Consider the following 57,671-nt stretch of genomic DNA (forward strand, 5'->3'; position numbering starts at 1 on the left):
CTACGCATCCATCAAGTCCTCAATAATTTAACCAGCAATGCCCTGAAATTTACACCTCGGGGAGATGTCATCATCCGCGTCATGCTGGACAGTCAGGAGGGCCAACATGTCGTACTGCGCATTAGCGTTAGTGACACAGGTATTGGTTTGAGCGATGAACAACAAAATCAGCTGTTTAGTGCCTTTTCCCAGGCAGATCCTAGTCATTCCAGACAGTTTGGCGGTAGCGGTTTAGGTTTAACGATTTGCAGGCAATTAGTTCAACGAATGGGTGGCGAAATTACGATTGATAGCAAGCCTGGAGAAGGAGCAACGTTCTCATTTACATTGCCACTGCTTGCTGACATGACCACTGAAAGGCCGCAAGAACTCTCACTGGACGGCTCTATTATTCGGTTACATGAACCCCACCTACCCACTCGCAACGTATTAGAGCACTTAATTGAACGCTGGGGCGCAACTGCCGCCTCTTTCATTGAATCTGGCAATGAACAGCTGCTATTACTCAGCCTTGAGCATGATGATTTTATCGGTGAACGAAAGAGATATTGGCAATCGATTATTGCTCAAGCGCCCTGCCCAACATTAATTCTAGCCAACGCCACTAGCTTTGAGCTGCCTCCCTGGGAACTTCCTAATGGGGGAGATATGCTTTGTAAACCATTTACGAGAGCACAATTGGTAGCTACGTTCAAACAACTATTGGAGCCCGTTGCACCCTCCATTTCAAACAATACACAAACGATCAAGGCACTACCCTCGCCAACATTGACGGTGCTGATCGTTGACGATAACGCGCCCAACCGCGAGCTCTTAAAAGCCATGCTCGAAAATGAGCATATCAACATTGTGTTAGCTGCCAGTGGTCAAGAGGCGCTGGATTATGCGCGTCAGAACGAAGCCGATATGGTGCTAATGGACATTCGTATGCCTGATATGGACGGAGTCCAAACCACCCAAGCATTACGGCGCATTAATAATAATTGGGCGCGCTGCCCAATTATTGCCGTGACCGCCCACGTGCTAAGCGATGAACGTCAGCAGTGGCTTGTGGAGGGTTTAGACGATGTATTAGTGAAACCTATCAATGAACTTCAGCTACAACAGCAGTTTCAACGCTTTCTGGGCATTACACTGCCCAACAGCCCACTTTTAGAGGCACCCCCAAAAGCGCCTGCAATTGGTTACGCACCAGCCTCATTGCCCATCATTGATCTTGAGTTAGGCACTCGCCTGGCAGGCGGCAACCCCGAGTTCGCCAAAGAGCAGCTAAAGCGACTGATCGACAGTCTGAGTGAATGCGAACAGCAAATGCGCAGCGCGTACAAAGACAATAACCTGACAGCCTTACTCGATTATGTTCATGCGCTCAATGGTGCCAGCCGTTATTGCGGCGCGCCCGAGCTCGCGCTAACGGTCGAAACGTTAGAGACACGCTTGCGCACCGGGGGAATGGAGCAAGCTGAAAATTTACTTGATGAGCTGTATGCCGCGATCAAGCGCCTTCAGGAGCAGCGGAGCACGTTCAATGAGCGCTAACGGATTAGCGCTAGCACTCAAGAACCACAAATGCCACTGCATAATCTGCTTCATCACTGAGCGTTATATGCGCAACCGAGGCGCCGCTGGTTTGAAATAGACGAAGCGCCTCACCGCTTAGTTGCAGGCTTGGCTTACCCAGCGAATCATTGAGGATCTGAATATCCCCCCATTGCATACCGCTTCGCAAACCAAGCCCAAGTGCTTTAACATATGCTTCTTTTGCTGCAAAACGCTTTGCCAAATAGCTAGCAGGCTGACCTTTTACCTGCCAAACAGCTTGCTCTTCAGGACCTAAAATTCGCTGGGCAAAACGGGGCCCGTGGCGTTTTACTGCCTTAGAAAAGCGCTCAACACGAGCGATATCCGATCCAATTCCAACAATCATCTTAGTGGCTACAACAGCCATTGTGCTCGTGTTCGTGCTCGTGCTCGTGAGCATCTAGCGCCGCCATTAATCCAGCTTCCTGGCCAGCAATGATCAAGCGTTTCATTTCTTGAATCGCCTCTTTCAATCCGACAAACAAAGCACGAGCAATAATGGCGTGTCCAATATTGAGCTCATTAACACCCGGTAGTGCAGCAATCGCCTCAACATTGTGGTAATGCAAGCCATGACCAGCATTAACCACTAAACCTGCAGAAACGGCGTGAATGGCCGCCGTACTCAGGCGTTCATATTCAGCAATTGCAGCCTCACTACCAGGCTTTGCTTCTGCATAGGCTCCTGTATGTAGCTCAATCGTTGGTGCCCCAGCACGAATGGCTGCATCAATTTGCGCTTCGTCAGGATCGATAAATAACGATACATCGCAGCCAATAGCACTCAAACGTCGGCAAGCATCAGCAATAAGATCAAAACCACCTACAACGTCCAAGCCCCCTTCCGTGGTTAGCTCTTCGCGCTTTTCTGGCACTAAACAAACGTGCGCCGGGCGTATTTCCTCAGCCAGCACTAGCATTTCTTCAGTGACAGCCATCTCTAAATTCATGCGCGTATTGAGCACTTCTGCCAGTAAACGAACGTCTCTAGGCTGAATATGGCGGCGATCTTCACGCAGGTGAACCGTAATGCCATCAGCGCCCGCTTCTTCTGCTAGCAATGCCGCTTGAACAGGGTCAGGATAACGAGTACCGCGCGCTTGACGTAGCGTCGCAATGTGATCGATGTTAACGCCTAATAAAATCCTCGGAGGATGCATCACGTGTCTCCAATAAGTGATATTGAGATGCCCACCTAGCGCTGTCGGCGGCGGGCCAAATCGAGCATTAGTTCTCGGGAGCGTAAAGCAGTCGCGCCTAAATGAGGGGCAAGCGCTGCCCGCATCACCGCTTTTAAAGCACTTGCTAAACCAACGGGCTGCCAATCACCTTGATCTATATAACGCAGCGTTCGGCCTTCAATACCCTGTTCTGACGGCACAAAAGCACGACTTGCTGCATCAAACCGATAACGCGTTTGAGGATCAAGCGCACCACCATCGTCGGTACAAAAACGCGGTGTTGCCTCTAAGGTCTCCAGCAGCGCCCACTCAAAACGTCGTAGCGCCAGGGCGCGGTGCGCCGGTGTGGGCAATGCTTCTAGCAGCGCGCTATAAAATGCAAAAACCTCTGGCGCTGCAAGCTCCAAAGGAAGTAAGCGTGTCGCTATTTCATTAGCATATAAACCGCAGAGCAGCCCTTCGCCAGCAAGCAGTGCCGTCTGGCCTCGTGACTCCATCAGCATTAATCGCTTTAGCTCACGCTCACCGCGCCACGATACAAATAAGGGAGTAAAGGGTTGTAGCCGCTGACGTGACTTAGAACCCGGCCGCTGCCCACCATGGGCAACGGCACGAATACGGCCATGATTAAGGGTTAACAAATCCACCAGCGCACTGGTTTCACGGTAAGGCCTGCGGTGCAGTAAAAACGCTGGCTCTGCCGACATGGAGGCACTCAATCGAGATCGTAACCCAAGCTCTTTAATGCCCGCTCATCATCTGACCAGCCGCGCTTCACTTTTACCCATAGATTGAGCATTACCTTGGTACCCAGAGCACGCTCCATATCGAGGCGCGCTTCGCGTCCAATGCTTTTAATACGGTCACCATTCTCACCGATCAAGATGACCTTTTGGCCCTGACGCTCAACCAGAATTAAGGCACTAATATGGGTCACGCGCTCGGTTTCGCGGAACTCTTCAATTTCCACAGTCATTTGATACGGGAGTTCATCACCAAGCTGACGCATGACTTTTTCACGCACAAGCTCAGCCGCCATGAAGCGTAAGCTCTTATCAGTGACTTGATCTTCCGGGAAAAAATGAACGCTCTCTGGTAAGTATTTGGCAACTTCCTGTTCGAGCGTATCAACTTGAGTGCCATGCTTGGCAGAAATAGGAACTACCGCAGCAAACTCACGGCGTGCACCTACGTCAGCTAACCAGGGCAACAAATCCCCTTTCTCGTTTAAACGATCTACTTTATTGACCGCCAAAATTACCGGTGCTTTCACGTGTTCAAGCCGTTTTAGCACTGCTTGGTCTTCATCCGTCCAGCGGGTGCGGTCAATGATAAACACCACACAATCAACATCACGCAACGCCTGCGTGGCCGCTTGGTTCATAAAACGATTAATCGCTTTATTACGGTCTTTTGACATGATGTGCATGCCAGGCGTATCAACGTAGATAAACTGCGTCTCATCTACCGTCTTAATCCCCATTACTTGGTGACGCGTAGTTTGAGGTCGACGTGAAGTAATAGAAATTTTTTGCCCTAGAATCCGATTCATGAGGGTTGATTTGCCTACGTTGGGCCGCCCAACGATGGCCACGAAGCCGCAGGTTTGACTCATGACTTGTCTCCAGGTGTTTTTTCAAGGTGGGATAGCGCTTCTTCAGCTGCCTGCTGCTCAGCATGGCGGCGGCTGGGCCCTTTACCAGTGGTATGCTCGGTTAGCAAATCAATGTAGCACTCCACGGTAAAGGTCTGAGCGTGCGCCTCCCCCTTTACAGAGACTACTTCATAGCGTGGCAACGCTGACTGACGCGATTGCAAAAATTCTTGCAAGCGTGTTTTGGGGTCTTTCTGGGTATCTTGTAGCGAAATATTTTCAAGCCGCTCGGCATACCATGCCAGCACTCGTTGACGAACAACGTCCATGCCTGCATCTAAATAAATAGCACCGATCACAGCTTCTACTGCATCAGCCAAAATGGATTCGCGGCGATGACCGCCGCTTTTCATTTCTCCTGAGCCAAGCCGCAAGCATTCGCCGAACTCCATTTCCCGAGCCAGCTCAGCCAATGTCTGACCTTTCACCAAGCGCGCTCTAAGACGTGACAACTGTCCTTCACGAGCCTGGGGGAAGCGTTGGAAAAGCGCTTCAGCAATTACAAAATTGACGATAGAGTCACCCAGAAATTCCAGGCGCTCATTGTTACGACCACCGTAGCTACGATGGGTCATGGCCAGTTCCATCAGTGTAGGATCACCGAAGGTATGGCCGATTCGTCGGCAAAAAGCGGTTAAGGAATTACTCACAGTGCTCCTACGTCGTTGACGTTAACTAATATGACAGCATTAACAATTTCTAAACTATATTTCATTCAATACGCCGTACGCTGGTAAAGCTAGGCAAGCCACCGTCCCAATGCATCCAAACAGCAAATGCTCTTCCAACAATATTATCTTCAGGAACAAACCCCCAATAACGGCTATCGTTAGAGTGGTCACGGTTATCACCCATGGTGAAATAGTGCCCATCTGGAACAACCACTTCACGCATCTGGGGGCCAGGATCACGGGGGTTATTATATATATAGTGGCTAATGCTACCTAATTGCTCTTCCAATAATAGCTGCTGTGGCGAAAGCGCGGGGCCTTCTTCAATTAAAGCCTTATTGACGGGCTCACCGTTAACATACAGCTGCTTCCCCTCATAACGAATACGGTCACCCGGCAACCCAACCACACGTTTAATAAAGTTGACTGAAGGCTCTTCTGGAAAGCGGAACACCATGACGTCTCCGCGCTCTGGGTCATCAACCTCTAAAAATCGATTGTGAATCACCGGCAATCGCAAACCGTAGGCAAATTTATTCACCAAAATAAAGTCACCCACTTCAAGCGTCGGCTTCATTGAACCAGATGGAATTTGAAACGGCTCAACAATAAAGCTGCGTACGACAAGCACCACCAGCAGAACTGGAAAAAAAGAGCGCGAGTAATCAATCGGCCACGGTTCTTTTAGTAACGTCTCTCGAGTGGACTCATCCAGACCTTCCGTGGTGGCTGCTTCAGCAGTGGCTAACCGCTCACGCCGCTTAGGCTTTAGCCAAAGCACATCCAGCAGATATATTGCCCCAGAAAGTGCAACGGCGATTACCAGTAATAGTGAAAAATCCATGTGGGGTAAGTATCCCTAGTCGTTTACCTTGAGCACAGCAAGGAAGGCATCCTGGGGAATTTCAACACGCCCCACCTGTTTCATCCGTTTCTTACCGGCCTTCTGTTTTTCCAATAGTTTCTTCTTACGGCTTACATCACCGCCATAACATTTGGCCGTCACGTTTTTACGCAGCGCTTTGACCGTTGAGCGCGCGACCACTTGGCCGCCAATAGCCGCTTGGATAGCCACGTCAAACATTTGCCGCGGAATTAGCTCTTTCATTTTTTCCACCAGCAGGCGACCACGATTATGCGCATGATCACGGTGGATAATGACGGCCAACGCGTCAACTTTATCGCCGTTAATCAATACGTCCAAGCGAACCAACTTAGCCGCTTCAAAACGTTCAAAGTTATACTCAAGCGATGCATAACCACGGGAAATAGACTTCAAGCGATCAAAGAAATCCATCACCACTTCTGACATGGGCAACTCATAGGTCAACTGGATCTGATTACCCAGGAACTGCATATCCAATTGTGTACCGCGACGCTGCTCACACTCAGCAATCACGTTACCTACATACTCCTGTGGAACCAGGATACTGGCACGCACGATGGGTTCACGCATCTCATCAACGTCTGCCATATCAGGCAGTTTTGATGGGTTTGATACGTACTGAATATCGCCATTTTTCATGGCGAGCTCGTAAACAACCGTCGGCGCGGTGGTGAGTAGATCAAGGTCATATTCACGCTCTAAGCGCTCTTGAATGATCTCCATATGCAGCGTGCCCAGGAAGCCGACGCGGAAACCAAAGCCCAATGCATCCGAGTTCTCCGGTTCATATTCAAGAGAAGCATCATTGAGCGCAAGCTTTTCAAGTGCGTCTCGAAAGTCTTCGTAATCATCGGCACTCACAGGGAACATGCCTGCATATACCTGCGGTTTAACTTTTTGGAAACCAGGCAAGCGGGGAACATCAGGAGTTTTGGTGTGGGTGATTGTATCGCCCACCGGTGCCCCGTGGATTTCCTTAATGCCAGCGACAATAAAGCCTACTTCACCTGCACGCAGGATATTGGTCTCTTTACGAAGCGGGGTAAAGATACCCACCTCGGTGGCACCCCAATCACGTCCTGTGGACTTGATGCGGATTTTATCGCCTTTACGTAATGTTCCATCAAACAGTCGCACAAGCGAAACAACACCTAGGTAGTTGTCAAACCAGGAATCGATAATCAACGCTTGTAACGGTGCATCAGGATCTCCCTTAGGAGGCGGAATATCCCGCACAAGCCGTTCTAATAAGGCGTCGATCCCAATGCCACTTTTTGCTGACACTTGGCAGGCATCAGTGGCGTCCAACCCAATAATTTCTTCCACTTCTTGCGCAACCCGATCAGGGTCAGCCTGAGGCAAATCAATTTTATTGAGTACCGGCAGCACTTCCAGGCCCTGCTCAATCGCGGTATAGCAATTGGCAACTGACTGCGCTTCAACCCCCTGAGCCGCATCAACGACCAACAATGCACCTTCACAAGCATAAAGAGAGCGCGATACCTCGTAAGAGAAATCCACGTGCCCAGGCGTGTCGATAAAATTGAGCTGATAAACTTCACCGTCAGCTGCTGTGTAATCAAGCGTGACGGATTGCGCTTTAATAGTAATACCACGCTCGCGCTCAATATCCATGGAGTCGAGCACTTGCTCCTTAAGCTCTCGCTCGGTCAAACCGCCGCAGGTCTGAATCAAACGATCTGATAGCGTAGATTTACCATGATCGATATGCGCGATGATGGAGAAATTGCGTATGTGCTTGAGCTTTCCGCTGGAAACGTCTTGAGACATCGAGAGTGTTCTGCCTTATGGGTGTGCAAGGTGTAGTTGGCTTTATCGAGCCGACGTGCGCAGGCAATAAAAGTTGCCGCACCACTACTTTGCCAATGTTCGTCAAAAAGATAAGCGCTATTGTAGCGATATGCGCGGGATAGGAACAGCAGTCCGGCGAGAACCGCCGGACTGGAGAGACAATCAGTGGATTACTCGAGACGTAATGCCACAAATAGCGAGCGGCCATCTCGGTACAAGCGCAATGGAATTGCGCGATCATCGGGTAGTTCTTCAACAATTCTCAATAGCTCATCTGCCGAAGAAACGCTTCGATGGTCAATGCTGACGAGTATATCGCCCACACGCAGCCCCGCTTGAGAGGCAACACTGTCGGGGTCAACCTGACGCACTTCTACACCACCACTAATATTTAAGCGCTCACGAGTTGCTTCATCCACTTCGACCACGGCCACACCAAGTCGAACCTGATTATTACTGCTCGAACTATCGCTATGGTCAGCTTCTGAATCAGGCCAGCTTCCCAGCTCAACAGTTTCAGTTACCTTTTCGCCATCTCGCATCAACGTTAAATCCACATCGCTACCAGGAGCAACACGACCAATCAGACGCGGTAACGTGCTGGAACGATCAACCTCCTCACCGTTCACTTCAATAATAACATCGCCTGCTTGAAGACCTCCCTGCGCCGCGGGGCCATCCGGATCTAAATCAGCGATCAGCGCGCCAATCACCTCCTCCATGCCAAACGACTCAGCAAGATCACGAGACACAGGCTGAATCATTACGCCCAACCATCCCCGATTCACGTGCCCATCTTCACGCAACTGGTCAGCTACATCCATGGCGACATTAATGGGGATAGCAAAAGAGAGGCCCATAAAGCCGCCACTACGCGTAAGTATTTGTGAGTTAATGCCTACGACTTCACCCTCCAGATTAAATAAGGGCCCACCGGAATTACCTGGATTGATTGCCACGTCGGTTTGGATAAAGGGAACATAGACATCACGAGGCAGCGTGCGGTTAATAGCACTTACAATGCCAGCAGACACAGAATGGTCAAAACCAAAGGGTGAACCTATGGCAGCCACCCACTCACCGACTTTTAATTCATCGGAGTCGCCCAGATTAAGCACTGGCAAATTATTGGCATCTACCTTCAGTAGCGCTACATCTGTCTGCGTATCGCTACCCACCAGCTCTGCGGTTAGTTCACGACGATCGTTTAATCGCACAAGAATTTCATCAGCATCTTGGACCACATGAGCATTCGTCAGCACGTAGCCATCTGCACTAATAACGAAACCTGAGCCAAGTGACTGACGTTCTTCACTACGGCCCGGCCCTCGGCTGGGGGGAGGCGTGGGAAAGCTGTCGCCAAAAAAGTGTCGAAATATTTCTGGGATATCCTGGCTACCAAACCCTTGAATGGAAGGCCCGGAGCCCCGCTGAATCGTCCTGCTAGTAGAGATATTAACAACACCCGGGGCAGCGTCTTCTACCAACTTGGTAAAGTCTGGCAGGTTCTGCGCGTGGGCATTTTGCCCAACAGCCAAAAGTGCAATAAAGCACAGCCACAGTGCGGAAGGGAGAACCAAGCGCTTCATGCAACAGCTCCTAATCAAGCAAAAGTACTAGCTACGTACTAAACACAAGGGAGTGCAACTCTCAGCGAGTTACAGGAGTATTAACTGACCAGACGCGGGCGAAAGCGTTCCACTCGTCCGCGCAGGAGACATTTCAGGATTATCGCAGAGCCAATTAACGTGCTAAAAAAAAGCAGCGCACAAAACCAATCATTCGCCCCCCCCCCTGACGCCGCTCCAGAAATTATGATGGCGAATAGGAGGGGTAACGCATAAACGAGCACCGCTAGAATATTTACATCATTTTTAGCCACAGTGAATGAAACTAAACTCCCTATTGGATAAAGGCTCAAATATTGCGAAGGCAAACCACCTGGAACTATAACAATGTGAGGTTGGCGACGAGCTAACAACCCTACGCCACAACCACGCCCTTCAGCACACTTCTGACAAGCGACATTACTTGTCACATCAATCACTAAGCCTGCTTCAGAATGAGCAATGACAGTGCCTGAGCGTACGATAGCATTGCAATCTGTAGTGTTCATAACGATGTACCTAGTTATTCAAATTGCACAGACCGGACAATGCGCTGCAGCAGGTCAGCAGGTAGCTCGCCAATGCCTACTATTTGCCAGCTCTTATCTCCAACATCAACCAACGATATAGCAGCGTTAGATACGCCTACTCGATGCAGGCCTTCCTGCAACGCTGACTGACTTGCAGGCGATGCAAACACGCTTACCGCTGCTAACCCGTCGCTATATACACGCTGGCCACCCTGCTGCCCAGGCTCCAATGGCTGCTCAACAAATCCCTTGGGTAGCCACGTTACCTGCCACGAGCGATCAAGCACTTGTTCATCGGTGGGACTCGGCACCTCACCACGATAGGCGGTAGGGGAATGCAGCTGGGTAATCTGGAAGGTTTCAAGAACACGACCTTGAGAATCACTAAGCACGTGTTTGAGCAACAGTCCCGTCGCTTGATCGATCCACCAGGTATGGTGATATCGCTGACTATCCACAGGCGAAAAACGAAGTTCTACAGCGTCACGTTCGGCTACTCGTGTTATATCTTGAAGCTCTATTTCATAGTGCTCGGCAACATGCTCTGCCCATGCTTCTGGTGCAGATATTAAGTCAGGCTCACTAGGTGGAAACCAAGCCAAATGTCCAGCAATAGAACGACGTTCAACGCTAACGGATGGACCATCTAGGTGTTGAACAACTTGCTGCCGAACGCCATCTCGAACACGATGGGAAAGCGCCAGAGTCCTCACCCCAATAGCATCAATCGAAACCGCACGCGCTTGGAACTCAAAGCAATGCCCAGCGTAGATACTAGACACTAGCCACTCATGAGCAGTAGTGAAAGGAGGTTGCTTGGGCGCATCTACGCAGGAAAGCGATGGGTAGCTATCAGCTTTCAGTTGGAGAGGTAGTAAACCTGTGCTTAGTATGCACAAACCGACTGCCAGTCTACCTCTCCAGTCAAAATATTTGCCTATTACGTTTCCAGCCACCCGAGCCCTCACTTGATTAAAAAGCCGGCCAACGCTCCTATTAACGTTGCCCTAAAGGTTCCGTAACTGAAGAAGAACGCATTAATGGCATCCAGCTATCGCCACTTCCCCCCGCAGCACCTTGTGCGTGCTCCTCGAGATAAGACTTAAGCAGGCGAATTTGGTCAGCATCAATAGCCAGTGTTTGCTGAGCCATATCTCCTTGTGGGGCGCTGGGAGTTGAAAACCCTGCGTCGCTGACGTTCATGAAACCGCCTTGGCCAGATTGGCCATTCACACGAAACGGTGTTTGTTCAAACATCGGCATTTCTGATGGTGTCATGGAAGCGGGTTGAGAAGCAGCAAGATTAACAGGCTGTACCTGCGCACCACCGCTACCAGACTGGGCAGCAATGCTATCGCCTGCGTTCTGCGAACTACCTGTCGTTGTATTGCCGTTGTTAAAGAACTGCACCCCAGTAATCACCATGAGCGAGACGGCAGCCGCTACCCCTGCGCCACGGGCAAAAGAAAGCCCACCAGAACGAGCAGTAGTAACCACAGTGTCGTTTTCAAGGGCTGGAGCAGGCTCATCACGCAATCGATCCATAATACCGGCAGAAAGATCAATGCTCACATCTACATTTCGTTCACGCTGCATCATGCTGCGCGCCAAATGGTAGCGCCGCCACGTCTCCGCCGCATCAGAATCGTCGGGCAGTGACTTCAACACTCGGCGCAATTCAAGCTCGTCACTCTCGCTGTCCATCAATGCTGAAAGCGACTCCCGTGTGTTATGACTCATACTTCACACCCTCACACTGTGTTAAAAGAAGCGCTGCAATGACACTGCTAACGAGTGTTTACCACCGCAGCTACTCCACAGGCCAAGACCTTGTTTCAAATCGCCAGCTGGCAAGCGCTTAATTATCAGCAGATTAAACTGTTTGACTACTGAAGGTTGAACGCTTTTCTGGCGCTTACTCGACATAACTAAGATCGTCAGGTTCTATGACGCTTCACTTTCCAGACAGTTCACAAAAAATGTAAAAACGTAATTAAATGTGAATTTAAAGCTCAGCGCCTATAGCTTTCTGACCCTTACTCATCACGACTGTTCCGGGCCGTTGAAACTAATGGGCGTATATGCTCATCGACCGCTTCACGTGCGCGAAAAATACGCGAGCGTACTGTTCCAACAGGGCATTGCATTACCTGAGCAATATCCTCATAAGCAAGGCCATCCAGCTCCCGAAGTGTAATCGCAGTGCGTAAATCATCAGGTAGATTTTCGATAGCTTCGTAAACGGCAGCTTCCAACTGATCCCGCGCAATCGATGCCTCTGGCGACTCAGCGTCAGCCAATCGCCCACTCTGATCAACCATTTCAGCATCGACAATATCCAGATCACTGCCGGGCGGTCTACGCCCCCGCGACACTAAATGATTTTTGGCAGTATTGATCGCGATACGATACATCCATGTGTAAAACGCACTTTCCGACCGAAATTTACCCAGTGCACGATACGCTTTGATAAAGGCTTCTTGCGCCACGTCTTGTACTTCGGAGTGATCGTGTACATAACGGCCAATCAACCCAATAATCTTGTGCTGATATTTTTTCACCAGTAGATCGAAAGCGCGTGTATCGCCTTTTTGGGCACGTTCAACCAACTGCTGGTCTGTTTCACGAGTGCCCATTCACACCCCCCTCCCGCTCGTGCGACGCACGCCGAGCGCTATCTCTCTTCGCCCTTTCATGTGGGCCTTCACAGCAAGCAGCATAGTGTCCCTTGGGCATTGGTTAATCTTAATGATGACAGATGATAGTGAATGATTCGCCCACCATCTTCAGTGTGAAAAAGTATGCAATGGTACTTAGTGTTACGCGTTCTTAGCGGGGCATCAAGCGCTTACACTCTCTACCCCCTTCCATTCCTCTTGACTTAACCCACGGCCCAAGCAAAATCTTGACCGTGACACTTTTCACTCAGATCAAGTTCCGCAACAATTGATTTTTACCTGCCTGACGCGCCATAGTAGAGGCACTTTTAAGTCCATAGCGCACGCACAGGTAGCACGATGTCAGATCAGCAGGTTAGTAATCTTAACGTCCTTGCACAGGATGTTCTCACCACCCCCGAAGCCCTTAAAGAGACTATTCCGCTGACAGAAGCAGCAGAACGCTCTGTCATTGAGGGCCGCCATACCATTCAAAACATCCTCGATGGCAAAGATCATCGGCTTCTCGTCGTTGTAGGTCCATGCTCCATTCATGATGTCGATGCCGCATTGGACTATGCACGTCGTTTGCGTCAATTGGCAGACCAAGTGAGTGATAGCCTGTACATTGTCATGCGCGTCTATTTCGAAAAACCCCGCACCACCGTGGGTTGGAAAGGGCTGATAAACGACCCGCATCTTAACGACTCTTTCGAAATTGATGAAGGCCTCCACATCGCCCGCAAGCTACTCGTTGATCTGGCTGAACTTGGCCTGCCACTCGCAACGGAAGCGCTAGATCCTATCTCCCCTCAGTATATGCAAGACTGCATTAGCTGGTCAGCGATCGGTGCCCGCACCACAGAATCGCAAACCCACCGCGAAATGGCGTCAGGGCTCTCCTGCCCAGTCGGCTTCAAAAATGGTACTGACGGTAGCCTCGACGTCGCTATTAACGCCTTGCAGTCCGTTGCCAGCCCTCACAACTTCCTGGGCATCAACAATGCAGGCCAAGTTGCCATTATCCGTACACGTGGTAACGCTTACGGTCACGTCGTGTTGCGCGGGGGGAATGGCAAGCCAAATTACGATAGCGTTAGCGTTGCTCTAGCTGAAAAAGAGCTTAAAAAAGCGGATCTTTCAGCCAACATAATGATCGATTGCTCGCACGCTAACTCTAATAAAGATGCGGGCCTACAACCGCTGGTACTGGAAAACGTTACCAACCAAATCTTGGAAGGCAACAGGTCCATTATCGGCTTGATGGTCGAGTCAAACATTGGCTGGGGCAACCAGAAAGTCCCTGCCGATCTTAGCCAACTGACGTATGGCGTTTCCATCACCGACGCCTGCATTGATTGGGATACCACGGTTGAAACCTTCACCCGCATGAACGAAAAACTTGCTCCTGTACTCACTAAGCGCATCGCATCGTAAGAAAACGGCTAGCAAGCATAAGCGCCCCGCAAGGATATTAGCCTTAGCGGGGCGTTTTATTGCTACATTTTATTACCAATTATTACTGCATGATTTCTCGTTTGAACGGCGGCAGTGCATCTAATAATGCCTGGCCATATCGGCGAGTAATCACCCGGCGGTCTAACAACGTAATCACACCGCGGTCGCTCTCCTTACGGATCAGTCGCCCACAGGCCTGTACTAGCTTGATTGACGCATCAGGGACACTAATCCGCATGAATGGGTTACCGCCCTGGCTTTCAATCCACTCAGCAAGGGTTGCCCCCACCGGATCATCAGGCACCGCAAATGGCAACCGTGTAATCACCACATGAGTGAGATAATCACCGGGTAAGTCGATACCTTCTGCAAAACTGGCCAAGCCAAAAATGATGCTCCCATTGCCGTTATCAACAGCTGCACGGTGGCGTTCAAGCAGTTCGCGCTTGGGCAGCGCATCCTGCGCTAACACCCGCCCCTTAGCTGCCGCAGGCAAGGCTTTTTCCACTGCTCGCAATTGCGCCCGGGAAGAAAACAGCACCAGTGCAGCTTCGTCGTCTCCCAGTTGGGTCACGAAATTAACAATGGCGCTTTCATGGGCATCGCGATCACTGGGATCAGTCGCCTCCTTCGGTACGCGCAGAATGGCATTGGCGTAATCAAAGGGGCTCGGCAACGCCTGATAGCGATAGCGGTTTGCTAGCCCAGCGCGCTCTTGGATTCGCTCAAAACGCCCCAGCGCGGTAAGTGTTGCTGACGTTACTACCGCGCCATGGCAGCGCCCCCACAAATGTTTCGCGAGGGTATGCGCCGCAGACACGGGGCTTGCCGAAAATTCAATTTCCGGCTCTCCCGCCACACGACTAAGCGTAATCCAACGAGCACTGGGCGGCGCATTGGCAGCATCCTGCTCACTGAATGCTTGCCATAGTGAATGGGCATCAAGCGAACGCCCATGTAGTAGTGCAATCAGCGGTAACCACGTGTCGGCTTGATCCCTATCCAACCCTGTTTGCTTATCAGGGTCGAGGCTTTCGCGCAGGATATCGCTAATGCTCTCCAGACTGCGTGACAGCGTGGCGAACATAACCAGTAGTTGCTGAGCTTGTTCGCGAAGCGCTTCTGGTACCTGACCCTTTTCAAAACGAAGTTGATGATTAGCTTCTTCATCCGACAAGCCGTTTTCCCGCCCAGCCAGCTGGTGCCCCATGCTAAACACATCGCCTAAAGCAGGCTCTAAGCTATGCAGTAGCTCAGGTAGCCCAGCGAGCAAACGCGCAATCGTCGGCTGAACTGCTAACCCTTGATGCAGATCGGTTAGACTGCTTTTCAGTGTTTTTAACCAACGCAGGCAACCATGCACTGCAAAGCGATGGGCAAAGTGGGAAAGTGCCTTATCCGGCAGGTGGTGGCCTTCATCAAAGACAAAAATGCAGTCAGCGGGATCGGGTAGAATCGCCCCACCACCCAGTGCTAGGTCAGCAAGAACCAAGTCATGGTTGGCCACGATTATATCGGCATCTTCCAGATCACGCCGGGAACGGAAAAAGGCGCAGGCACCGAAATGACCACAACGACGCCCGGTGCACTGACGATGATCCACCGTAAGCTGTCGCCAATGACCGTCGTCGATCGACGCCGACCATGTATCGCGATCACCTGCCCATTCACCTTTTCCGTAGGCTTCGGCCAGATCCGTGGCTAATAGGGAAAAGTCACTGCTTTGGGATTGAAGTGACTGCTCAAACAGCGACAGCGTCGGGTTTGGCTCAGAGCCTTCTAACGCCTGATCAAGGCGCGCAACACATACGTACCTGCCACGCCCTTTTGCCAAGGCGTAACGAAAGGCAATACCGCTATGACTGGCAAGCGAAGGCAAGTCTTGATTAAGCACCTGCTCCTGCAGAGCCACCGTCGCGGTGGAAACAATCAATCGCTTTCCCTGCGCCTTAGCAATCGGCAATGCGGCAATCAGATAGGCAAGCGTTTTACCGGTTCCGGTACCCGCCTCCAGCACACATACATGATTATCGTTTGTGCGCTTGCCTTCACCATCCTGCTCAATGCCACCTAGCGTACGAGCGATTTCTGCGATCATCAGACGCTGGCCGTAGCGTGGTGTCAGCTCAAGCTTTTCCACCACGCGACGATAGGCGTCTTGAATATCGCTTTTCAGCGCATTATCGAGCATGCGCGTTACAGCATGCCTTCCGGCGGATGTTCGCAGGGCAACTTACCGTTAATGTAGCGCTCAATTTCTGGTAGCGAGAACGCATCTTCTTCGCCAACAAAACTAATCGAGACGCCTTTGGCGCCCGCACGACCGGTACGTCCAATGCGATGAACGTAATCTTCTGGGTCTTCCGGCAGTGTGTAGTTGATCACGTGGCTGACATCTTCAATATGAATACCACGCCCTGCGACATCAGTTGCCACCAGCACTTGGATTTCTCCTTCACGGAAGCTCTCCAAGGTTTTGATGCGCTGATTTTGTGGCACGTCACCAGACAGCATAGCGACACTGACGCCTGCTTTTTTCAGCAAATCATCTAGCTTGCGCACAAGATCACGACGGTTACCAAACACCATCACGCGCTCGAAGCTTTCCTGCGTTAGCAGATTCACCAACAGTCGCTGCTTGTCGTCATCAGAGACTAGATAAACACGCTGATCGATATCCGCCTGGTTCTCAACGGTGACTTCAATCTCTACGTGGGCAGGATCGAGCGTCCATTGACTCGCAAGGCTCAAAATATCGTCAGTAAAGGTCGCCGAGAATAGGAACGTTTGGCGCTCCTCTTTTTTAGGCGTATAGCGAATAATACGCTTCACATCGGGAATAAAGCCCATGGAAAGCATCCGGTCCGCTTCATCCAATACCAACACTTCAACTTCGGAGAGATCGATATCGCGCTTCTGATGGAAGTCCAGCAAGCGGCCTGGTGTTGCCACCAGAATATCAATCTTCTTGCCCAAGCTATCACGCTGCTTTTGATAGTCCATGCCGCCGACAACACTGGCCACATTGAGCTGCGTGAAGCGAGCAAGCGCTTTAGCATCTTTTTCAATTTGCAGTGCCAGCTCCCGGGTAGGCGCAATAATTAACGCACGGGGTGCGCCTTGTTTTTGACCATCAGGGGTCGGCTCTTCCAGAAAATAAGCCATTACCGAGATCAAAAAGGCGGCGGTTTTTCCGGTGCCTGTTTGCGCCTTGCCGACAATATCGCCACCCAGCAACGTGTGACGCAGCGCCTCTGACTGAATAGGCGTGCAGTACTCAAACCCTTGGGCATGAATGGCACGCATTAAAGGCAGCGGCAAATCAAAGTCATGGAAGCGCCACTTGCCTGCAACGGCGGGCACCTGAAACTGACGAAGATCCCAGTTCGATTGACGGCGACGCGGCTTCCGACGGCGGCGTTTAGGCTTGCGGTTCTGGGCCGATGCTGTGGTCTGTTCCGACTCGCTCATAGGCTGTGTATCTGTCCATTGCTGTGGATGTTAGGCATCACGAAGTGCGCATTGTACCAGGGGTTGGCGATAAGAGCGCGTCCTGCTGTCGAAGGAGTGCGCTTGCCTGTTAGAATGAGGCATAAATTAACCCAAGGAGCGCGACATGACGCGTAAGAAAAAAACTCGTTCGCTAGCGGATAAGGTAACTATCCGCACTGGTCGCCGCAAAGATTACAAAAAATGGCGCCATGACAATCCTGACCAAGTGGCTCCATCGCGCCGCTTTGTGGCTAAAAAGCAGCAACAACGCAAGCTTCAAGCGGTGCGTAAACTGGCGCGCCAGCAAGACGGACAGAATATTGCCATCCATCCTGATAAAGAAGGAGACAACCCTTCAGGAGATCGTTCGTAATGCGTTTGGTCTCGTTTAATATCAATGGCATTCGGGCACGGCTTCATCAGCTTCAAGCACTGATCGATACGCAGCAGCCAGACGTCATTGGCCTACAGGAAACCAAAGTACACGACAGCGAGTTTCCTCTGGCTGACGTTGAAGCCATGGGCTATCACGTTTTTTATTACGGTCAAAAAGGCCATTACGGGGTTGCCTTAATGTGTCGGCAAAAACCCCAAGCGGTATTTTATGGCTTCCCTGATGATGAGGAAGACGCCCAACGCCGGATGATTGGCGTGCGGTTACTAGCCGATAATGATGAACCGGTCACTGTTTGGAATGGCTACTTCCCCCAGGGTGAAAACGTTGAACACCCAACTAAATTCCCACATAAAGCGCGCTTCTATCAGCAGTTGGCAAGCCTGCTACAAAACCAGCACCATCCTGAAGAACAGCTGGCGATTATGGGGGATTTCAACATATCGCCGGAAGATCAGGATATTGGCATTGGTGAACCGAGCCGCAAACGCTGGTTGCGCGAGGGCAAAGCCAGCTTTCAACCTATCGAGCGAGAATGGCTTGACGGCATAAAAGCGTGGGGCCTTAGCGACAGCTATCGACTGTGCCATCCAGATAATAGTGAATGGTTCAGCTGGTTTGACTATCGTTCAAAGGGTTTTGACCGCGAACCAAAACGCGGCCTGCGCATTGACTACATTCTGGTGTCTAAACCGCTTGCCGAATGCGTCATCGGCGCAGGCATTGATTATGAGTTGCGCGGCATGGAGCGGCCTTCCGATCACGCTCCTACCTGGAGCGATTTTGCGCTGACGCTTTCCCAGACAGACTAAGCACAAACAAGCCAAACACACGTACGCCCCTTACGTTATTCGGGGGGCGTCTACCGAGAGCTTGTCACTTTACTCTTCAAAATTCGCCAACCACTGCCCTGCCTGATCATCACCCAGATTCGCCGCCTTGATAAGCGCTTCCTCGGCCTGATCATCTTGCCCCCAGCGGTAAGCCAGCTGTCCGAATTGCCGCCAGTCTTCCGGTTTTTGAGTGCTTTCAGCGAGCGTTCTCCAAGCATTTAACGCCTTCTCAACATGCCTAGCCTGCTGCCATGCCGCCGCTAACAGCCGCAATGTTTCCTCATCACTCGTCAATACGCCTTCCTGAATAGCCGCTTCCAAGTGCTCACCGGCTCTGGCAGGCGTCCCACCTGCCAAATGCAGGCGAATTAACGTCAAACGATCCTCAACCGTGGTGAACTTACCTAACTGCCATGCCATCTCCCACACGCCGGCAGCTACACCCGCCTGACCTGCTTGCTGGGCAAGCCCTGCCGCCTGGCGCCAGGCATCAGGCTCGCTGCGTGCGCTCAAACCACCCACTAGCCAACCGAGCGCTTCATCGTTTTGCCCTGCATTGCGCAATACCGCGGTGGTTAGTGGTTGTTGCGAGTCAGTTAAACCGCCTTTTTGCAGTAGCGGAGACAGCCACTCAACAGCGTCATTCCAACGCTCTTCTTCCGCTAATAAGCGAATCAATCGCCATGCCGATTCATCGTAGTGAGGATTACCCTGAGATTGCGTTAACCACTGCTCATACAACGTGATGGCCTCAGGACGCTGGTTACCTGCACGACGGAGCGACGCTTCGTCACGCAGCCAGCGCAGTATTTGACTGTTAGGCACGCTAGGGCGCTGCCGTGCACTAGCTAACTCATCAGCAGCCGCAACGTGATCACCTTGTCGCACCAACGCACTCGCAGCGAGCTGGTGATAGAGCGCACTTGCCCATTGATCGGCGCGATTACCGCTGGCGAGACGCGACGACTGGGAGCGCGCATGGCTGATAATACGATTAAGTACATCATCATTAGCCTCGCCGCTGGGCTGCTCAGCTAATTGGCTTTGTAGCCCGTTAAGATCGCGAACAATGTCACCCGGCAGCGGTTCGTTCGCGTGCGCCAATACACTTAGCGCGCTTAATACGACGATTCCCACCCAACGCTGCATACTTTTTCCTCAACTGGCATTTTCAACGGGCTGTCTCTACTGGCCGTCTCTACTGGCTATCGTAACTGACTATCTCAGCTGAAATTCTATGCGCTGCGTAGCACGACGAAGCTGCTGTCCAGGCTCAAACTGCCAGCGCGCAATCGCTTCACGGGCAGCATCTTCAAACACTCGTCTCGGCTGTGCCCGCGTGACGCGAATCGTGCTGTTATCGACGCTGCCATCTCGACGAATAACAAACTCTACCTCAACAAAGCCCTCCATACCTCGCCGTTGGGCACGTGGTGGATAAGAAGGGTTCACACGACTGGTTGGGGCGACTTGCCCCACACTGACAGGCTCATTCGATTGCGCGGGCTCTGGCGCAGCTTGAGTCTGGGCTGTTGAAGGCGCAGTAGAAGGCGCTGCTGTTTCTGCAGGCTGTGGCGCAGGATCAGGTTGCGGCGCGGGGCGTGGAGACGGCTTCGGCGCAGGCTGTGGAGCTGGCTCGGAAGTAATTTCAGTCAGCTCTGGTAACTCACTCTCTAACTCGACAGGCTCCACTGGCTCTTCAGGAAGCTCTACTTCAGGTAGCGCAATCGCACTCTCTGCAACAGGTGCTGGTGCTGGCATGGGCATCGGCGGCGGCGCTGGCGACGCCTCAGAAGGTGCAGGCGGCGGTGCCTCCTGCTCTGGTGCTACCTCTGGTGCGTCTATCATGGTCATCGACATGGCCATGATCGGCGTCTCAGGCGAGCGCTCTGGAGGTGTTACCAGTAGCGCTAACATCCAAAACAAACCAACGGTTAAGGCAATGCCGCCCAGTATTGAGAGGGCATGACGAATCATGGCGCACTCCGACTCGCTGCCACGGCGATCTGATCAACGCCCGCCTGCTTGAGGCGATCCATCACTTCAATCAACAACCCCGTAGTGGACTCACGGTCAGCTTGGATAACGACGGAGCCATCATCGCTCAACATATCGGCAACCTGCTGACCAATACGATGCACATCGACTGGCTTACCATCGACCCAAACAGCGCCTTCCGGCGTCACAGCAATCAGCACCTGCGCGTCTGGTCGCGGGCTTGCCGCTGCCGCTTCAGGGCGATCAATCTCAACACCGCTCTCTTTAATGAAGCTGGTGGTCACAATAAAGAAAATCAGCATGATAAAGACAACGTCGAGCATCGGCGTCAGGTTCACTTCATTGCTATCAGCCGTGGTGTCTATGGAACGGCGTCTACGCATCATTCTCCTCCAAGGCACGGGCTAAACGGTCGTGTAACCGCTGATCTTCGCGACGAATCACGTGCTCTAAACGACTAATAAACATCAGCCCCACCACAGCAATCGCCATCCCGGTTAGCGTGGGCAGCGTGGCACGTGCAACACCGTCGGCCATTGCCCGCGCCTGATGGGTATCACTAAGAGAAAGGCTATCGAAAACGGCAATCATACCGGTGACAGTACCCAACAAGCCTAGAAGCGGGCATAACGCGACCAGCAGTTTGATCCATGGCAGTGGACGGCGCAGTTTAGCAACCAGCGCCTCTGTCCAGACATTACGCAACGTGCGTGCACTCCAGCTTCGGTGATCACTACGTGCTGCCCAACGGTGAATCAGTTGTCGACGGGCACGCCGCCAGCTAAAGCGGTAATACCACCAACGCTCGATTGCCATCCCAAACACCAGCACAGCAACGAATGCCAGCACCACTAAAACGGCACCACCAGCATCAAGCAGCCGCTCAACGGGCTCAAGCCAAAGAGGTAGCGTGGGCATATTAGGTCACCGCTTGCGCATTAGCCGTCGACTGCGCTTCGAGATGGTCAGCCAAGGTGGCACTTGCTTCGCCTTCAATAGCCTGGGTAATCAAACGACTGCGGCTCGCTAAGGCTGTCTGAGCAAATAATAGCGGCACTGCTGTCACAAGCCCCAGCACCGTTGTTACCAGCGCTTGACTAATACCACCCGCCATTAGCTGTGGGTCACCGGTGCCAAATACGGTAATCGCCTGAAAGGTGACAATCATGCCAGTAACGGTACCTAGAAGGCCCAGCAGCGGTGCAATAGCAGCCAACAGCTTAACAATCGGCTGCCCTCGCTCGATACGCGGTAGTTCAGCCAATACCGCTTCATCCAGCCGTGCTTCCAATGCTTCAGGTGTTTGGTGTTTATCCATGTCTTGGAAGCGTTGAAGTACACGCCCCAGCGGGTTATTAGCGCTCGGCTGATCCAGCGCCTTACGCTGGCGATGCACCCGCGTACTGACAATCACCAGGTAAAGGTATTGAGCCAATGCCACTAATAGCCCAAAGCCACCCAGCGCTACCACTACATAACCGACATAACCGCCCTGTTGGAATCGCTCCCAGAGACTTGGCTGCTGAGCAAGAGCTTGCAGCACGCTACCTTGGGTAGGATCAATGGCAAATACACGGCTTTCGCCTTGGTGATAGGACGCCAGTACATCACCGATTCCTGCAGGAGTACGCGGCACCTCGGCCAGGCCACCATCATCCTGGCCTTTTCTGAGCAACGCTGTGTCAGTGAACGCTGCAAAATCACCTAAGCGCACGATACTTCTCGATTTAATCTCACCACTGGCATCGGCTACCGGCAATTCAAGACGCTCAGCACGCCCGGTGTTCAACGTTAGTATCGCTAAACTGTCCACGACAGTCTCGATTTGTTGGCGCTCCAGCACCTCGATCTCATTGAGACGCGGTGGTAACGCATTAGCATCTAGCGTCAACCAGCTATCACCGCCTAGTTCGTTACGCACCTCTTCGCTGTGTCGTGATAGATCCGCCAGCAGTGAGGTGAGCGCTTCACCCTGCTCTTCCTGGCGCGCGGCCAGCGCTTGGGCCTGCTGCGCCTGTTCCTGCTGTTGCTCAGCTAAGGCGACCTGGCGCTCTTCTGCAGCTTGATGCTCAGCCCGTGCCTCTGCCAACGCTTCATCCAGCGCCTCTTGATTATCAAGAAACGATTGCAAGCGCGCTTGGTCACGCGCCTCAGCGGCTTCGCGAGCTTCACGTAACGAACCAACATTGTCGGTTTGCGCCATCGCCATACTGCTACCCAAAAGGCTTGCCAGTAATGCAAAGCAGATTATGCTTCTGCGCGCGCCTCGTTGGCGTGTTAACAGACTCATTGCTGGCCCCCTGCATGGTCGTTAGCAATAATTGAGAGCGGTAAACGCAGTAATTCTGGCGTGCGCTGATCGTCAGCAATACGCAGACCGTTACGCACCTGACGACGAGCGTTTTCATCAAGCGCCTGCCACTCACCGCTCGCCTTATCCCACATACCCCCTTCTCGACCATCAGGGGTTAGGTAATAAAAGCCGATTCGGCCAATGCGTAAATATTCCACTTCACGCGGATTACCCTCTGCTAATTGCAAACGACCACGCCAGCTATCCACTTCACGGCCATACGCCAACTCGGCACGCCACGCTTCCAGCAAATTGGCAATACGCGCCGCACTTTCTGAAGACTGCTGTTCAGTAGGCAGAACACGCGCTAAACGCTCGTCTTTCAGAAACGGCAGGTCAGACTCGATCCAACTTATTAGTTGCTCTGTCATATCCTGCTCAACCGCTGGCAACGCGGCGCGCGTATCGCTTAATGTATCGAGCGCTTGGCCAAGGCGCTGCTGGCGCTCGGCCTCAACGACCAAGCGGCCACTTAGAGCAGCGTTAGATGCTTCCATCTGGCGGGCTTCCCGCTCTAGGCGGCGCAGCTCTTCAATTGCTGAACGCGTGGCGTCATCAGCCTCATCAATTTGCTGCTGAAGTGCGGACTGCGCTTGCTGGGCTTCAATACTCTGGGCCGCTTGATCGACTGTCTCATCGCTTGCCATTAGCGTACTGCTGACCAGCACCCCGGCAAGCCAGCCTCCATGCAAGGCAAAGAAAGGCCTTTTCAGCACATTACGTCTCCGTTACTGATTAGCACGCTGCCATTAACGGCGCACTAGAAACTCATTAGGTATAAGAACGATTTGCGTTTCGTTTAAGCAGTGCATAGCCTAACACTAATAGAATAAATGACAATATTTATCATTAGCATTTGACGTTGTTTCCCTACAAACCACCACACCCCCATAAAAAAGGGCGCCAAGTGGCGCCCTGAAGTATAGATTTCGGGAAAATATTTTTAAGCAGCCAGCAATAGACTTAAAACGCCCAGTCGTCGTCTTCGGTTGCAACCGCTTTGCCGATCACGTAGGAAGAGCCAGAACCGGAAAAAAAGTCATGGTTTTCATCCGCACTCGGAGAAAGCGCAGCCATAATGGTCGGGTCGACGTCGGTGACGCTACTAGGGAACAGCGGCTCAAACCCGAGGTTCATCAGAGCCTTGTTGGCGTTGTAGTGAAGGAATTTCTTTACGTCTTCCGTCAAGCCTACCTCATCATAGAGCGATTCGGTGTAGCGCACTTCGTTGTCGTAAAGCTCTAGCAGTAACTCATAAGCGTAGTCTTTCACTTCTTGCTGGCGCTCAGGCGTGGCTTCTGCCAGCGCTTGCTGGAACTTGTAGCCAATGTAGTAGCCGTGCACTGCTTCATCACGAATGATCAAGCGAATCAGGTCAGCCGTGTTGGTCAGTTTGGCGTGGCTCGACCAATACATAGGCAGGTAGAACCCTGAGTAGAACAGAAATGACTCAAGGAAAACGCTAGCTACTTTACGCATCAGCGGGTCGTCAGAGCGATAACGCTCAAGGATCAACTCAGACTTTGCCTGCAGTGTCGGGTTTTCTTCACTCCAGCGAAACGCATCATCCACATCCCGCGTCGCGCACAGCGTCGAGAAAATCGAGCTATAGGAACGCGCATGCACCGATTCCATAAAGGCGATATTGGTATAAACCGCCTCTTCGTGTGGCGTGCGGGCATCTTCCATTAATACTGGCGCGCCCACGCTGCTCTGAATCGTATCCAGCAGCGTCAGGCCGGTGAACACACGAATCGTCAGCTGCTTTTCCTGCTGTGTCAGCGTGTTCCACGATTGAATATCGTTGGAGAGCGGCACTTTTTCCGGCAACCAAAAGTTGCTGGTCAGGCGGTTCCACACTTCCAGGTCTTTATCGTCCTGAAGGCGGTTCCAGTTGATCGCATCGACCCGCGATAAGCGTTGCATAGTGGTCATCAAAATTCTCTCACCAACATGATCTAATAAAAGCGATATACGATTACAGCGAGCAGGAAACGCAGCCTTCTACTTCCGTACCTTCAAGCGCGCTCTGGCGTAAACGGATGTAGTAAAGCGTCTTGATACCCTTACGCCACGCGTAAATTTGCGCTTTGTTGATATCCCGCGTGGTGGCGGTATCAGGGAAGAACAGCGTCAACGACAGCCCCTGATCAACGTGTTTAGACGCTTCCGCATAGGTATCGATAATTTTCTCAGGGCCAATTTCATAGGCATCCTGGAAATAATCGAAGTTCGCCTCATTCAAGAATGGCGCCGGATAGTAGACACGCCCCAGCTTACCTTCTTTACGGATCTCAATTTTCGCTGCCACCGGGTGAATACTGGAAGTGGAGTGATTGATATATGAGATAGAGCCCGTTGGCGGCACCGCCTGCAGGTTACGGTTATAAAGCCCGTGCGCCATCACCGATGCCTTTAGCGCCTGCCACTCTTCCTGGGTAGGTAATGCAATACCGCTACGCTCGAACAAATGGCGCACTTTCTCAGTTTTCGGCAGCCACGCTTGATCGGTGTACTTATCAAAGAAAGCGCCCGATGCGTAGGTGGAGTCTTCAAACCCTGCAAAGGCTTCGCCGTGCTCGATCGCCAGCTGGTTAGACGCACGAATCGCATGGAATGCCACACAGTAGAAGTAGAGATTGGTAAAGTCCAAGCCCTCTTCCGAACCATAATAAATGTGTTCGCGCGCCAGGAAACCGTGCAGGTTCATTTGCCCGAGGCCAATGGCTCGAGACTTGGCGTTACCTTCAGCAATGGAAGGCACGCTGCGCAGGTTGCTCATCTCAGAAACCGCGGTCAAACCACGAATGGCAATCTCAACGCTGGTGCCAATATCGCCTGAGTCCATCACTTTAGCGATGTTCATCGAACCCAGATTACAGGAGATGTCCTGACCGACCTGACGATAGCCAAGATCGTCATCGTATTCGGTGGGCGTATTCACCTGGAGAATTTCAGAGCAAAGGTTGCTCATATTGATACGACCGGCAATCGGGTTCGCACGGTTAACCGTATCTTCAAACATGATGTACGGATAGCCCGATTCGAACTGTAGCTCGGCCAGGGTTTGGAAGAATGCACGCGCATTGATCTTGTGCTTACGAATACGCGCATCCGCGACCATTTCATGGTACTTCTCGGTCACGCTGATATCCCCAAACGGCACACCATAAACTCGCTCAACATCGTAGGGCGAGAACAGGTACATATCGTCGTTGCGCTTGGCCAGCTCAAAGGTAATGTCCGGAATCGTTACGCCCAGCGACAGCGTTTTAATGCGGATTTTTTCATCGGCATTTTCACGCTTAGTGTCGAGAAAACTCAGAATATCCGGGTGGTGAGCATTTAAATAAACCGCACCTGCGCCCTGGCGCGCACCTAACTGATTAGCATAGGAGAAGGCATCTTCCAGCAGTTTCATAATCGGGATAATACCCGAGGACTGGTTCTCGATACGCTTAATGGGTGCGCCGGACTCGCGGATATTAGTCAACAAGAAGGCAACACCGCCGCCGCGCTTAGAGAGCTGCAACGCGGAGTTAATCGAGCGACCAATCGACTCCATGTTATCTTCAATACGCAGCAGGAAGCAGGAAACCAGCTCACCGCGCTGCTGTTTACCGCAGTTCAGGAAAGTCGGCGTAGCTGGCTGAAAACGGCCGCTAATAACTTCATCAACCAGTGACTTGGCCAATGCCTCATCGCCACGCGCTAGCGTCAACGCCACCATGCAGACACGGTCTTCATAGCGCTCAAGGTAACGCTTACCGTCGAACGTTTTCAGCGTGTAGCTGGTATAGTACTTGAAAGCGCCCAGGAAACTAGGGAAACGGAATTTATAGGCGTATGCCTGCTCAAACAGCGCCTTAATAAAGGCAAAGCTGTACTGGGCCAGCATTTCTGCCTCGTAGTACTGCTCTTCCACTAGGTAATCGAGCTTCTCTTCCAACGAGTGGAAGAACACGGTGTTTTGATTAACGTGCTGCAGGAAATACTGACGGGCAGCTTCGCGATCTTTATCGAGCTGCAATTCACCGTTGGCACCGTATAGATTCAACATCGCGTTCAGCGCATGGTAATCCAGGGTACGCGCCTCGGACACCCCCGCAGTAGGCCGTTTTGTTTCTGCCGAGTTTTTTGTAGCGACATTATTAGAGGCTACGTTGCTAGAGACTGAGCTTGACGTTTCCAAAACTCTTCTACTCCTTTGCGGACCTTGGCGACATCGTCGTCAGTGCCAAACAGTTCAAATCGATAAAGCAGCGGCACTTGGCACTTTTTAGCAATAATTCGCCCTGCCAATCCGTATGCCTCACCAAAATTCGTATTACCAGCGGCAATAACACCTCTTAGGAGGTGCCGATTGTGCTCATCATTTAAAAATCGAATCACCTGCCCCGGCACTGCCCCTTCGGCATAGCCGCCACCATAGGTAGGTGTCACTAATATGTAGGGCTGCTCTACGCGTGGCGTTGGTTCTTCACGGTTTAGTGGCAGCCGCTGAGCGCTTAAGCCAAGCTTTTGTATAAAACGGTGGGTATTGCCTGACTTAGTGGAAAAATAAACTAACGAACGATTACGCCCAGCATCCACATCAGCGTTTTGCATAGCAACGTTTTACGCTAGTGCTTGAATGCGGTCAGGACGAAAACCAGACCAATGATCCTCACCCGCCACCACGACTGGTAACTGACGATAACCCAGCGCTTCCACTTCCTCCTGGGCACCGCTTTCAGCAGTAATATCGATAACGGTATATTCTAGGCCCTGCTTATCCAGTGCACGGTAAGTAGCGGTGCATTGAACACAAGCAGGCTTGCTATAAATTTGGATATCCATGGCTATTTTTTCCTTTTCATAGCGGTGTTTTTCGGGTAGAGCATATCTTGTGCTCGCCCTCTCTGGAAGACACAACGCATACTATATATAGACCATGAGAAAATCAATTCAAGCATATATGGTATTTTTTCATCCACAGGTTATTGACAGCTCGTACCCAATATCATACCCAGCAGCCTCTCAATAGCCGTCTAACCCCCCCCTCCCCTAACCACCCCACGAACGCTCTCAATAGCTCTCATTAGGGCCATCACAAGAGCGGCTTAAGAAATAGCTAAACCTTCTCCCAAAAACAAAAAACCGCTTCTCAATGGAAGCGGTTTTTTTCCAAGGCGCCAACTAGCTTGGCGCCTTTCTCACAGCGCGTGAGTTTAGGCGATAGCCGCCTGATAACGACGCTCAACATCTTCCCAATTGACTACGTTAAAAAAGGCTTCTACGTAATCAGGGCGCTTGTTTTGGAACTTCAGGTAGTATGCGTGCTCCCAAACATCCAGACCCAATACCGGCGTGTTGCCATGCATTAGCGGGCTGTCTTGGTTCAGGGTATTTTCAACGACTAGCTTTTTCTCAGGTGTAACGGAGAGCCATGCCCAGCCGCTACCAAAGCGACCTAGCGCCGCTTTCTTGAACGCTTCCTTAAACGCGTCAAGACCGCCTAGTTCGGCTTCAATAGCTTTTGCCACATCACCTTGAGCTTGACCACCACCATTAGGTGACATCATTTGCCAGAACATAGAATGGTTGGCATGGCCGCCACCGTTATTAATAACGGCTTGGCGCTTCTCTTCAGGTACACGATCAAGATTAGCAACCAGCTCCTCAACCGGCACGTCTTCAAGACCCGTGCCTTCAAGCGCAGCATTTAGGTTAGTAACGTAAGTGTTGTGATGACGAGAGTGGTGAATCTCCATCGTCATCGCATCGATATGCGGCTCAAGCGCGTCATAGGCGTACGGTAATTCTGGAAGTGTATGTGCCATGCTAACTTCTCCTTAAGTGGCTTTTATTACGTGCACTTAACTAAGTGTGGTCTTAACCCACCTTTTTCAACCATCACGGCTATATTTAGTTACCGTGAGTAGCGATTATTGATAACTGATACGTTTTATACCCCAGTACCTTAGTCAACTATTGACAGTTTATCGAATTCATCGCCAATAAAAAAGCCGACTTCTGGTGAAGTCGGCTTTTAGTCAGTTTAGATTCAGTGGCTTACAGCTTGCTTTCAAGCTCCGGCAAAATCTCGAAGAGATCGCCCACCAAACCATAATCAGCGACTTGGAAAATCGGCGCTTCTTCATCTTTGTTGATCGCAACAATGACTTTCGAGTCTTTCATGCCCGCCAAGTGCTGAATAGCACCAGAAATACCCACGGCAATATACAGCTCAGGGGCCACAATCTTACCGGTTTGGCCGACCTGCATATCATTGGGCACAAACCCAGCGTCTACGGCCGCTCGTGATGCGCCAATGGCAGCACCCAGCTTGTCAGCAATGCCGTCAAGCAGCTTAAAGTTTTCGCCGTTGCCCATACCACGACCACCAGATACCACTACTTTGGCACCGCCAAGTTCTGGGCGGTCGGATTGCGCCAGCTCTTGCTTAACAAAGCTAGACTGACCATTTTCGACCACTACTTCTACTGCTTCTAAAGAGGCGCTACCCGTGCTCTCGACCGCATCAAACGCGGTGGTACGCACGGTCATCACTTTCAGTGCGTCGTCGCTTTTTACTGTGGCGATGGCGTTGCCTGCATAGATGGGACGCAGGAAAGTATCTGCACTTTCAACGCCAATCACGTCGGACAGCTGGCTAACATCTTTTAAGGCAGCCAAGCGCGGCAGTACGTTTTTGCCGGTGGTAGAAGCGCTAGCCAACACGTGGGTATAGTCGCCAGCCAATTCAACCAATAGAGCTCCCATTGGCTCAGCCAACTGATGCGCATAAACAGCGTTATCTGCGATGCGAACTTTACTGACGCCATCAAGCTTTGCAGCAGCATCAGCGGCCGCTTGAACGCCTTCACCGGCCACCAATACGTCAATATCACCACCAATCGCCTTGGCAGCAGCAACTACATGGGCTGTTGCGCCCGCCAACTGACCTTCATGGAGGTCGGCAAGTACCAGAATGCTCATGAGATCAGCTCCTATTAAAGCACTTTGGCTTCGTTTTTCAGTTTGTCGATCAGTTCGTCTACCGAGGCGACTTTAACACCACCTTTACGCTCTGCCGGGGATTCCACTTTGAGCAGGCTAACTTTGGAGGCCACTTCAACGCCGTAATCAGCGGGCGTTTTAACATCCAGAGGCTTCTTTTTGGCCTTCATGATGTCTGGCAGCTTAGCGTAGCGCGGCTCGTTCAAACGCAAATCGGTGGTGACGATAGCGGGCAGAGAAAGCGCAACGGTTTGCAGACCACCATCGATTTCCCGAGTGACATTAACCTTGTCACCGTCAACGGCAACCTCAGAGGCAAAGGTACCCTGGGGAAGGTTGGTCAACGCGGCAAGCATTTGCCCTGTTTGGTTGTTGTCGGTATCGATGGCCTGCTTACCGAGAATCACCAAACCGGGCTGCTCTTCGTCAACGACTTTAGCAAGCAGCTTGGCCACCGCAAGCGATTCAACGCGCTCGTCGGTTTCAATATGGATAGCACGGTCTGCCCCAAGCGCCAGAGCGGTGCGCAACTGCTCTTGAGCTGCTTTAGGACCAACGGTAACGGCCACGACTTCTGTCGCAACACCCTTCTCTTTGAGGCGTACTGCTTCTTCTACGGCAATTTCGCAGAAGGGGTTCATCGCCATTTTGACGTTAGTAAGATCAACGTCAGAGTTGTCCGCTTTCACGCGGATTTTGACGTTATAGTCGATGACGCGTTTAACCGCGACGAGTACTTTCATAGATTCCTCGCTTGGCTTGTGATGGAAGCCGTTAGCCTGTCCCAGCATCGTACCAACTGATGCCGCTTAAAATAGGGGCGACGTTAATTTTTAAAACGACACCTTAAAAATTCATGCAAGCGTTTGATAGGTCTGTAAATGAAAAACCCTATCAATCTGCCACAACCTAGTGACTAGCGACAACATCGATTAACTACGGCCTTGGTCGTAGCAGCGATGTAAACTCCATGGATAAATGGTGCTTTTGCCATCGTAGGGGTGACCTTACAGGGGTATTATGCCTATCATGGAGCATAACCAGAAGCAAACGACCGTTTAAAATTAAGGCCATCTTTTTATAAGCTAGTTCTCATAACGCTCATTTGACGTTCACACAGGCTAGTTTTTGTAAATAATGGCACTTATGAGAATAAGGAGAAGCTGGGTGGAAAATGTTGAACGCGATGTCATGGACTTCGATGTAGTCATTGTCGGGGCTGGCCCGTCTGGTCTGGCTGCTGCCTGCCGTTTAATGCAACAGGCAAACCAAGCAGAACAAGAGCTGACGGTTTGTGTAGTAGAAAAAGGCTCCGAAGTCGGCGCCCATATTCTTTCCGGTGCTGTCTTTGAGCCCCGCGCACTGGCAGAACTATTTCCTGATTGGGAAGAGCGCGGTGCGCCGCTCAACACACCTGCCGTTCGTGACGATGTTTATCTATTAAAAGATGCCCAAAAAGCGCAAAAAATCCCTAATGCCCTAGTGCCAAAAAGCATGCATAACACTGGCGGCGAACTTACTCGCTATGTGATTAGCGCAGGCAATCTGTGTCGCTGGCTGGCCGAGCAGGCCGAAGCCCTTGGGGTGGAAATATTCCCCGGCTTTGCTGCCCAGGAAGTAATTATCGAAGACGATGCAGTACACGGCATTCTCATTGGTGACATGGGCGTTGGCGCAGATGGCACACCCAAAGATGGCCATATGCCGGGTATGGAGCTACGTGCTAAGTACACGCTATTTGCCGAAGGTGCCCGCGGCCACTTAGGAAAACGGTTAATCAAAGAGTTTTCGCTAGATGCTGGCCGTGACCCTCAGCACTATGGGATTGGCTTGAAAGAACTGTGGGATGTTCCCGCCGACAAACATGAACCTGGACTGGTGCTTCACGGCTCGGGCTGGCCGCTTGAGAAAGACACTCACGGCGGCTGGTTCCTTTACCACGCAGAAAACCAGCAGGTCGTCGTTGGCCTCATTATGGATCTTGGTTATAAGAACCCTTGGCTGTCACCTTTTGATGAATTCCAGCGCATGAAGCATCACCCGGTGCTTAGCCAATATTTAGAAGGCGGCAAACGGGTTGCTTATGGTGCGCGCGCCATTACGAAAGGCGGTTTTAATTGCCTACCGAAAATGACGTTCCCTGGTGGCCTGTTGATTGGCTGCGATGCAGGTACGCTGAACTTTGCCAAAATCAAAGGCCTGCACACGGCAATGAAATCTGGCATGGTCGCGGCTGAAAGCGTCTTTGAGGCCATTAAAGGTGGTGATGAAGGTGCTCAGGAGCTGGCTAGCTTCACTGAGAAATGGGAAGCCAGCTGGGCCTATGAAGAACTGAAAGAGAGCGCAAGCTTTGGGCCTGCTATCCATAAATATGGCACGGTAGGCGGCGGCGCTTACAATTTCGCCAATCAACTACTGGGTAATAAGCTACCCAATGTTCACGACACCACCACCGACCACGGCGCACTAAAACCGGCAGCCGAGTTTGAAAAAATCAATTATCCGAAGCCCGATGGCAAGTTGTCGTTTGATAAGTCGACCTCCGTCTTCTTATCCAACACTAACCACGAAGAAGACCAGCCCTGTCATCTGCGCCTAGCAGACCCAGAACTGCCAATTCGCGATAACCTACCGACCTATGCAGAGCCAGCTCAACGCTACTGTCCTGCAGGGGTTTATGAAGTAGTGGAAGATGATCAAGGAAAGCCACGCTTCCAGATCAACTTTCAGAACTGCGTGCACTGCAAAACCTGCGATATTAAAGACCCTGCCCAAAATATTACCTGGGTAGCACCAGAAGGCGGCGGCGGGCCTAACTATCCCAACATGTAACCACTCCAATAGGTAATTCGCACCACTAGAGGGTCATGCGGCGCAGCCAGTTACGCTGGCTGCGCCGGGGGCTCTAAGCACTCAATCGGCGCGCGTCGAGCAATGAGACGCCGCCGACCGGCCTGTGCAAACCTCACATCGATGACAGGGTCGGAGGGATTGCCTTCCACCGACGCGACCTCTCCTTCTCCAAACACGGCATGTATCAAGCGTTGACCAGGGTAAAAACGTGCATCTGCCTGATAACTTGCCGTTGCCTCATTGATCTGCGGCGCTGCCAGCTCAATATCCGTTCGCCCTAACCGCTCAAGATAGCGCTTCACCAAGCTCGGTGATGTTACCTGCACAGCCGTTGCGGGTGTATCTTGACGCGACAAACATGACGCCACCCGCAAACTATCCTGCCAAGCGCTTTCCGCAATAAAGCGACTAGGCCGATGAACACCACCATCATGCAACACCAGCAGTTGCTCTTGAGCCCGCGTAATCGCTACGTAAAACAGTCGTCGCTCTTCTTCTAACCTCTCATCATTGAGCGGATTGTCACGACTGTAGTGCGGAAAGTCCTCTTCATTCACTCCAGCAACGGCGACCAACGGCCACTCTAGACCTTTCGCTCCGTGCACCGTGCTAATCAGAACACCGCCAGCTTGGTTCTCTACTGGACGTTCGAGCAGTTCGATAAACGCACCTGGATCTTTCACGCTATCGGCCTGCTCGATAAGCACATCCAATAGACGAACGTCCTCTTCGCCCTTATCGCGTCTTGCCGCTGCTCGCTTTAAGGTTTTTTCCGCTTCGATCGTTTCCACCACATGACTCAGCAGCTTTGCAGGCGGCCAACCACTTAATTTGGGCAGCTCACATAGCAGCGCCCAGCGCTTTTTAAGCGTACGGCGCTGCAGCGGCTTTAAAGAGGTTAGTACCGGCTCGTGGCGTTCAGGCCAGCGCTGGGTGCTGGCCAGCTGATAGGCGAGCTGCTGAAGCCGCTCACGGGCAACAAAAGGCGTTGGCTGAGAGAGCAAAAGCAAGAGTTGCTCTGGATCGTGCAGCAGCTCTGGCTGGCGAGACAGTTTCAAATAGCCAGCCAATGCCTGCACGAGAGGGAGTCGGAAAACGAAACGATCTTCTCGTTGAAGACGAAATGGAATACCCGCCTGCAGTAACGCCAACTGAAATGGCACCGAAAGCGCCCAACTACGCACCAGCAGACTAACATCGCTCAACGCGCGCCCCTGCGCTTGCCAATCAACTAAGGCATCGAGCAGCAGTCGGCTGCCCTGGCCGACAGATATATGGGTCTCAGGATTATTAGCATCCGCCAAACAGAGCTGGTCTGGTCGGCGCTGATTAGCCATGATGGCATGGTTAGCGGTCAGCGCCAGCGCGTGGCCATGACGAAACGTTATAGAGAGCGGGTAGTCTGTGGCGCTGCCAAACGTGGCGGTAAAGTTCTCCAGCATGGTATCGGGGCGTGCGCCCCGCCATTCGTAGATGCACTGATTCGCATCACCTACTGCCATCACATTGGCGCTGGAGCCCGCCAACACCGCCAGCAACCGCTGCTGGGCCGTATTGATATCCTGGTATTCATCAATGATCACATGGTCAAGAAAACCTTCCACACGACTGCGCAAGGTCTGTTCAGCTTCTAACACTTGCAGGGGTCTGTAGAGCAAATCGGCATAGGTCATGACGCCTTCAACATGCAACAGCCGTTCAGCTTCATCAAATGCCCTGGGAAAGTAGTCAGTATCCGGCTCGTAATTAAGACGCTTGTAAAGCACATCAGCCGATAGCATTTCCGCTTTTACCAGCCCACAGAAATGAGCAAGCGCTTCTAATCGATCACCTTCGATAGCCGCATCGCGACGCTCAACGGCATCGTGAAGCACATTCAAGCTCGCCTGACGTAAAAGTCGCTCTAGCTGCCAATCAGCAGACAGCAGGCGTCTCGGCGCAAGCGCCCCCCAGCGACACAGACTCTGCGTCAATCGATGACCAAGGGAGTGAAAGGTGCGCACATCTGGCAATGTCTGCCCTTGAGGCGCCATGCTGATCAGGCGGCGTTGAAAATCGTCTCGGGCTGAGCGGTTAAACATCAGCACCAGCATACGCTTCGGTGACACACCAGACGCTAACAGGTGGAGCACCCTTGCCGCCATAGTGGTGGTCTTGCCCGCTCCCGCAACAGCAGCTACGCGGGCATGCCCCTCGCGATGATGGACAACGGCTTGCTGTTCAGCGGTTAACTTCACGTCACCTCGCCTAGCATCGCATCATCGGCATTAAACTGACCTAAGACATACCAAGATCCTGCGCTGTAGAGTCGGCATTGGCATTCGCCGTCGCCTGCTTCGCTCAGCGTGGCCTGCTCTACCAACCGATAATACACATTGCGATGCAAGCGAGCCGCTAGTCCAAAGCGCACGGCACATTCAGGGGCAAGGACGCCCTCAGGCGTTTTGGAGAGACTAAGCGGGTGCTCTGCATCCACACGAACAACGTCATCGAATTGGGTCGTCAGCCACCAAGCATCATCGTGGAAATCTGCTTCTACCGCCACGAACGGGCAGTCAACCACGGTGACACGCCAACGCTCAACCGGCGTTACTAGGCAATAGCCATCGGCATCGCGTCGTAATAGGCTCGCTAACAACCGTGGTATGGCAAGGCGCTCAAACGGCTTTCCTTCATGCAGCCACGTGCCATCAGCCTGGATAACGATATCAATATCACCACTAAGTGCTGGCTGCCACTCATCAACGGGGGGAATCGTCGCCGAGCCGTTAAATTGCTGCATAAGCCGATCAATATTCATCGCTTATCTCCCAGGCTGTGCTTTCAGCCACTTATACCACTAAACCTGACTGCGCCAACGCTTCCTTTACGCTATCAGGTGCATCGGGCACGGCAGCGCGGAACAGATGATAAAAATTGGCAGTGGTTTGCATCGCCACCTCATCAACGCTAATTCCCCGCTCTTTAGCGATACACTCTGCCACCTCAACCACCCAGGCGGGTTCGTTGGGTTTTCCACGATAAGGAACAGGCGCCAAATAAGGGCTATCGGTTTCAATCAGCAGTCGGTCAAGCGGCAGTTTTCTGGCCAACTCTCTAAGCGACGCAGCATTGCGGAAGGTAATAATACCCGATAGCGAGATATAGAACCCAAGCCGCACAGCTTCACGCGCCATATCTAAATCTTCAGTAAAACAGTGTAATACGCCGCCCACCTCAGGATTAGTGTGCTCACGCAGCAACGCTAACGTGTCTTCTTTCGCTTCACGAGTATGAATAATAACCGGCAGCTCTAGCTCATTGGCCGCAATTAAATGGCGCTTAAATCGCTCGCTCTGAACCTCTACAGGCACGCTGTCTTGATAGTGATAATCCAGCCCTGTCTCACCGATGGCGACGGCACCGTATTGTTCAGCAGCATCAACAATATCGCTTACGCTTGGCTCTTTTGAGGCCTGATGTAGCGGATGCAATCCCGCCGAAATAACCACATCGTGGTGCTCACGGGCGATTGCCGCTAACCCCGGCATCTCCTCAAGCGTCACCGCAATAGCTAAGAACTGGTTCACGTTAGCAGCACGAGCAGCTGCCAGCGTTGCGGCAATATCGCCATCATGGGTGAGTTCAGATAAGCGGTCTAAATGGCAGTGGGAATCGACAAACATGCAGCTCTCTTAAAGTCTCGTAAACAAGTGAAGGGCAGGCTTTATTCAGTGCTATTGCGGTACTAGCCAGGTGCTATCAAAGCGTAAAGGACGGTGGTGCTTTATCTAACTGTCCAGCCAGCAACGTTTCAATACGATCACGAACGGAGTAGTCCTGCTGACTGAAGTGCACCCCAATACCTGGCATTCGTTGTCCACTCACGCCTTCAGGAGAAACCCAAACAACATGGCCAGAGATAGAAAGTCGTTCACTCTCTCCTGGCAGGGTCAGCAATAGATAAACCTGCTGCCCAAGCCTGTAGGGCGCTTTAGTCGGGACAAAAATACCGCCTCTATCTAGAAAAGGCATATACGCGGAAAGTAACGTCGGTATATCCGGTATTGTCAAAGAAAGTGCTTTTTGAACCGTCATAACAGCCTCGTTGGCAACAACCCTATTAGCAGCAACCCTATTAGCAGCGACCCTAGGAGCGCAACAGCGCCGACCAGCGCACCAGCCACGCTTCAAGCACTAGCTGAGGGTTCGGGTTAGCGCCGACTGCAAATAAACGTCGCTGCTCTCGGGCATAGTCCAGTAATCGGAACCAATCCTGCACCCGACCATTTTTCATCGCTTGACGGTATAACGGCTCTAAATCAGGGTTATGCAGCACCGAGGTTTCGCCAGACAAACCTAGCCGTATCAGGTCTTCAAGCCAAGCAATACCGTACCACAAGATGGCATCAATGGCCTGACGATCAAGCCTGGCAGCTTCTGAAACAGGCTCAGCACCACGCACTAACTGCTCGAAACTGTCATGAATTTGATGGCGAAGAGCGCGCTCCTCTGGCGTTGCTAATTCTACTGCAAGCAGCGGCAAACCACCCGACACTCGCCACCAAAAATGTGCTTCGTCGCTGCCAAGTTTCTCAGTCAACCAGCCACGGCAATCATTATAAGAGACACTGGCTAATGGCCACTGCTGACAGCGAGAGCGAATCGTGGGTAGCGTTCGCGAAGGGACGTCTGACAGCAAAATAAATAGCGTTTTATCGCCAGGCTCTTCAAGGCTTTTGAGCAATGCGTTTGCCGCTGCAATATTCATTGCTTCCGCGGGAGAGATCACGATCACACGATAACCTCCCTGCTGCGCGGTTTGCGAAACAAAGCGGTTTACATCACGTATGGGGTCAATTCGAATCTGGCGCTTACCCTCTTCTGGAGAAATGCGCATCAAGTCGGGGTGGTAGCCTGAAGCCAACATGGCACAGCTATGACAATGACCACAGGCTAGCTCGCCAGGCTGTGCGCACAACGTTCGAGCAATCAACGCTTCCGCCAACTGCTGCTTGCCAACTCCGTGAGCACCGCTGATTAACAGCGCATGCGGCAGTCGTCCTTCATTAGTGAGACGAATCAACTGGTGCCACGTAGACTGGTGCCAAGGCAGCACCCCCGTTATTGCCATAACGCCACTCGCTCTTCTAGCGCTTGAGCTAGTGATGCCTGCACTTGATCAAGCGCTTGCCCCGCATCAACAATCGCAAAGCGCTGGGGGGCGGCAGCGGCACGCTCTAAGTAGGCCCGCCGCACTGCTTCGAAAAAGGTTATTTGCTCTTGCTCAAAGCGATCACGCTGCGTTTGCTGGTCTCTTAAGCGCCCTTCAAGACGCTCTTTCGCAGCATCGGGTGACATATCTAGCAATAGGGTTAAATCTGGGGAAAGGCCTTTTTGCACGAACTGCTCCAGTTGAGCAATCCGATCTGTCTCAATACCACGGCCGCCGCCCTGGTAAGCAAAGGTAGCATCGGTAAAACGATCACAGATCACCCAGGCACCGCGCTTAAGGGCTGGGACTATTTTTTGCGCTAGATGCTGGGCTCGCGCGGCAAACATTAATAGTAATTCGGCATCACTGTGCAAGGGCTCATCGAAAGAGGGATCAAGCAGCAATCCTCGAATCGCTTCAGCGCGCGGCGTTCCCCCGGGCTCACGGGTTCGCACAACCTCTATCCCGCGCTCTTGTAGCCATGTTTCTACAAACGCCACGTTAGTAGATTTTCCGACTCCCTCACCACCCTCAAGGGTGATGAAGCGTCCGCGCTTGCTCATTGAAGCCCCTTACTAAGTAAATTCGAAAAAAACACATCACACCACACTTAAACAATGACTTAACCTAATTAGCGATTTCGAATATAGCGATTAACCGCATTATTGTGCTCACGTAACGTTCGTGAAAAATGGTGGGTACCGTCACCGCGAGAGACGAAATAAAGCGTTTCTCCGGGTAGCGGATTCACAGCCGCTTCAAGGGAGGCGCGCCCGGGTAAGGCAATCGGCGTTGGTGGCATGCCGTCGATCACATAGGTGTTATAGGGGGTCGCCTCACGTAAATCTGCACGCGTGATCCTACCCTCATAGCGTTCGCCCATGCCATAAATGACGGTGGGATCTGTTTGCAAACGCATTCCCTGCTCCATACGGCGTTTAAAGACACCTGCAATCTCTCGACGCTCTTCGGGCGCTCCCGTTTCACGCTCAATGAGCGATGCCATAATGAGCGCTTCGTAAGGCGTATCGATCGTCAGGTCATCATCACGCCCGTCCCAGACTTCTTCTAGAATCCGCTCCATGCGGGAAAGTGCCTGGCGTAGAATATCAACGTCACTCATACCCAGGTGGTAGCGGTAAGTATCAGGAAAAAACCAGCCTTCAGGAAAAGTACCTTCACGGCCCAGCAACGACATAATTTCGTCGTCACCTAACTCTGCCGTCTGGTTCTCAAGTTTTGGCGCATTGTTCAGCAACTCGCGCATTTGACGGAACGTCCACCCTTCAGGAATCGTTAATGGGTAAGTGACAACGTTATTGCTCCCTAAGAGAGCAATCAGTTCAAGACCGCTCATGCCTGGGGTTAGCTGATACTCTCCCACCCTTAAGCGTGGTACACGCTCAGGCTCAACACGCGCCAATAGTTGAAATGCCCAAGCATCTTCAATAAAGCCCTGGCTTTCCAGCTCTCGAACGACCTGATTGAACCCAGCACCCGCAGAAACCTGGTAAAGCGCAGGCTCCTCAAGTGTGACCGGTGCCGATAAGCGGTGCTGCCAGTAAGCATAGCCACCCACAACTGCTGCGAATCCAACCACGACCACGACACCGACGGCAGCTAAAAACCGTTTCACCATGACACCTCAATAATGTTGATAAAATTCTGCCTAACGGGATGTCGGCGAATAGCCAAGTAAGTCATGGCCTATTACTTGCAGCCTATCTTGATCTGCCAGCGGCCAAGACTGCAGGACTAAACCTGCTTCACTTAAAAGCTTACTCACTGGCCACACACCCTGTACCGAGTTAGCTACCCAAAGACGATCAACTTCATGGATAGCATTCAGCGCAATAGGGGCTTCCTTTACCACGCCACGATCCAATAATGCGGCACGCAGCGTACCCGCCACGCCACACTGCGATAATGGCGGTGTAAAGAGCACTCCCGCTTGCTGCCAAAAGACATTCATACTGGTGGCTTCCACCAGCCAGCCATCAGCATCTCCAAGCAACCCCTCGGCGATGGCGGGGTCATTCCACTCCTGGCGCGCTAGTACATTTTCCAATCGATTAAGGTGTTTAATACCTGCTAAAAGCGGCTGATGCCCCAAACGCAACTGACAAATCCGTACGTTAACACCCTCATGCCAACGGTCAGCATTTACCACAAAAGGTGTTCTACGGCTAAGCAAGCGAGGTTGAGGGCTATCCGGCATCGCATACCCTCTCCCACCACTTCCTCGGGTTAGGATTAGTTTGAGTATTTCAAGCTCGGCGTTAGACGGAGATTGCCAAGTGGCGACCAACTGCTCCATAGAGGGCAACGGAATATTCAAACGCTGACAGCCCAGCAGTAAGCGCGCGTAATGATAATCCCATAGCACAGGGACTCCAGCGCGCAGCAGTACTGTTTCAAATACTCCGTCACCATACGCAAGCCCTCGGTCGTCAAACGGCACCTGGGGCATTGGCATTGCGTGCTATACCTTTTTAAACAGCAATGAGCCGTTGGTACCACCGAACCCAAACGAGTTTGAGAGCGCTATATCAATGGGCATCTCCCGCGCGGTGTGCGGTACATAATCAAGATTACAACCTTCCTGCGGGTTATCCAGGTTAATGGTCGGCGGCGCAACCTGATCTCGAATAGCCAGAATACTAAACACCGCCTCAACTGCTCCTGCAGCGCCTAATAGATGGCCAATCATTGATTTGGTAGAGCTCACAGCAACCTGCTGAGCTGCGCTACCAAGCACTTTTTCGATCGCTCGGCTTTCTGCTAAGTCACCCGCCGCGGTAGACGTGCCATGCGCATTAATATATTGCACATCCGAGGGATCAATACGCGCATCTTTAATGGCATTGCTCATGGAAAGTGCAGCACCACGACCATCTTCCGGCGGCGCTGTCATATGATAGGCATCATCACTCATACCAAAGCCTGCAAGCTCTGCGTAGATGTTGGCACCACGCGCTTTAGCGTGCTCGTACTCTTCCAAGACAAGCACACCCGCACCATCTGACAGCACGAAGCCGTCACGATCAGTATCCCATGGGCGACTCGCAGCCTGAGGATCTTCATTGCGAGTAGAGAGCGCTCGTGCTGCCGAAAAACCGCCCAACCCTAATGGTGTCGTGGCCATTTCCGCACCACCACAAATCATTACATCGGCATCGCCGTAAGCAATCGTGCGAGCACTGTAGCCAATATTATGGGTACCTGTTGTACACGCTGTGGTGATCGCGATATTCGGGCCTTTGAAGCCGTGCTGAATCGCCATGTTGCCGGAAATCATATTAATAATTGAACCTGGCACAAAAAACGGCGAAACACGGCGTGCGCCTCCCTTATTTAGCGCATTATGGTTATGTTCAATCATCGGCAAACCACCAATGCCTGAACCAATAGCCACACCAATTCGCTCAGCATTCTCTTCGGTACACTCAAGCCCAGAGTCCTGAACGGCTTGGGCTCCTGCCGCCATACCGTACTGGATAAACAAATCCATCTTGCGTGCGTCTTTGGGATTCAGATAGGGACTAATATCGAAGTTTTTAACCGATCCTCCAAAACGCGTGTTGAAGCCACTTGTATCAAAGTGCTCAATCGGCGCTATGCCACTTTTGCCGGCGACAATATTTGCCCACGACTCATTAACACTGTTGCCCACTGGGGTCACCAGGCCTAACCCAGTTACCACTACCCTTCTTCGCGCCATCAGCTTTCCTCCAGGCATCCATGGTGACACGACCCATCTGGGTCATTTGCTGCAGAGATTTGGTGACTAGTATAACGGAGATTGAACGTTATATTCATTGTGACAACAAAGCAAAAAAGCCGCCCCTACTCAGGACGGCTTTTTATACGGGTGGGTAAGCACCCCACCCTGGCTCACTGCTTCGACTTAACCCTTACTGATGGGTGTTTACGTAGTCGATAGCTTCTTGAACCGTGGTGATTTTTTCAGCTTCTTCGTCAGGAATTTCAGTATCAAATTCCTCTTCAAGTGCCATCACCAGCTCAACGGTGTCAAGAGAATCAGCACCCAGGTCTTCAGTAAAAGAAGAGCTGTTCTGGATGTCTTCTTCTTTAACGTTCAGGCGCTCTGCCACAACTTTCTTAACGCGCTCTTCAATAGTACTCATCAACGTACTCCAGTCGTTCACATTAGCCGTTTTTGATAACCAGCCATTTGGAAACCGCAAGCCAAAAGCTGCGGGGTAGTTTATAGACGCCCTTAAGCTGACGCAACCGCCAAACCTAAGGCCATCAACGCATATTCATGCCGCCGTTAACGTGTAGCGTTTCGCCAGTGATATAACCTGCAGCATCACTTGTCAAAAATCCAACGGCAGCGGCAATTTCCTCAGGCCCGCCTAAACGCGAAAGAGGAATTTGCTTAAGCAGCATTTCATGCTGCGCTTCAGGCAACGCTTCCGTCATATCCGTTGCAATAAACCCAGGCGCAACCGCATTAACCGTAATAGCACGGGAAGCGACTTCACGCGCTAAAGCACGACTAAAACCTTCCATTCCTGCTTTGGCGGCGGCGTAGTTAGTTTGGCCTAGGTTACCCATCGTTGCCACTACAGAACTTATCGACACGATACGCCCAAAGCGGGCCTTTGTCATACCACGCAGACACGCCTTGCTAACGCGATAAACAGATTTGAGATTGGTATCCATCACGGAGTCCCACTCATCTTCTTTCATGCGCATTAACAAATTGTCACGGGTAATGCCGGCATTATTGACCAAAATCGTGGGCGCACCAAAGCGTTCGCCAATTGTTTTGAGCACCTGATCAATACTCTGCTGATCAGTAACATTAAGGCACATACCTGCACCTTCAATGCCATTCTCTTTTAGATCAGCATCAATTTTTTCAGCGCCCGATTCGCTAGTGGCAGTTCCCACTACGATACGTCCTTGACGCCCAAGCTCATGAGCAATGGCTCGCCCAATACCTCGGCTAGCACCAGTAACTAGTGCCACTCTTCGTTCTTGAGTCATAACGTTCTTCCTTCAACCTAACTAAGCAAGGGTAGCGGAAAATAGCGACTTAACACGCGCCATTTCTCACGCACCACCCGCCGACGCCTCACGTGCTAACTCAAGGGCTGAATCCAAGCTATCAGGATCATTTACCGCCAACCCTTTGGCACTACGTATAATGCGCTTGTTTAACCCGGTGAGCACTTTGCCAGGCCCGCATTCAATGAACACATTAGCACCTTGCTCGACCATCGCTTCAACGCAAGATGACCAGCGAACAGGCTGATACAACTGCTCGATTAGGCGCGTACGCAATGTCTCAATATCAGCATGAGCTTGCGCATCGACGTTTTGAATAACCGCATAACGAGGTACGCGCAGCTCAATCTCTTGCATAGCCTCAGCAAGTCGCTCAGCGGCTGGCCGCATCAAGGCACAGTGGGAAGGCACTGAAACCGGTAGCGAAAGCGCTCGCTTAGCTCCGGCTTCTTGACAAGCCGCGATGGCACGCTCAACAGCATTTTTGCTGCCTGCGATAACAACCTGGCCAGGCGAGTTGTAGTTAACGGCAGACACTACCTCATCTTCAGCCGCTTGGGCACATGCCGCCTCAACGGCGCCATCATCAAGCCCAAGGATCGCCGCCATGCCGCCCTCTCCAGCAGGCACAGCGTCTTGCATGGCTTCACCACGCAGGCGAACAAGGCGCACACCTTCAGCGAACCCTATCACTCCAGCGCAAACCATAGCACTATATTCACCGAGGCTATGGCCTGCCATAACGCTTGGGCGAGGCCCTTCTAACTCTTGCCAGATACGCCAAATAGCTACGCTGGAGGCAAGTAGTGCCGGCTGAGTGCATGCCGTCGCATTCAACGCTTCTTCTGGACCTTCCTGGACGACTTTCCACAAATCGTAGCCCAGAGCGTCTGACGCTTCCTCAAATGTAGTTCCCACCACACTGTAGCGCTCGGCTAGCTCTCGCAGCATTCCAAGCTGCTGAGAGCCTTGCCCGGGAAAAATGAGGGCAAGGGGTTGAGACATGTCGTTCACCTTTGCTCTTGTAGGCATTTGCTCAGTTGAGCGATAAGCGTGCTATTGGCGCCGTTGCTAAACGATTTTCGGTAGATTCTGCTACCACCAATAACCCGCAAAAAATATAACGTCTTATTATCTACTGCGTTGATAGCGCTCAAGAACGCGACCAGCGTGCTGCAATTCGTACAGGCAAATCATGCTCCACTTCTTGCAATGCACGCTGAATAGCATAATAAAAACCATCCGCTTGGGTGCTGCCATGGCTTTTCACCACAATACCCTGCAACCCCAAGAGACTGGCCCCATTATAGCGCACAGGATCTAGCTCCCGTTTAAGCCTCTTCAGTACAGGCCTGGCCAGTATACTTGCCAAACGTCCACTCAGGCGTGATTCAAACGCCATCTGCACACGCTCCACCAACATACGAGTCAACCCTTCACTGGCTTTCAACGTGACATTACCGACAAAGCCATCACATACCACAACGTCAAGGTCACCCTGAAAAATATCCCCACCCTCAGCATAACCAAGGTAATCAAAGCTTAAATCGCTGGCACTTTGACGCAGCAAACGATCGGCTTCGCGCACATTAGCACTACCTTTCGTGGCTTCAGAACCCACATTCAACAAGGCAACACGAGGCCGCTTAATGCGATCCATACACTGAGCCATGGCGGCACCCATCATGGCAAAATCAAACAGTCTGGATGCAGGCGAATCTACATTTGCCCCCAAATCAAGCAAATAACAGCGTCGCCCTCCACGCGCGGGGATTGCGGTACTTATTGCAGGCCTTGAGATACCAGACAACATACCAAGTTCACGCCTAGCTAAAGCGACCAAAGCACCGGTATTTCCGGCACTCACTCCCGCCGCCGCTTCACCGGAAGACAGGCTGCGCAGCATACACGCCATACTGGTAGCACCTCCGCGGCGCATTGCCCAGGCAGCAGTTGCCGCTTGAGAGACGCTTTCTGGAGCATCGGCTGCCACCAAACGTGACGTTGCCGCAGCCAAAGGCTGCGGCAAACGCGAAAGTTCAGCATCAATCTGCTGACGCGGACCAAACAGAGTTAATACTAGGCCTGGGCGTTCAATAACCGCCCTTGCGGAGCCTTCGATAATGGCACGGGGGCCTTGGTCACCCCCCATTACATCAATCGCTAGGCGCACACAGCACCCACCCTATTTTGCCGCTCATATAAGCGCTAAGGCTTAAACTTCGACCACTTTACGTCCGCGGTAGAAACCGTCGGGAGAAACGTGGTGACGCAGGTGAGTAGTGCCGGTTTCTTTGTCCTGAGACAGAGTCGGTGCGCTCAGCGCATCGTGGCTACGACGCATACCGCGCTTGGAACGAGTTTTACGGTTCTGTTGAACTGCCATGGGTGTTTACTCCAAGGTAATTAAGGTAAGTGATGCTTACTTTTTGCCTTTCAAAGCGCCACTGCTTTTCAAAGCATTAAGCACTGCGAAAGGGTTCTTGGCCGGAGCGGAGTCTTCCGCCGTGCCTTCGGTCTTGCTGACCAGCTGCTCCGCCGAGACATGGCATTCGGTCTCATCGTGATAGACCACCTGCGGCAAGCTAAGGATAAGCTCATCCTCTATTACCGTCAGCAAGTCCAGCTGTTCATTTTCCACCAGCACCGGCTCATGACTAGCAGGTAGCTCGGCAGCCAAAGCTTCGTTCGCAATCATTCCTAATAAGAAATCACTGGAAACGTCTTGGCTTAGCGGCACTAGACAACGGCGACAAGGCAACGCCAGGGTCGCTTGCAAATGGCCACGAATTTCGCGACGGCCTTGGGCATCAACACCAAACTCGAGTACGACATGACAGTCGCCGGTTTGGTCACCTGCTTCTTCAGCTAGGCGCGGCAGCTTGTTCAGCGCCACAATGCCTTCTAGTCGTTCGCGGCGGGCTGCAAGCTTATAAGGCTCAACCCGGCTGGGGATTTGTGAGGTCAACATAGGCGCGCAATGATAGGCACTCGCCCCCCCGCTGTCAAAGCTGTCGGTGCAATTCTTATGAGATTAACTCCTAAAACTACGTAAATAGGCAGGCCGCCAAGGTTTCGTTACACTCATTTGAACGGTGATTACCGCCTAACCAGGCCCATTAAGGAGAATGCTGTGCCTCAAACGAATGACGCGACACTCGTCCTCGCATCTAGCTCTCGCTTCCGCCAAGCACTACTGGACAGGCTATTACTGCCCTATCAGTGCTGCTCTCCGGACATCGATGAAACGCCCCACCCCAATGAAGCGCCAAACGCCCTAGTACATCGTTTGGCGCTCAGCAAAGCCAATGCCGTTGCTGAGCGCTTCCCCAACCACTGTATTATTGGCTCTGATCAAATAGCCCTGTTTGAGGGTGACATTCTCGGCAAACCTCACACAGAAGAGCGCGCTCGGGAGAATCTGGCGCGCTTTTCTGGCCAAAAAGTGACTTTTTTGACGGGCTTAGCATTAGTTGATACCCGTCACCAACGGCATCACGTCCATATCGAGCCGTTTGAGGTGTTTTTTCGCTCACTGAGCGAACACGAAATAGCACGGTATGTTGCCCTTGAGCAGCCTTTAGACAGCGCTGGCAGCTTCCGCATGGAAGGACTGGGGATTAGCTTGTTTGAAAAACTCGAAGGCCGAGACCCAAACGCACTCATTGGGCTTCCACTCATCGCACTATGCAACATGCTTCGCCAAGCAGGCATGAACCCACTCGGCGACGCCTAGCGCATGGCGCGTTTCACATGCGATGCACTCACACTTACTGAGCCTGAAAGCGCAGAGGAGCATGCGCATGCTGCAGCCCTAGCACCTCAGCAGCTGTTTGAGTAAAGCGGCGCGTCAAACGCTCAAAGGGATCTAAGCTAGGCGTATAGTTCTCCCACTCAGCATCGCCTACCTGCTCCCGAGCCACTTGCTCAAGACTGGCTAGCCCGTCTATTAAACCTAGCTCTAACGCTTGCTCACCGCTCCAGATAAGCCCTGAGAAAACTTCAGGGCTGTTGCTCAAACGATCACCACGCCCCGCCTTCACATCGTCTATAAACTGCTCATGGGTTTGAGTCAGAACGCCCTGCCAGAAATCAGCAACGTTTTCATCAAGGGGCTGAAAAGGATCCAAAAAGGCCTTGTTTTCTCCGGCAGTCATTACGCGACGCTCTATGCCAATTTGGTTTATTGCTTCTTGGAAGCCAAAGCCAGAATAAATAACACCAATAGAGCCAACTAAGCTTGCACGGGACGCCACGATGCTATCGGCAGCTGATGCAATGTAATAAGCGCCGCTCGCACCAATATCCTCTATCACGGCAATAATAGGCTTATCACCCTGATCACGCAGGCGCATAATTTCGGCATAAATACGCTGCGATTGCACAGGACTTCCACCCGGACTATCAATGTGCAAGACAACCGCAGCGGCGCTACCCGATGACCATGCGCGATTCAAGCCTTTAATGATGCGCTCAGCATTTGCTGGCGCATCACTGGTAATAACACCATGCACTTCCACCAGCGCTATGTGGCTCTGAGTGGGCAATGAGGCCGTTGGTTCAGCAAGAAACACGCGGTACAGCATTGTTGTTAACGATATCAATACAATCGCTAGCAACATCAAACGAAAGAACAACTTCCAGCGCCGGGTTCTGCGCTGCTCCGTTAAAACACCGCCAACCCATCGGTCCATCATTTCCAACTGCGCTAACCGCTGGCGTTCGCGCAGTGTTTCGGCATCATCACTCTCTGCCCCCGGGAGCGGTTGCTTTTTGGTCTGCTGGACAACCTCCGGCCCATCGGTCCAACGGTCACCGCTCTCCTGGCCAGGGAAATCATCACCTGCCTGAGCGCCTCTACCGTTATTACCACTACCATCGCGCTGCTGCTCATCACTCATAAACGATTCCTAGTGTTCGCTTGATCGTACAACCACTATCTACAGTGACTGTTAACGCCGCTAACCGTTAAGCCAGTCGAACAGGCTATCTACATCATCCGCCAGCCATACAGGCTGACTGGCTGCTAACCGAGCGGGAGCATGCACACCGTAAGTAACGCCCACACGATCCATATTAATAGACCTTGCCATTTCAAGGTCATACTCGGTATCACCCACCATCACAGCGCGTTCAACGGGCACTCTTAGCTCTTCAAGCAGTTCAAGGAGCATCTGAGGATGAGGCTTAGAACGCGTCTCATCTGCTGTTCGGCTGGCATTAAACCAACCGCCAGACTTTGTTTCGGAAAAAACCCGATCCAGACCACGACGGCTCTTCCCCGTCGCTACTGCTAGACGCTGAGAAGGACGTTCACGCAGACGAGCAACCTGCTCTTTCACGCCTTCAAAAAAAGGCATTGGTGTCGAATCACCATGAACGAAATGGTAGGCATAGCGTTGACGCAAGCGCTCGGCCTGAACCGCTCCAATACCAGGACATAACGTCGCTATCGCCTCCGGCAGGCCCAAGCCAATAATATTCTCAATAGCACTGACGTCTAACTCATCCCACTCGGCATCAGAAGCAGCTGCCTGCATGCAGGCAACAATTTTCGGCACAGAGTTCATCAATGTGCCATCCCAATCAAAGATAATTAGCTCATAGCGCATTTCGCTTCCTTATTTCCGAGCGCGTTTTAACGTTTCTTCCAATGCCTCAGGCAGCGGCGCTTTCACCGTAACGGGTCGGCCATTGCCAGGCTCAGGAAACGTTAATGCACGGGCATGAAGAAATAGACGCCCCAAACCAAGGCGCTGCGCCATATGATTACTTTCGCGGGTACCATATTTATCGTCGCCCAATAAGGCGTGCCCAGCATGAGCCGCATGGACACGAATCTGGTGGGTGCGACCTGTCACAGGCTCCGCCTCTATCAGCGTGACCTTTTCAAAGGTTTCCACTACCGAAAAGTGAGTCCGTGAAACCTTGCCATTTGGATCGACTCGCACTCGCCTCTCACCGTTACCCGCATCAAAGCGATCTAAGCGTGCACTCACATAGGTCTTCCGAGCAGGCCAACGACCACTCACTAACGCTAAGTAGCGTTTGTCCATTGCATGTTTTTTCAGCGATTCGTTGAGTGTGACTAGCGCATCGCGAGATTTTGCCAACAGTAAACAACCCGATGTATCACGATCCAATCGGTGGACAAGCTCTAAAAAAGTAAGGTCATCGCGCACTTGTCGAAGCGCTTCAATTAGGCCAATTTTTACGCCACTTCCGCCATGGACTGCCAGTCCGGATGGTTTGTTAATCACCATCCAATCAGGCCCTTCCATAATGACGCTGCCAATCAACAAATCACGTAAGTTATCACTCACCTCTTTTACCGCTTCTCTCGGTGCTAATCGCAGCGGCGGCACTCGCACTAAATCACCCGCTTGAAGCCGATAATCCACTTTGACGCGTTTTTTATTAACCCTTACTTCGCCTTTACGCACAATGCGGTAAATCAATGCACGAGGAGCACCTTTTAAACGCGTCATCAGAAAATTGTCGATTCGCTGACCTGCTTGTTCCGGGGCGATATCCACCCACTGTACTTCCCGCCCTTCGGACATTAACGCTCACTCCTGGTGTGATCTAATAGCGACAGGCTAAAAACGGCATTCTAGCGTAGACCAATGCGCATTGCGTCAATTGCTGGTAGTTGTCTTTACTGTTATATTCCAAAACGTTCAGCGGCCAAGTGTGGCTTACCCGTAAACAGACACGTCGGAACGGGTCATTACCACTCTTGCCTAGCGCCTGCCCGACAAACACGCAGGCCAGAGCACAGGCAAAATGGTGTAGTGTACGCATTACCCAAAGGCCTAACGCATTGAAATAACGTACTGAAATAACGTACTGGATATACAGTTACTCTGTCGCATGCTTTTTGTCGGCAGATACACATTTGCTTCGCCCGCAATGGCAGGCAATTGAATAAACAAACGTCACGCCCCAAGCAGCCTATCCTGTTCGTCACAAGGTGCTGCTTGACTTGGGGCGCCAAGTTCAACGCTGTGCCGATGACCGGCGTTGACGAATCGATGAATGCCAGGTGTTGGCGGTGTCAGCAGAGCCGGATGGACGTGACAGCCACCGAAACATGTTCTGCCTCCGCCACGTACTCAACGCCCTTTCGGCCGGGTCGGCATGATTGCCTTCCCGGTTTAATGCGTCAGCATAGCAATGCGCCGAGCACAAGCACGCAGCACCCAGCGATTCGTCTACGCCACGCCTAGACGGCTCGTCGGCTCGCAATGCTATGTGAGACAACATGAAACGGATGCTGATTAACGCGACCCAGCCAGAAGAGCTACGGGTTGCGCTGGTAGACGGGCAACGCCTTTACGATTTAGACATCGAATCTGGCGCTCGAGAACAGAAGAAAGCCAATATTTACCGGGGTAAAATCACCCGCGTAGAACCTTCCCTTGAAGCCGCTTTTGTTGATTTTGGTGCCGAACGCCACGGCTTCCTGCCACTAAAAGAAATTTCCCGTGAATATTTTATCAAAGATGTTTCTGGTCGCCCCAGCATTAAAGAAGTGCTGAAAGAGGGCCAGGAAGTCATCGTCCAGGTTGATAAAGAAGAGCGTGGTAATAAAGGGGCAGCACTTACTACCTTTATTAGCTTAGCGGGACGTTTCCTTGTTCTGATGCCGAACAACCCCCGTGCAGGCGGCATTTCACGCCGCATTGAAGGTGATGACCGCAGCCAGTTGAAAGACGCCATGGGCCAACTGACAGTACCGGACAAAATGGGCCTGATCGTCCGCACCGCTGGTATCGGCCGTAGCCCAGAAGAGCTGCAGTGGGATCTGGATTACCTTGTCCAAGTATGGGAGTCCATCACCACTGAAGCAGGCAAACGTTCAGCTCCTTTCCTGATTTATCGCGAATCTAATGTCATTATTCGCGCCATGCGCGATTACCTACGCCAAGATATTGGCGAGGTGCTAATTGATAGCCCAGAGATTCATGCAGAAGCACTAGGCTTTATTCGTCAGGTAATGCCTTCTTACCAGCAGAAAATTAAACTTTACGCTGATGAAGTTCCTCTTTTCTCGCGCTTCCAAATTGAGTCGCAAATCGAAACTGCTTACCAGCGCGAAGTAAAACTCCCCTCTGGTGGCTCTATTGTTATCGATCACACCGAAGCGCTGGTTTCTATTGATATCAACTCTGCCCGGGCTACACGTGGCAGTGATATTGAAGAAACCGCACTGCAAACTAACTCTGAAGCAGCCGACGAGATTGCTCGACAGTTGCGCCTGCGTGATATCGGTGGCCTCGTCGTTATCGACTTTATCGATATGGGCCCTGCGCGAAATCAGCGTGAGGTTGAAAACCGCATGCGCGATGCCCTGAAGCTGGATCGTGCGCGCGTTCAGATTGGTCGAATTTCTCGCTTTGGCTTAATGGAAATGTCACGTCAGCGGCTGCGCCCCTCGCTAGGCGAAACCAGCGGCGTTGTTTGTCCACGCTGTAACGGCCAGGGCACTATTCGTGATGTTCGCTCGCTTTCACTCTCTATCATGCGCCTGATTGAAGAAGAAGCCATGAAAGAGCGCAGCGCACAAATCCGCGCCATTCTTCCAGTACCTGTCGCTACCTACTTATTAAATGAAAAGCGCAGCGTTCTGGCAGACATCGAATCACGCCAAGGCGTACGCGTAGTTCTCTTGCCGAATCCCGAAATGGATACGCCGCATTATGACGTTCAGCGACTTCGTGATGACCACCTAGACGACGATGAAAGCCTGACGCTATCCAGCTTCGAGCTTTCGACTGATACTGAAGTAGGTAAAGAACCCGACCCTAGCTTCACTCCGCCCGCCATGCGCGCTGAAGCAGCGGTGAAAAGCGTTGTACATAACGCACCTGCGCCCGCCTCTCTTCAGACTGAAGAAAAGGCAGAGAGAGCGGCAAAAACGGATAAGCCCGCAGCGACTACACCCGTTACTGAAGAACAACCCAGTGTAATTGGCCGCTTTATCAGAGGCTTCGCCAAACTGCTAGGCGGTGAAGATACCAGCACGAGCCAGCCTGAACCGGAAGCTCCTGTTGCCCGCAAGCAGCCTGAAAGAACGAGCAAAAATCGCTCACAGCGCAGCGAAAGCAAGCCAAAGCCTGCCCGTGAACGTAGCGAAAGCGCCAGCAGAAACGAGCAGCGCAGTCAGCAGCAATCGAGCAATCAACAGCCGAGCAACCAGCAGCCTAGCCAACCGCGCAATGCTGATAATAACGACGATGCTAACGATAAACGTAGCGGTCCTAGCCGAACTCGCAATCGTCGACGCCACCCACAGCAAGACGATGCCAAGCTTCAGGACAATGACCAGAAGAGCAGTCGTCAAAAAGAGCAGCAGACAAACCCAACGGCTAAAGAGTCACCTAAAGATGAGGCGGCTAAATCTACTGCTCAGCCAGAAAATCGTCGCGATAAACCACGAGACGCCAAGCCGAAAAACGAAGCTAACCGTGAGCCCGCATCACAAACAGAAGACAAACAAGATGACGGCAAGCCGAAGCGCACGCGTAACAATCCGCGCAACCGCACGCGTAAACAGGCCGTTAATCCTCAAGCCGAAGCGGAACAGCTGAAACTTCAAGCCGCAGCGGCTGAAGCTCCTCCTGTTGAAGCGCCTACTGCTGAAGTGAACAGCAGTAACGCAACGCCTGACAGCCCCTCTTTACAAGATGAGGGCAACACAGCTGCTGCAACCAGCGTTGAAGTAGGCACTGTTGAAGTAGCCACTGTTGAAGTAGCCACTGAAGCGCCTAAACAAGCTGCTGAGGAATCAACAGTAGCTGATGGAACAACGGCTGAGCGCCCTGCCGAAAAGGCGGAGAAAGCACGCAAGGCTACGCGCCAGCGTCGCCAACCTCAGCTAGCGGAGGATAAAGCGGAATCTGAAGCTGGGGCGCATGTAGAGGAAAATGCTGAAGACAAACCCCAACAGCCAACTTATGACGCAACCGCAGCTCAACAAGCGCCCCAAGAGGCGACTAACGCTTCGTCTGAGGTCGTGAATGCTGAGTCTCCATCAGTTGTTGATGCAAATGCGGAAGTAGAGCCACAGGAAGCGCCTGCTTCAAACGTGAAGGAGTTTGATACCGCCCATAGCGAATCAATAAGCTCACGTGATGAAGAAACTGCAAAAGAGACTGACAAGCCTCCGCAGTCGGCGCCTCAAGAACCTGTGTTTCAAGAACACATGTCTCAAGAATCCGCGTCTCAAGAAGCTGTGCGTCAGGAACCGGCGTTGCCTCAAGAGACGGCACAAGAGACATCAGCCCCCGCAGGCACACATGCAGAAGAGCCGAAAGCTGCTGAAACGGTTGACGAAGACGCTAGCACTCAGACGCCATTGCAAAGCGTGGCAGAGAGCGCCGAACAGCCGGAAGCATCTTATTTAGACAGCGCCGCAGCGAGCAATACAACCGCTTCAGGCACAAGAGTTGCTTCAGAAACAGCGAATAACACCGCTGCTACTCAAGAAAGCGAAGAGCCGCAGCCTACATTGGCGACCAATGAAGAGGCTCAGTCACCACCAGAGACCACCGTTGAAACAGTGGCACCTGAAGAAGCAAAGCAAGTGAATGCTGCTTCCACTCAAGACGAGGCACCTAAGCCACGCCGCCGTCGTCGCGCTCATAACGATCCTCGTGAACTGCGCAAACAAGCACAGAACACGACTAATGAGTGATCGCTAGCACTCGACACTAGCACTAAAAACCCCGCTTAGCGGGGTTTTTTTTATGCTTGAACTATGCGTGGTTCAGGCTCTAACTCAACACCAAATTGGTCATAGACCTTGTGGGCAATATACTCTGCAAACTGCAGTAGCTCATACCGATCGCCACCGCCAAAATGTACAAGCACTAAGGCCTGCCGCTTGTGAACTCCGAAAGCCCCTTGCCGAACCCCTTTCAACCCGCACTGATCAATCAACCACCCCGCTGCCAGCTTGCTTTGTCCGTTAACCTGAGGAAAATATGGCATGCTGGGGTATGCCTGTAACAAGCGCGATAACTCATCGCTGCTAACCAGTGGGTTTTTAAAGAAGCTACCCGCGTTTGCGAGCACCTTAGGATCCGGTAGTTTTTCCTGGCGAATAGCACACACTGCTTGAGCCACCGCCAAACAACTCGTTGAAGCGGCTACTCGCGCAGCTAAATCTCCGTAGCCCAGTCTTGGCAGCGGCGTTTTTGATAGCCGAAGCGCCAGCTGAGTAATGACGACCTTATCCGCTAGCGATCGTTTGAAGATGCTATCTCGGTAACCAAATTGGCAGGCATCAGCGCTTAGCCAACGCACATTACCCGACGCCAACTCTACTACCTGCACCCCTTCTAAGACGTCTTTAAGCTCGACACCGTATGCACCAATATTTTGTACTGGCGCTGCGCCGCAATCACCTGGAATCAGCGCTAAGTTTTCAATGCCCCACAGGCCGCGAGCCGCTAGCTTCATTACTAACGAATGCCAATTAACGCCAGCCCCCACATGAGCAATAACAGACTCTCCGCTACTTTCTAGCCACCACTGCTGCATACCAGGCCGAATCGCAATGCCTTTCAGCTTGTCGGGAAGCAGCACATTACTGCCACCTCCCAAGAGCGTAATGTGCCACTGCTTATCAACGGCTTCACGCACTACATTCTGGAGGGCAACTAGCGTTTTAGGGGCAACGTAGCGTTCCGCCTGGCAAGGCAAGCGCAGCGTATTCGCAGAGGTTAAATCGACCGATTGGCAACGGCTAAGCAGATCACTAGCGCTTCTTTCAAACCCCGTGACTTCACAACCCGTCATTTCTCAGCCCGTCATTTCTCAGCTGGGCAATTAGCCCTGCAGAGGCCGCCTCAATTAAGTTCAAGACATGTTCAAAGCCCTCGTCTCCACCGTAATACGGGTCAGGCACTTCAGCATCAGACATATCGGCAAAATCTAGAAATAGCCCCACATGGGCACGACTATTGCTCGGCTGTAGCGCTTGCATCGCCTTGAGGTTGTCGCGATCCATCCCTAGCACATAGTCGAAGTCAAGAAAGTCATTAGCGCTTAACTGACGAGCGCGCAAATGACTAATATCGATACCACGCCTTGATGCGGCTTCTTGAGCGCGGGTGTCTGGTGCTTTTCCGACATGCCAGCTACCTACACCGCAAGAGTCAACGCTAATATGACGATTTAAGCCAGCCTCTTCAACAGCGTGCCAAAAGACACCTTCGGCCGTTGGCGAACGACAAATATTGCCCAAGCAGACAAACAGTACGCGCTTCATTCGCATTCACCTCCACTTTCACTCACCAGAAGCGCTCTCACTCTGGCTAAGTCTTCCGGCGTATCCACACCAGGAGGATTGATAGTGCTGGCCAGCGCAACTTGAATGGCATAGCCATGCTGTAGCGCTCGCAACTGTTCCAATTGCTCCAACTGCTCAAGACTCGACGGCGCCAACTCACGATAAGCGGCAAGAAAGCTGGCACGGTAGGCGTATATACCAATATGACGCAACCAAGCATCGGTGGCTAAAAGCGCAGGCTGTACTTTAAATTGCTCTCGATCCCAAGGAATGGGAGCACGAGAAAAGTACAAGGCACGCCCCTGTAAGGAGCGAACAACCTTGACGACGTTCGCATTAAATAATGTTTCAACATCAACAATGGGTTCAGCAAGCGTCGCAATGGCCGCTTCTGGATCTTCAGCTAAACGCATTGCCACTTGGTCAATTAAGACCGGGGGAATAAGCGGCTCATCGCCTTGCACATTCACCACTAACGTATCATCGCTTAGCCCGAGCTGCTCTGCTACCTCAGCCAGTCGGTCGGTACCAGAAGGATGGTCCGCACGTGTCATAACGACATCCGCACCGTATGGCAACATCGCATCACGGATGCGTAGATCATCAGTTGCAACCACAACACGACTTGCTTGGCTTTGACAAGCCCTGCGCCAGACATGGGCAACCATTGGCTCACCCGCTATATCCAGCAGTGGCTTACCCGGTAAGCGAGATGAGCCAAAACGCGCGGGAACAACAGCAATAAACTCGGTATCAGCGACTGACATTACACCTCTCCGGTACGACCTGGCGAGATAGGCAATTTTTCATCGGCATCCATCGTGCGTGCCTCTTCAGGAAGCATCACAGGGATGCCTTCTTGAATAGGATACGCCAAACCGTCGTAGTGGCAGCAAAGTTCTTGGGCTTCACGATTATACTTGAGCTTGCCATTGCAAAGCGGGCAAACCAGCATTGCCAGTAGTTCTTTATCCATCGGTGTATCCCTTTTCAGAAAGCGCTGACAATTTAGCTGCCAGCCAGTGTTCAAACTCTGGCGGAAGCACGGCTTCTACCTCTAGCACCCAGCTATCGGGTGGCGCTAACGCTTGGCACTTCACTGCGTCTTTGGCAGTCATTACAACGGGGCGCTGATGACTAAAACGGAAAGTCTGGTCATCAAAACGCTGATGATCTGCTAGTGGACGCATTTCGCCGTCCACCCCCAAACTGCGCAGCGTATTAAAAAAACGCTCAGGATGACCAATACCCGCCACGGCATTGACAGGTAGCGTAAATGGCAGAGGAGTGAGTGACACGCGTTGACCATCCTGAATTCGACGCCAGCTTAGCGGCGCTAGTTGCATCGCTATTCCTTCTATAGGCAGAGGGCGGCGCTGCTCACCATTAATAATCACAGCATCAACTTGAGCTAATCTACTAGGCGATTCTCTCAGCGGCCCCGCGGGCAAGCAGCGCCCATTCCCTAGCCCTCTCGCGCCATCAACAACGACCAATTCAATATCACGTCCTAACGCCAGATGCTGTAACCCATCATCACTAACAATAATGTCGCACCCTACATCAATCAGGGTTTGAACACCTCGTGCACGGCGCGGATCAGCCACTACCGGGCAGCCCGTTTGCTGTGCCAACATTAATGGCTCATCACCGCTTTGTGCAGGGTCGGTTGTTGCAGTTACCTTTAACGGGTAGTGCGATGCTTTACCACCGTAACCACGCGTAATAATACCTGGAGACCACCCTTCTTTCTTCAGCCATTTAACCAGCCATGCAACTAGCGGCGATTTACCAGTTCCACCAATGGTGATATTACCCACTACAATAACGGGCACGGTTGCCTTGGTAACTGGCTTTTTACCAGCGTGATAGTGAGAGCTACGACGCGCCATAAGATAACGGTATAAAAAACCCAGCGGATACAGCGGCGTTAGCCACTTGCTTCCGTGATAGGCCGCCTTGAGCCAGCGTTGCTCCAGACTCATTCATTCTCCTGAAACTGAAGCTGATGCAGCGCCGCGTAGGCCCCCCCCGCTTCTAACAACGCGTGGTGAGTACCTTCTTCAATAATGCGCCCTTGATCCATCACCAAAATTCGGTCGGCCCGCTCAATCGTGGATAGACGGTGGGCAATGACCAGCGTGGTACGCCCTTCACACACATGCTCCAACGCTTTTTGG

At 52.0% G+C, this 57,671-nt stretch carries 58 protein-coding genes (2 of these 58 only partly in view); 7 read left to right on the forward strand and 51 right to left on the reverse strand.

All coding sequences use genetic code 11. The features are described from left to right. Positions 1-1,539, forward strand: the 3' portion of a protein-coding gene (locus B6A39_RS11025) for an ATP-binding protein (protein WP_083005489.1). 1,161 nt of this gene lie to the left of the window's left edge; the window shows 1,539 of its 2,700 coding nt (coding positions 1,162-2,700); the start codon falls outside the window, past its left edge; its stop codon occupies positions 1,537-1,539. A 10-nt stretch (positions 1,540-1,549) separates the two neighbouring features. Here the strand turns inward: B6A39_RS11025 and acpS are convergent, their stop codons facing one another. From acpS to rpoE, 12 genes are all read right to left on the reverse strand, one after another. Further along, positions 1,550-1,927 (reverse strand): holo-ACP synthase, encoded by a 378-nt coding sequence (gene acpS, locus B6A39_RS11030; RefSeq protein WP_083007894.1) that lies wholly within the window; start codon positions 1,925-1,927, stop codon positions 1,550-1,552. Position 1,928: 1 nt separating this feature from the next. Continuing rightward, positions 1,929-2,741: a pyridoxine 5'-phosphate synthase gene (gene pdxJ, locus B6A39_RS11035; protein ID WP_083005492.1), complete on the reverse strand. Its 813-nt coding sequence runs from the start codon at positions 2,739-2,741 to the stop codon at positions 1,929-1,931. 35 nt (positions 2,742-2,776) lie between these two features. Continuing rightward, positions 2,777-3,469, reverse strand: a complete 693-nt coding sequence (gene recO / locus B6A39_RS11040) for a DNA repair protein RecO (RefSeq protein WP_083005496.1) — start codon at positions 3,467-3,469, stop codon at positions 2,777-2,779. Between the two features lie 8 nt (positions 3,470-3,477). Then, complete coding sequence (era, locus tag B6A39_RS11045; protein WP_083005500.1) at positions 3,478-4,377, reverse strand: GTPase Era; 900 nt, start codon at positions 4,375-4,377, stop codon at positions 3,478-3,480. Next, positions 4,374-5,066 (reverse strand): ribonuclease III, encoded by a 693-nt coding sequence (gene rnc / locus B6A39_RS11050; RefSeq protein ID WP_083005503.1) that lies wholly within the window; start codon positions 5,064-5,066, stop codon positions 4,374-4,376. Before rnc ends, era begins: the two co-directional genes overlap by 4 nt. A gap of 61 nt (positions 5,067-5,127) precedes the next feature. Next, positions 5,128-5,931 (reverse strand): signal peptidase I, encoded by an 804-nt coding sequence (gene lepB / locus B6A39_RS11055; RefSeq protein WP_083005507.1) that lies wholly within the window; start codon positions 5,929-5,931, stop codon positions 5,128-5,130. Between the two features lie 15 nt (positions 5,932-5,946). Beyond that, positions 5,947-7,764 (reverse strand): translation elongation factor 4, encoded by a 1,818-nt coding sequence (gene lepA, locus B6A39_RS11060; RefSeq protein ID WP_030072489.1) that lies wholly within the window; start codon positions 7,762-7,764, stop codon positions 5,947-5,949. Positions 7,765-7,955: 191 nt separating this feature from the next. Further along, a complete protein-coding gene (locus B6A39_RS11065) occupies positions 7,956-9,374 on the reverse strand; it encodes a DegQ family serine endoprotease (RefSeq protein WP_083005511.1) in 1,419 nt (472 codons plus the stop codon). Between the two features lie 80 nt (positions 9,375-9,454). Beyond that, complete coding sequence (locus B6A39_RS11070; RefSeq protein WP_083005514.1) at positions 9,455-9,901, reverse strand: SoxR reducing system RseC family protein; 447 nt, start codon at positions 9,899-9,901, stop codon at positions 9,455-9,457. 14 nt (positions 9,902-9,915) lie between these two features. Then, entirely contained in the window at positions 9,916-10,890 is a 975-nt protein-coding gene (locus B6A39_RS11075) for a MucB/RseB C-terminal domain-containing protein (protein WP_332308443.1), read from the reverse strand. A 28-nt stretch (positions 10,891-10,918) separates the two neighbouring features. Next, on the reverse strand, positions 10,919-11,662 hold the full coding sequence (locus tag B6A39_RS11080; protein ID WP_083005521.1) for a sigma-E factor negative regulatory protein: 744 nt from the start codon (positions 11,660-11,662) through the stop codon (positions 10,919-10,921). Between the two features lie 296 nt (positions 11,663-11,958). Beyond that, a complete protein-coding gene (gene rpoE / locus B6A39_RS11085) occupies positions 11,959-12,558 on the reverse strand; it encodes an RNA polymerase sigma factor RpoE (protein ID WP_083005524.1) in 600 nt (199 codons plus the stop codon). Positions 12,559-12,939: 381 nt separating this feature from the next. Here rpoE and B6A39_RS11090 point away from each other — a divergent pair, with 381 nt between their 5' ends. Next, a complete protein-coding gene (locus tag B6A39_RS11090; RefSeq protein WP_083005527.1) occupies positions 12,940-14,016 on the forward strand; it encodes a 3-deoxy-7-phosphoheptulonate synthase in 1,077 nt (358 codons plus the stop codon). 82 nt (positions 14,017-14,098) lie between these two features. Here the strand turns inward: B6A39_RS11090 and dinG are convergent, their stop codons facing one another. Further along, positions 14,099-16,228: an ATP-dependent DNA helicase DinG gene (dinG, locus tag B6A39_RS11095; RefSeq protein ID WP_083005531.1), complete on the reverse strand. Its 2,130-nt coding sequence runs from the start codon at positions 16,226-16,228 to the stop codon at positions 14,099-14,101. A gap of 5 nt (positions 16,229-16,233) precedes the next feature. Then, positions 16,234-17,508: an ATP-dependent RNA helicase RhlB gene (rhlB, locus tag B6A39_RS11100; RefSeq protein ID WP_038485207.1), complete on the reverse strand. Its 1,275-nt coding sequence runs from the start codon at positions 17,506-17,508 to the stop codon at positions 16,234-16,236. 145 nt (positions 17,509-17,653) lie between these two features. Here rhlB and B6A39_RS11105 point away from each other — a divergent pair, with 145 nt between their 5' ends. Beyond that, a complete protein-coding gene (locus B6A39_RS11105) occupies positions 17,654-17,902 on the forward strand; it encodes a hypothetical protein (protein ID WP_038485210.1) in 249 nt (82 codons plus the stop codon). Further along, positions 17,902-18,735, forward strand: coding sequence for an exodeoxyribonuclease III (gene xthA, locus B6A39_RS11110; RefSeq protein ID WP_083005534.1), 834 nt, complete (start codon positions 17,902-17,904; stop codon positions 18,733-18,735). Before B6A39_RS11105 ends, xthA begins: the two co-directional genes overlap by 1 nt. Positions 18,736-18,804: 69 nt before the next feature. Here xthA and B6A39_RS11115 read toward each other — a convergent pair whose 3' ends face one another. The 13 genes from B6A39_RS11115 to B6A39_RS11175 form a co-directional block, all read right to left on the reverse strand. Beyond that, the gene (locus B6A39_RS11115) at positions 18,805-19,905 is read right to left on the reverse strand and encodes a hypothetical protein (protein ID WP_083005538.1); all 1,101 of its coding nucleotides are present in this window, start codon (positions 19,903-19,905) and stop codon (positions 18,805-18,807) included. Between the two features lie 69 nt (positions 19,906-19,974). Further along, complete coding sequence (locus B6A39_RS11120; RefSeq protein WP_083005541.1) at positions 19,975-20,733, reverse strand: energy transducer TonB; 759 nt, start codon at positions 20,731-20,733, stop codon at positions 19,975-19,977. Further along, entirely contained in the window at positions 20,730-21,137 is a 408-nt protein-coding gene (locus B6A39_RS11125) for an ExbD/TolR family protein (RefSeq protein WP_083005544.1), read from the reverse strand. The genes B6A39_RS11120 and B6A39_RS11125 overlap by 4 nt, the downstream gene beginning before the upstream one ends. Next, complete coding sequence (locus B6A39_RS11130) at positions 21,130-21,672, reverse strand: MotA/TolQ/ExbB proton channel family protein (RefSeq protein WP_083005547.1); 543 nt, start codon at positions 21,670-21,672, stop codon at positions 21,130-21,132. The genes B6A39_RS11125 and B6A39_RS11130 overlap by 8 nt, the downstream gene beginning before the upstream one ends. 1 nt (position 21,673) lies before the next feature. Then, positions 21,674-23,044: a MotA/TolQ/ExbB proton channel family protein gene (locus tag B6A39_RS11135; RefSeq protein ID WP_083005551.1), complete on the reverse strand. Its 1,371-nt coding sequence runs from the start codon at positions 23,042-23,044 to the stop codon at positions 21,674-21,676. Beyond that, positions 23,041-23,823, reverse strand: a complete 783-nt coding sequence (locus B6A39_RS11140; RefSeq protein WP_083005554.1) for a DUF3450 domain-containing protein — start codon at positions 23,821-23,823, stop codon at positions 23,041-23,043. Before B6A39_RS11140 ends, B6A39_RS11135 begins: the two co-directional genes overlap by 4 nt. Before the next feature lie 247 nt (positions 23,824-24,070). Then, entirely contained in the window at positions 24,071-25,042 is a 972-nt protein-coding gene (nrdF, locus tag B6A39_RS11145; protein WP_038485235.1) for a class 1b ribonucleoside-diphosphate reductase subunit beta, read from the reverse strand. A 43-nt stretch (positions 25,043-25,085) separates the two neighbouring features. Continuing rightward, positions 25,086-27,209 (reverse strand): class 1b ribonucleoside-diphosphate reductase subunit alpha, encoded by a 2,124-nt coding sequence (gene nrdE / locus B6A39_RS11150; protein ID WP_156886255.1) that lies wholly within the window; start codon positions 27,207-27,209, stop codon positions 25,086-25,088. A 56-nt stretch (positions 27,210-27,265) separates the two neighbouring features. Continuing rightward, positions 27,266-27,715 (reverse strand): class Ib ribonucleoside-diphosphate reductase assembly flavoprotein NrdI, encoded by a 450-nt coding sequence (gene nrdI / locus B6A39_RS11155; protein WP_083005563.1) that lies wholly within the window; start codon positions 27,713-27,715, stop codon positions 27,266-27,268. A 9-nt stretch (positions 27,716-27,724) separates the two neighbouring features. Then, positions 27,725-27,946, reverse strand: coding sequence for a glutaredoxin-like protein NrdH (nrdH, locus tag B6A39_RS11160; RefSeq protein WP_009722061.1), 222 nt, complete (start codon positions 27,944-27,946; stop codon positions 27,725-27,727). Positions 27,947-28,317: 371 nt separating this feature from the next. Continuing rightward, positions 28,318-28,929, reverse strand: a complete 612-nt coding sequence (locus B6A39_RS11165) for a superoxide dismutase (protein ID WP_083005567.1) — start codon at positions 28,927-28,929, stop codon at positions 28,318-28,320. A gap of 232 nt (positions 28,930-29,161) precedes the next feature. Then, positions 29,162-30,088 carry an electron transfer flavoprotein subunit alpha/FixB family protein gene (locus B6A39_RS11170; protein WP_083005571.1) on the reverse strand — a complete coding sequence of 309 codons (927 nt, stop codon included), beginning with the start codon at positions 30,086-30,088 and terminating at the stop codon, positions 29,162-29,164. A 14-nt stretch (positions 30,089-30,102) separates the two neighbouring features. Then, positions 30,103-30,852: an electron transfer flavoprotein subunit beta/FixA family protein gene (locus B6A39_RS11175; protein WP_009722058.1), complete on the reverse strand. Its 750-nt coding sequence runs from the start codon at positions 30,850-30,852 to the stop codon at positions 30,103-30,105. 424 nt (positions 30,853-31,276) lie between these two features. Between B6A39_RS11175 and B6A39_RS11180 the strand changes: the two genes are divergently transcribed. After that, positions 31,277-32,941: an electron transfer flavoprotein-ubiquinone oxidoreductase gene (locus tag B6A39_RS11180; protein WP_083005575.1), complete on the forward strand. Its 1,665-nt coding sequence runs from the start codon at positions 31,277-31,279 to the stop codon at positions 32,939-32,941. A 50-nt stretch (positions 32,942-32,991) separates the two neighbouring features. On the opposite strand, the gene B6A39_RS11185 is transcribed toward B6A39_RS11180, so the two are convergent. From B6A39_RS11185 to B6A39_RS11255, 15 genes are all read right to left on the reverse strand, one after another. Then, on the reverse strand, positions 32,992-35,199 hold the full coding sequence (locus tag B6A39_RS11185; protein ID WP_083005578.1) for an ATP-dependent helicase: 2,208 nt from the start codon (positions 35,197-35,199) through the stop codon (positions 32,992-32,994). Further along, the gene (locus B6A39_RS11190; RefSeq protein WP_083005582.1) at positions 35,196-35,762 is read right to left on the reverse strand and encodes a DUF1285 domain-containing protein; all 567 of its coding nucleotides are present in this window, start codon (positions 35,760-35,762) and stop codon (positions 35,196-35,198) included. Before B6A39_RS11190 ends, B6A39_RS11185 begins: the two co-directional genes overlap by 4 nt. A gap of 31 nt (positions 35,763-35,793) precedes the next feature. Continuing rightward, positions 35,794-36,627: a TatD family hydrolase gene (locus B6A39_RS11195; RefSeq protein WP_083005586.1), complete on the reverse strand. Its 834-nt coding sequence runs from the start codon at positions 36,625-36,627 to the stop codon at positions 35,794-35,796. Between the two features lie 76 nt (positions 36,628-36,703). Further along, positions 36,704-37,039 (reverse strand): PilZ domain-containing protein, encoded by a 336-nt coding sequence (locus tag B6A39_RS11200; protein WP_083005589.1) that lies wholly within the window; start codon positions 37,037-37,039, stop codon positions 36,704-36,706. A gap of 52 nt (positions 37,040-37,091) precedes the next feature. Next, positions 37,092-38,075 carry a DNA polymerase III subunit delta' gene (locus tag B6A39_RS11205; protein ID WP_083005592.1) on the reverse strand — a complete coding sequence of 328 codons (984 nt, stop codon included), beginning with the start codon at positions 38,073-38,075 and terminating at the stop codon, positions 37,092-37,094. Next, positions 38,066-38,719, reverse strand: coding sequence for a dTMP kinase (gene tmk / locus B6A39_RS11210; protein ID WP_083005596.1), 654 nt, complete (start codon positions 38,717-38,719; stop codon positions 38,066-38,068). Before tmk ends, B6A39_RS11205 begins: the two co-directional genes overlap by 10 nt. A gap of 68 nt (positions 38,720-38,787) precedes the next feature. Beyond that, on the reverse strand, positions 38,788-39,795 hold the full coding sequence (mltG, locus tag B6A39_RS11215) for an endolytic transglycosylase MltG (protein ID WP_083005599.1): 1,008 nt from the start codon (positions 39,793-39,795) through the stop codon (positions 38,788-38,790). 30 nt (positions 39,796-39,825) lie between these two features. After that, complete coding sequence (gene pabC, locus B6A39_RS11220; RefSeq protein WP_083005602.1) at positions 39,826-40,632, reverse strand: aminodeoxychorismate lyase; 807 nt, start codon at positions 40,630-40,632, stop codon at positions 39,826-39,828. Between the two features lie 6 nt (positions 40,633-40,638). Further along, the gene (gene fabF, locus B6A39_RS11225) at positions 40,639-41,877 is read right to left on the reverse strand and encodes a beta-ketoacyl-ACP synthase II (protein WP_083005605.1); all 1,239 of its coding nucleotides are present in this window, start codon (positions 41,875-41,877) and stop codon (positions 40,639-40,641) included. A gap of 193 nt (positions 41,878-42,070) precedes the next feature. Continuing rightward, positions 42,071-42,304 (reverse strand): acyl carrier protein, encoded by a 234-nt coding sequence (gene acpP, locus B6A39_RS11230; RefSeq protein ID WP_083005609.1) that lies wholly within the window; start codon positions 42,302-42,304, stop codon positions 42,071-42,073. A gap of 124 nt (positions 42,305-42,428) precedes the next feature. After that, positions 42,429-43,172, reverse strand: coding sequence for a 3-oxoacyl-ACP reductase FabG (gene fabG, locus B6A39_RS11235; RefSeq protein WP_009722046.1), 744 nt, complete (start codon positions 43,170-43,172; stop codon positions 42,429-42,431). A gap of 66 nt (positions 43,173-43,238) precedes the next feature. Then, positions 43,239-44,198, reverse strand: a complete 960-nt coding sequence (fabD, locus tag B6A39_RS11240; RefSeq protein WP_083005612.1) for an ACP S-malonyltransferase — start codon at positions 44,196-44,198, stop codon at positions 43,239-43,241. Positions 44,199-44,346: 148 nt separating this feature from the next. Continuing rightward, positions 44,347-45,366, reverse strand: a complete 1,020-nt coding sequence (plsX, locus tag B6A39_RS11245; RefSeq protein WP_083005615.1) for a phosphate acyltransferase PlsX — start codon at positions 45,364-45,366, stop codon at positions 44,347-44,349. Positions 45,367-45,408: 42 nt separating this feature from the next. Next, the gene (rpmF, locus tag B6A39_RS11250) at positions 45,409-45,579 is read right to left on the reverse strand and encodes a 50S ribosomal protein L32 (protein WP_009099300.1); all 171 of its coding nucleotides are present in this window, start codon (positions 45,577-45,579) and stop codon (positions 45,409-45,411) included. Positions 45,580-45,615: 36 nt separating this feature from the next. After that, positions 45,616-46,164 (reverse strand): YceD family protein, encoded by a 549-nt coding sequence (locus B6A39_RS11255; RefSeq protein ID WP_083005618.1) that lies wholly within the window; start codon positions 46,162-46,164, stop codon positions 45,616-45,618. A 162-nt stretch (positions 46,165-46,326) separates the two neighbouring features. On the opposite strand from B6A39_RS11255, the gene B6A39_RS11260 reads away from it, so the two are divergent. Beyond that, on the forward strand, positions 46,327-46,929 hold the full coding sequence (locus tag B6A39_RS11260) for a Maf family protein (RefSeq protein ID WP_083005622.1): 603 nt from the start codon (positions 46,327-46,329) through the stop codon (positions 46,927-46,929). A gap of 34 nt (positions 46,930-46,963) precedes the next feature. Here the strand turns inward: B6A39_RS11260 and sppA are convergent, their stop codons facing one another. The 3 genes from sppA to B6A39_RS11275 are packed head-to-tail and all read right to left on the reverse strand — an operon-like array spanning position 46,964 to position 49,756. Further along, a complete protein-coding gene (gene sppA / locus B6A39_RS11265) occupies positions 46,964-48,094 on the reverse strand; it encodes a signal peptide peptidase SppA (RefSeq protein WP_083005625.1) in 1,131 nt (376 codons plus the stop codon). Between the two features lie 60 nt (positions 48,095-48,154). Then, complete coding sequence (locus tag B6A39_RS11270; protein WP_083005629.1) at positions 48,155-48,805, reverse strand: HAD-IA family hydrolase; 651 nt, start codon at positions 48,803-48,805, stop codon at positions 48,155-48,157. A 9-nt stretch (positions 48,806-48,814) separates the two neighbouring features. Beyond that, the gene (locus tag B6A39_RS11275; protein WP_083005632.1) at positions 48,815-49,756 is read right to left on the reverse strand and encodes an RluA family pseudouridine synthase; all 942 of its coding nucleotides are present in this window, start codon (positions 49,754-49,756) and stop codon (positions 48,815-48,817) included. A 701-nt stretch (positions 49,757-50,457) separates the two neighbouring features. Here B6A39_RS11275 and rne point away from each other — a divergent pair. Then, positions 50,458-53,892 carry a ribonuclease E gene (gene rne / locus B6A39_RS11280; RefSeq protein ID WP_083005635.1) on the forward strand — a complete coding sequence of 1,145 codons (3,435 nt, stop codon included), beginning with the start codon at positions 50,458-50,460 and terminating at the stop codon, positions 53,890-53,892. Positions 53,893-53,942: 50 nt separating this feature from the next. Here rne and murB read toward each other — a convergent pair whose 3' ends face one another. The 6 genes in view from murB to msbA are tightly spaced (each overlapping or abutting the next) and all read right to left on the reverse strand, a layout consistent with a single transcriptional unit that may run on beyond the window. Further along, entirely contained in the window at positions 53,943-54,998 is a 1,056-nt protein-coding gene (gene murB, locus B6A39_RS11285) for a UDP-N-acetylmuramate dehydrogenase (protein ID WP_083005638.1), read from the reverse strand. Then, on the reverse strand, positions 54,985-55,470 hold the full coding sequence (locus B6A39_RS11290) for a low molecular weight protein-tyrosine-phosphatase (RefSeq protein ID WP_083005642.1): 486 nt from the start codon (positions 55,468-55,470) through the stop codon (positions 54,985-54,987). The genes murB and B6A39_RS11290 overlap by 14 nt, the downstream gene beginning before the upstream one ends. Continuing rightward, positions 55,467-56,258: a 3-deoxy-manno-octulosonate cytidylyltransferase gene (gene kdsB / locus B6A39_RS11295; RefSeq protein ID WP_083005645.1), complete on the reverse strand. Its 792-nt coding sequence runs from the start codon at positions 56,256-56,258 to the stop codon at positions 55,467-55,469. Before kdsB ends, B6A39_RS11290 begins: the two co-directional genes overlap by 4 nt. Beyond that, positions 56,258-56,467: a Trm112 family protein gene (locus tag B6A39_RS11300; protein ID WP_083005649.1), complete on the reverse strand. Its 210-nt coding sequence runs from the start codon at positions 56,465-56,467 to the stop codon at positions 56,258-56,260. Before B6A39_RS11300 ends, kdsB begins: the two co-directional genes overlap by 1 nt. Then, on the reverse strand, positions 56,460-57,476 hold the full coding sequence (gene lpxK, locus B6A39_RS11305) for a tetraacyldisaccharide 4'-kinase (RefSeq protein WP_083005652.1): 1,017 nt from the start codon (positions 57,474-57,476) through the stop codon (positions 56,460-56,462). The genes B6A39_RS11300 and lpxK overlap by 8 nt, the downstream gene beginning before the upstream one ends. Further along, a protein-coding gene (gene msbA / locus B6A39_RS11310) for a lipid A export permease/ATP-binding protein MsbA (protein ID WP_083005655.1) crosses the window boundary here: on the reverse strand, positions 57,473-57,671 show its end. 1,538 nt of this gene lie beyond the right edge of the window; 199 of the gene's 1,737 nt are visible here — the last part of the coding sequence; its start codon lies off the right edge, out of view; the stop codon is at positions 57,473-57,475. The genes lpxK and msbA overlap by 4 nt, the downstream gene beginning before the upstream one ends.

This window comes from Halomonas sp. GT (genome assembly GCF_002082565.1).
Taxonomy (GTDB): Bacteria; Pseudomonadota; Gammaproteobacteria; order Pseudomonadales; family Halomonadaceae; genus Vreelandella.

Bases quoted from the DNA above. Each gene is read 5' to 3' on its own strand.
- acpS (WP_083007894.1), bottom strand. From the start codon at position 1,927: ATGATTGTTGGAATTGGATCGGATATCGCTCGTGTTGAGCGCTTTTCT.
- pdxJ (WP_083005492.1), bottom strand. From the start codon at position 2,741: ATGCATCCTCCGAGGATTTTATTAGGCGTTAACATCGATCACATTGCG.
- recO (WP_083005496.1), bottom strand. From the start codon at position 3,469: ATGTCGGCAGAGCCAGCGTTTTTACTGCACCGCAGGCCTTACCGTGAA.
- era (WP_083005500.1), bottom strand. From the start codon at position 4,377: ATGAGTCAAACCTGCGGCTTCGTGGCCATCGTTGGGCGGCCCAACGTA.
- lepB (WP_083005507.1), bottom strand. From the start codon at position 5,931: ATGGATTTTTCACTATTACTGGTAATCGCCGTTGCACTTTCTGGGGCA.
- lepA (WP_030072489.1), bottom strand. From the start codon at position 7,764: ATGTCTCAAGACGTTTCCAGCGGAAAGCTCAAGCACATACGCAATTTC.
- B6A39_RS11065 (WP_083005511.1), bottom strand. From the start codon at position 9,374: ATGAAGCGCTTGGTTCTCCCTTCCGCACTGTGGCTGTGCTTTATTGCA.
- B6A39_RS11070 (WP_083005514.1), bottom strand. From the start codon at position 9,901: ATGAACACTACAGATTGCAATGCTATCGTACGCTCAGGCACTGTCATT.
- B6A39_RS11080 (WP_083005521.1), bottom strand. From the start codon at position 11,662: ATGAGTCATAACACACGGGAGTCGCTTTCAGCATTGATGGACAGCGAG.
- rpoE (WP_083005524.1), bottom strand. From the start codon at position 12,558: ATGGGCACTCGTGAAACAGACCAGCAGTTGGTTGAACGTGCCCAAAAA.
- B6A39_RS11090 (WP_083005527.1), top strand. From the start codon at position 12,940: ATGTCAGATCAGCAGGTTAGTAATCTTAACGTCCTTGCACAGGATGTT.
- dinG (WP_083005531.1), bottom strand. From the start codon at position 16,228: ATGCTCGATAATGCGCTGAAAAGCGATATTCAAGACGCCTATCGTCGC.
- rhlB (WP_038485207.1), bottom strand. From the start codon at position 17,508: ATGAGCGAGTCGGAACAGACCACAGCATCGGCCCAGAACCGCAAGCCT.
- B6A39_RS11105 (WP_038485210.1), top strand. From the start codon at position 17,654: ATGACGCGTAAGAAAAAAACTCGTTCGCTAGCGGATAAGGTAACTATC.
- xthA (WP_083005534.1), top strand. From the start codon at position 17,902: ATGCGTTTGGTCTCGTTTAATATCAATGGCATTCGGGCACGGCTTCAT.
- B6A39_RS11115 (WP_083005538.1), bottom strand. From the start codon at position 19,905: ATGCAGCGTTGGGTGGGAATCGTCGTATTAAGCGCGCTAAGTGTATTG.
- B6A39_RS11120 (WP_083005541.1), bottom strand. From the start codon at position 20,733: ATGATTCGTCATGCCCTCTCAATACTGGGCGGCATTGCCTTAACCGTT.
- B6A39_RS11125 (WP_083005544.1), bottom strand. From the start codon at position 21,137: ATGCGTAGACGCCGTTCCATAGACACCACGGCTGATAGCAATGAAGTG.
- B6A39_RS11130 (WP_083005547.1), bottom strand. From the start codon at position 21,672: ATGCCCACGCTACCTCTTTGGCTTGAGCCCGTTGAGCGGCTGCTTGAT.
- B6A39_RS11135 (WP_083005551.1), bottom strand. From the start codon at position 23,044: ATGAGTCTGTTAACACGCCAACGAGGCGCGCGCAGAAGCATAATCTGC.
- nrdF (WP_038485235.1), bottom strand. From the start codon at position 25,042: ATGACCACTATGCAACGCTTATCGCGGGTCGATGCGATCAACTGGAAC.
- nrdI (WP_083005563.1), bottom strand. From the start codon at position 27,715: ATGCAAAACGCTGATGTGGATGCTGGGCGTAATCGTTCGTTAGTTTAT.
- nrdH (WP_009722061.1), bottom strand. From the start codon at position 27,946: ATGGATATCCAAATTTATAGCAAGCCTGCTTGTGTTCAATGCACCGCT.
- B6A39_RS11165 (WP_083005567.1), bottom strand. From the start codon at position 28,929: ATGGCACATACACTTCCAGAATTACCGTACGCCTATGACGCGCTTGAG.
- B6A39_RS11170 (WP_083005571.1), bottom strand. From the start codon at position 30,088: ATGAGCATTCTGGTACTTGCCGACCTCCATGAAGGTCAGTTGGCGGGC.
- B6A39_RS11175 (WP_009722058.1), bottom strand. From the start codon at position 30,852: ATGAAAGTACTCGTCGCGGTTAAACGCGTCATCGACTATAACGTCAAA.
- B6A39_RS11190 (WP_083005582.1), bottom strand. From the start codon at position 35,762: ATGAATATTGATCGGCTTATGCAGCAATTTAACGGCTCGGCGACGATT.
- B6A39_RS11195 (WP_083005586.1), bottom strand. From the start codon at position 36,627: ATGTTTGTCGATTCCCACTGCCATTTAGACCGCTTATCTGAACTCACC.
- B6A39_RS11200 (WP_083005589.1), bottom strand. From the start codon at position 37,039: ATGACGGTTCAAAAAGCACTTTCTTTGACAATACCGGATATACCGACG.
- B6A39_RS11205 (WP_083005592.1), bottom strand. From the start codon at position 38,075: ATGGCAATAACGGGGGTGCTGCCTTGGCACCAGTCTACGTGGCACCAG.
- tmk (WP_083005596.1), bottom strand. From the start codon at position 38,719: ATGAGCAAGCGCGGACGCTTCATCACCCTTGAGGGTGGTGAGGGAGTC.
- mltG (WP_083005599.1), bottom strand. From the start codon at position 39,795: ATGGTGAAACGGTTTTTAGCTGCCGTCGGTGTCGTGGTCGTGGTTGGA.
- pabC (WP_083005602.1), bottom strand. From the start codon at position 40,632: ATGCCAATGCCCCAGGTGCCGTTTGACGACCGAGGGCTTGCGTATGGT.
- fabF (WP_083005605.1), bottom strand. From the start codon at position 41,877: ATGGCGCGAAGAAGGGTAGTGGTAACTGGGTTAGGCCTGGTGACCCCA.
- acpP (WP_083005609.1), bottom strand. From the start codon at position 42,304: ATGAGTACTATTGAAGAGCGCGTTAAGAAAGTTGTGGCAGAGCGCCTG.
- fabG (WP_009722046.1), bottom strand. From the start codon at position 43,172: ATGACTCAAGAACGAAGAGTGGCACTAGTTACTGGTGCTAGCCGAGGT.
- fabD (WP_083005612.1), bottom strand. From the start codon at position 44,198: ATGTCTCAACCCCTTGCCCTCATTTTTCCCGGGCAAGGCTCTCAGCAG.
- rpmF (WP_009099300.1), bottom strand. From the start codon at position 45,579: ATGGCAGTTCAACAGAACCGTAAAACTCGTTCCAAGCGCGGTATGCGT.
- B6A39_RS11255 (WP_083005618.1), bottom strand. From the start codon at position 46,164: ATGTTGACCTCACAAATCCCCAGCCGGGTTGAGCCTTATAAGCTTGCA.
- sppA (WP_083005625.1), bottom strand. From the start codon at position 48,094: ATGAGTGATGAGCAGCAGCGCGATGGTAGTGGTAATAACGGTAGAGGC.
- B6A39_RS11270 (WP_083005629.1), bottom strand. From the start codon at position 48,805: ATGCGCTATGAGCTAATTATCTTTGATTGGGATGGCACATTGATGAAC.
- B6A39_RS11275 (WP_083005632.1), bottom strand. From the start codon at position 49,756: ATGTCCGAAGGGCGGGAAGTACAGTGGGTGGATATCGCCCCGGAACAA.
- rne (WP_083005635.1), top strand. From the start codon at position 50,458: ATGAAACGGATGCTGATTAACGCGACCCAGCCAGAAGAGCTACGGGTT.
- murB (WP_083005638.1), bottom strand. From the start codon at position 54,998: ATGACGGGTTGTGAAGTCACGGGGTTTGAAAGAAGCGCTAGTGATCTG.
- B6A39_RS11290 (WP_083005642.1), bottom strand. From the start codon at position 55,470: ATGAAGCGCGTACTGTTTGTCTGCTTGGGCAATATTTGTCGTTCGCCA.
- kdsB (WP_083005645.1), bottom strand. From the start codon at position 56,258: ATGTCAGTCGCTGATACCGAGTTTATTGCTGTTGTTCCCGCGCGTTTT.
- B6A39_RS11300 (WP_083005649.1), bottom strand. From the start codon at position 56,467: ATGGATAAAGAACTACTGGCAATGCTGGTTTGCCCGCTTTGCAATGGC.
- lpxK (WP_083005652.1), bottom strand. From the start codon at position 57,476: ATGAGTCTGGAGCAACGCTGGCTCAAGGCGGCCTATCACGGAAGCAAG.